This is a genomic window from Peribacillus sp. NPDC055009 (genome assembly GCF_053608705.1).
Window position 1 is genome coordinate 57672 of the sequence record NZ_JBSGVZ010000008.1, and the last position, 57671, is coordinate 115342.

Genomic DNA, 57671 nt, shown 5'->3' on the forward strand with positions numbered 1-57671 from the left:
AATATAAGCATAGGCAAGATTATGGCGAGCTTCCCATAGGCGGTTCCTGGCAGCATTATCTGTCTCAAATTCAATATCGAGACAATTATGTTCTGCTACTATTTCTTTAGTGAACTCTACATCTTGCTTCAAACCTGCTTCATTACCATGAAACTCCAAAAATAGTGTAGGCGCTTCGTTATAGCTTGTATCACTATAGAGGTTAACCTGCTTCATTGATGGTTCATCGACAAGCTCCACCCTTGCGATTGGAACACCTGACTGCAAAATGGAAACAACAGCTTCTACCGCATTGGTCAATTCCGGAAATGATGCTCTTGCCGCCATAACGTGTTCAGGAATTCCGTAAACTCTTAACGTCAATTCCGTAAAGCAGCCTAGCGTTCCCTCAGATCCAACAAAAAGACCGTTTAGATGGTAACCAGATGACGATTTAGCGGCCAAATTGCCAGTATGAATAATGGAACCATCTGCAAGAACCACTTCAAGATCGCGGACTTGGTCACGCATCACACCATATTTAACTGATGTCGTTCCACTGGCATTTGTTGCAGCCATTCCGCCAAGAGTTGCATCAGCACCCGGATCCACTGAAAAAAACAAACCGTATTTTTTCAGTTCTTTGTTTAATTGCGATCGCGTTACGCCAGGCTGAACCTTAACGAGAAAATCGTTTTCACGCACTTCAAGGATTTTATTCATTAGTGAAAAATCAATGGTTATGCCTTGATGGTAAGGTATGACATGCCCCTCGAGGCTTGATCCCAAACCAAAAGGAACCATCGGGATTTTGAACATATTTGCTAATTTCACAATTTCACTTACTTGCTGTGTTGTTTCTGGAAATACAACAATATCAGGAAGACTTACAGCATGATATGACTCATCTCTTCCGTGTAATTCTCTCACAGTCTGGTTTTCTGTCACTTGATTTTCCGAAAGAACTTCCTTTAAAGCATTGATCAAATTTACACTAGCCGCTTCCATTCAATTCTCCTTCTTTCTGCTATAACCTCTATTTTTGTCCTATCAAAAGTTTTGGTCGCTCCATACCAAGAATTAGTATTGTATTAATAAATGGTTTCCCCCTCCTTACTAACTTAAATTGATATCGCTTCCATTTATGAATGGTTCGACATGGACCATTCTTTATCATTACATAATTGGTCTAACCAATTTTCATTATACTAAATTTTTTGACTTTTTCAACAATTATCCTTTTATTAGAATTCTCCATTCACAAATGCTTATAATGTTAGTGATTATAGATGGTTCCCCACCCGTATTAGCAAAATGAAATCACCTGGAATTTCCAAATGAACGAGAATGACTGAAACTATATCTATTATTGGTCTAACCAATTTTAATGTTTGATTTTTTAAAATAATTATTTGTTTTGTTATAAAATTGCGCTTCCCCTTGATTCATAAAAGAATGCTTGTTAAAATTATTCGACTATTAGTCGTACCAACATGATTTTAGGGTTGATGTTGAAGGATGTGAAGGAAGTAATGGATTCTATACCAGTTAAATCCCCAAAAGTGTACGAAATCATCTTCAATCAAATTAGGGAATCTTTTATTAGCGGTGAATTGAAACCAGGAGATAAATTACCCCCTGAACGGGAGTTGTCCAACCGTTTTAAAGTGAGTCGAACATCAATCAGAGAGGCCCTTCGAGTATTGGAAATTAACGGAGTCATTGAGGTCAGACCAGGTGATGGGACATTTATCAGAAAATCTGATGTTCAGTCACTGATCGAACAGCTATCCACCTCAATCATCAAAGCTGAAGACAACATGGTCTATGAAATGCTTGAAGTCCGTCGAGTAATTGAAACCGAATGTGCTTTTCTTGCTGCACAGAGAGCAAACTCTCTTGATTTACAAAATATCCTTAAAGCTCTAGAAGAAATGGCACGGTCGGAACATGATGAAGAATTAGGTTTGCGAGCAGATTTACATTTCCACTATAGTATCGCACAAGCCACAAACAATTCCATATTTGCTGGATTGGTCCATACCCTTAGTGATCAAATGAAAGATACTATCCGTGCCACCAGGCGACATCGTTTCGCAAAACCGGGTCATTTTCAAGAAACGCTTCAAGAACATAAAGAAATCTACCATTCTATCGCACTAAAAGAAGCGGACAAAGCCAAGCAATTAATGGATGCCCATATCCTTCGCATTAGAGAACAGATGGCCACGGCTACACTTGAAAGCATTGGAGATGACGCCAAAATTGCTGCTTATCAAAATGAAAAAGACCATCAACGTAATGCTGAAGGTGATAAATAAGCGTCCGCTCGCGATATAACTAACCAGAACATGGAGGTATACCTGATCTTTTTAGGTGACCAATTAAATTTGACATTAAAAAAGCGCCTTTCTCAGAGGGCGCTAAGCTGGTTTTATTATAGTTAAAAAATTGATCCCCTATATAAGTAAATGTTGTTTTTATCCTTTTGACATAGTGTAGTAATCAACGTTACATTCTTTTAGTGCATCATCAATCAATATAAGCTGATCATTAATCATTGATAAGTAGGAAATATGATAGTCATTAATTTGTTCCTTTAACTCCAACAGCAGCGTTTTGTCCCTAAGTACAAGGTAAATCTCGTCTGGATGTAACATATCACTTCTCCTTTTAGTCAAGATATTACCTTTTACCCAAATTATTACAACCATTAACTTTTAGATGTTTTGTACCATATTTAACAAAGGATATTTAGATGGAGTTGGACAATAAGTTTTTTATTGGAAACCTGTCGTATATTAGTCTTTAACGTCGAATATGCCCCCTTCTTACTTTGTTGTGTTAGACTTAATAGATAAAACCATATTTTCTTGGGTTTAATTGACTTTTCTTAGTCACACATGTATTAGGAAAGGAGTGCATTAAATGGAGAAAATCAGCGTTTTTCTGGATGACTATCGGAAAGCACCCGATGGCTATGTGTTAGTCGAGACTATTGACGAATGTATAGAGCTATTGCAAAACTTTGATATTGAACATCTCTCTTTGGACCATGACTTATTAAATAAAACCAGGAATGGTTTTATGCTTGTTCAAAAGATGGTCAAAGAAAAACTATTTGCCAATCGCATTACTATTCACTCTGCCAATTCAGTTGGCGGTAAAGCAATGTACAACTGTTTAAAGCAAGCACAACAGAATTTAACTATGCCCCCTGCCATTATTGTATCCTTACGACCATTGCCCCTCAAATTCTTCCCGTCAAAGGTACTGCAGCATTATATAGATATACGATAAACCCTTCTAAAACTCAATCTCAATGTTTCGTAATGATTTTATTAAATTTGTTAGTAGGGGTAGGAAAGCTTTCCAAATAACAATATCTTAGAAGGAATTCCAAGTCCTCCCTAATAAAATAAGACCTTTAATGGCAGCAACTTTATTTTATAAGTCGTTGCCATTTATCATGATGGAGTTCACTCTAGTAGATAGATTACTAGTACATGAATACAACAAGTTTCCTGCAGTTTACGCCTATCGCCGCAAACATTTTTATGTATTTGGGAAAGGGAAAAACATTCACCCTCTCCCCTCGCTTGAAATAATCACAACAAGGGATTCGTTATAATCCGTTCCAACACTAATATTACTTTTGAGCTGGTGAGGTTTTTCACGGTTTGTGACTAGTTTTTTTCATTTCGGATTATGCGGACAGACTGCTCTGCCATATACTCCGCTCCTCTGGAAACATTATATACGACTGCGTATTCAGCACCTAAATATTGTAGAATATTTTGTATCTCATGAAATGGATTCTTTTTTCCGCAAGTATAAATATCAATGGCAGCATAATTCTTCTCTGGCCATGTATGAATGGACATATGTGAGGTGGATAGTATTAGCGTTCCTGTAACACCATATGGTTCAAATTTATGAAAGCTGCGATTCAAGACAATCATTTCCAACCGCTCTGCTGTATGATTCAATTGTTTTTCTAGTTCCTTTGCGTCATCAAGAATACTAGATTTACAGTTAAACGCATCAATAATGACATGGAATCCTTTAGTTTCCAATGTTTGTTCCCCCTTCTCTATCAATCAATGGGCCCAAATCACTTATATCCATAAGTGTGGCACACTCCATTACTATTTAATTATTACAGTTTATGCATGTATGAGTGATTGCGGTTGGACAACCTTTTTAAAAATCCGCAAAATCACAAATAATTAAGTCATTTATTTACTTACGGGAGTATGTATAACATTTGGAGATATCTTTAAAATTATTCAAAAAATATCGCCAACATAATAAATAAAAGTTGGCGAATCCCTAAAATAGATTTCAATTATCCATTTCCTGCTGATAAAAGCTATGAAGTGTGAGTTGATCAAGTGTATTTACTTTGGCATAGATACGCCCATAAAAGTGATAATTCTTAAATTGAAACAAAGAAGATAAATCTTTTGGAAGAGTTCCATAGGGGACATTAATTGAAAGTTTATCCATGCGTTTCGTCCTGAATTTCTTTGCAGCTATATGAAAGCCCCAGTCACCAAAAGATGGAACGATTGTGTGGTAACTCATGACATCGAACCCAACACTCCCGATTGTCTGTCCTATACTCCAATAAACGAGCGGGGCATCATCCGGTGAATTGGATTGACAGACGAGTACGCCTTCATCTGCAAGGAAACTGTATAGATGGCTAAAAAGCTCTTTTGTGTATAATTTGGCTAAGATTTCATTTGCTGGGTCCGGGAAATCCACAATGATCACATTATATTTGCGAGTATTTGACGAAACGTATTTCTGGGCGTCCTGGATATGAACTTTTACACGTTTATCAAGGAATGATCCCTCGTTAAGCTCTACAATCTTGCGAACTTTCTTTGCTACTTTAATGATTTCCGAATCGATATCAACAAGATCAACACGTTTGACATCACTGTACTTGAGGACTTCTCGAAGGGCTAGTCCATCTCCTCCCCCTAAAATTAAGACGCGTGTCCGTTTTTTAGACAGAGCCATCGCAGGATGAACGAGTGCCTCATGATAGATGCGTTCATCCAATGATGAGAACTGCAGTTGTTCATTGAGATACATTCTTATATCTTTAGCTTCCACTACATTGATATCCTGATATTTGCTAATCCCTTCATGAAGGACTTTATGCTTGAGTGCCTTAATTTCCCTGAGACCAATTTGGTCCCAGATATCTCCGCCGTTAAACGTTCGGCTTTCGTCTTGCATCCCATTCTTATTATTCATTTTAATCTCCTCTTTATCTTTGATGTAATGTCTCCGTTAAGGCTAGTATATGAAGGCCCTTGCTAGAACGTTTGCACAATTGTCCCATTAATTTTATTGGGAGATAGTTACTGTCCATGAATCTTAATATAATGACTCACTTGGGATATCAGTAGTGCAGATAGAATGAATCCTTAATAAAATAGATCACTACCGGATCAGAATCTAACAGGGAGTGATCTATTTTGGTCCAAAAGCTAAAAGCGTTGATTTAAGTCATGATTTCACTTCATTAAAATTTCAGCAGGTCTCCTTTATGCGCTTCGAGCATTTCATCCAGTATTTTTTGGCAATGGTGTCTGATGGTACTATAGGATTTATGGTCATCGCCACTAAAGCTTTATGATAATCTCCTGTGACAGCTTCAGCAGCGATCCTTTCAAAAGAATTAATTTGCTGGACCAATCCCGGACTGCTACTGGCAGATCGCCAATGCTGATTGGTCTTGGCCCTTCTTTGGTGACCAGATTCATTGGCTGATTCATCTGGAATACTCGCTATCGCCCCGTAATTGCGTATATTGACTGGCTGAATATCCCGCTTATCATTGTAAATCGAATTGATGAGACTGCAGGCCGCTTCGCTGTAATACGCTCCACCGCGCTTTTCTAGTTGAGCCGGTTTAACATTAAGTTCAGGATCTCTATACAATTCAAATAGGTCCATTTTCAGTTGTTGAATGACCTCAGCCTGCGTCCCATTTATTGCTGAAGATTCCTTTTCTTCGATAACGGCCTTTGAATAGCCAAATGTTGCGTAATACTCGTAAAATACAAAAAAAGCAATTCACATGAAGTGTAATTGCTTTTTTAAGAAATATATGTTCGTGCTTCATCCACTCACACGGTGGATTATTAATTTTTTTCGCCTAGTTTAATTAGATCTGACATTACTTGTCTTTTACGATCGATAAAATCGTAATGGTGCTAATAATGCAAAGCGTGCCAAGCCACTCGGCAAAGCCAAATGTTACATTCAGCCAGAAAACGGATATTAAGGTTGCGGATAATGGTTCAACCGAAGCAAATAAACTTACCTCAGCAGCCGAGATGAATTTGGTACTTTCCAAATAAAAATAAAAAGCAATGATCGTACCAAAAATGATGATGAATAAAACCGCTGAAAATGAAGGTAACGTCCAATTGCCTTCAAATGCCCATGGGGGATGGATGATGCTAAAGCATATGCCTCCAATCAACATGCCCCATCCCACAACAATCATCGCTCCCCATCTAGAAAGGAGTTTATACGGCTGCAATGTATAGAATGCCAATGCAAAGGCTGATGTTACTCCCCAAAATACTGCCCACCCGGAAATGGATAATGTACGTATGCTTCCTCCCGTCACAAGCAAAAAGGTGCCTAAAATCGCTATGATCACAGCTACACTCACTGTAATGCTTGGAAAACGTTTGGAGCGAATGGCTAAATAACAAGTGATCAGGGCCGGTGCCAAATATTGAAGGACAGTGGCAGTGGCTGCGTTGCCATGTTCAATCGCTGCAAAATATGTGTATTGAACAGCGAGCATTCCCAGAATGGCAAAAAGGATAATATGAAGCGCCTCTTTTTTGGTTCTCCAAATCTCAAAAACTTTCAGCCTTTCATTCTTATAAGCGACACCCAATAAGATGATTCCAGATAGCAACAAGCGTACAACAGTGAGCCACTCAGGACTGAAACCTTGCTGCTGAAACAGATATTGAGCTGCCGTCCCTGACACTCCCCATAACGCAGCGCCAGTCAGTACTAGTGCAATCCCTTTGTTTCTTGAAGGTGATATAGCAACTAAAGTATCATTACTCATTTTTTTCTACCCCGCTTTTTACACGTTCCGTATGGGCTTGAATTCTTAAATAACTTTCTTTCCAATTCTTTTCTATCACCTTAAGCACCATAGTGAGATTTTCATTCCTTAATGCCTGTATAATCTGTGCATGCTCATCAACGGAAAAGTGAACATCACTTACCTGATTGAAATAAAACAGTTCCATTCGTATAAGTTTTTGTTTAAGTCCCGATAGAATCCGCTTCAATTCATCATTTGTAGAAAGATTGATGTAAATGGAATGAAAGTCATTATCTTTCTGAACGGCGACTATTTGATTTCCTTCGTCGATTGCTTTTTTCACTTCATGATTGATGGCTTCCATTTCTATTAAGTGTTTTTCTTCAATGAAATCAAAAGCCTGTTCCATAGCCAGCTTTTCCAGTGTCCAAACAATGGAGTATATGTCTAATACCCCATCGAATCTAATAGGGGAAACAATAGTTGAACGGCTCGGCTTGGTCTCGACAAATCCCTCATCCTCAAGCCTTAATAGTGCTTCTCTTATTGGGGTTCTGCTTACTCCCAACTGCTCGGCTAATTCTTTATCGCGTAATTGCTGGCCTGGCGTTAGGATTCCCTGCACAATCCAATCCCGCAAGATCATGTATGCTTCTTCACGTACAGAAGTACGTTTTATTTTTTGAGATGAATTTGTATGCTTCAACGGCTATCCCTCCTTAAAATACAGATATATAATATGCAATATATCACATATTGCGTGCCGTAGAAAGAAATTATAGAAAATTTAAATCTTTGATCCTTTCTTAAAACATCAAGCACATTTTCACATGATAAAAGGGAATCCTTCCATAGTAAAAACATTTCTTTTGGAATGATGAAAGTAATCCTTCTACCATGAGTCCTCGAGCTTTAAGATTTACAACGATTCACTGAAAAAAAGTTCTATTTTTCTGAATATCCATAGTATGTATTTTTAAATTCTTAGAACACTAGACTGAGACTTACGGCATTTTAGTTTAATGCTCCTGGAACTCACAAAGATTAGATAGTTTTCGCAAATGAAATGGATACTTCTTCAATTTACTGACCATATCATGTGAAATTCGGTGTTTCTAAAAAAATGTCTTGAAAATGTCTTGGTGCTGACCGCACTCATTACATGAATATTCTATTTCCAATGCATCTTCAGTTACTGTATGAACTGTCTCTTTTTTACAAGTTTCACAAAATCTCTTTTCGGATATTTCTTTCATTTATCATTCACACTCCGTTTTATCATCAATTTTTGTAGCCTTGTTAATATTATTTTGCGAATATCCAACAGAAAAAATACCTTTTTCCTGAAGTACCTCAAAAAGAAGGTAAAGAACTCAGTGAAAAAGGTAATCAAATTGTTAATTTAACCTTGGATTCCAATACATCAAAGCTGCATGAAACGGATATTCGTATTCGAAAACTCCCTCTTTTTCCACCACATATTTATTTAGGACCGTTTTTACTTCATCATAAGAAAAATGATCATCAAGAATTTTTGTGGTATTATCTCGGATCACTTCTTCATAGGTGGAATAGATTTTTTTACTTTTCAATTTAACGATCTTACAGTCCGCCAGTATTCCAAGTTGATACAAAACATTCAAGATGTGTATGTAATCCCGTTTTCTTAAATTGATCGTATATCCTCGTTGCTTCAATTCCATATAATGAGGTTTTTCTGGTCCGGTTGTCATACCTACTATCACTAATCGAGCTGCAGAATCATTCATTTTTAATAAGGTTTGACCGATTTCTGTCATACGGTAATAACAGTTAAAACCAAATACTACATCATATTTGACCTTTTTGGTCTCACTTTCCCACTTATCATGAATCAACTCCATGTTTTCGAAACCTTTTTCGTTCGCCTGGGATTCCAAAAAATTAATAATGCTTTTGGAACTATCTATACAAGTTAGTCTCCTGACTTCTTTTGCAATTTCAAATGTATAATTACCCCATCCAGGGCCGATTTCCAATACATGATCATCCTGTTTTAATAATGCCAATAACTCTTGCTGCACAAGTTTTGCATAAGGGTCCGCTTTATGTTGTTTTTTCGCTGCAACCTTGGAAGCCCAAAAAGCTTCTTCTGCAGCATCATCCTTTAGCCTGTTAGGTATGTTTCCTGTATGATCTGCCATCGCCTGTTTCCAAAGTTCAATATAATCTGTCATCTTTTCTCCCCTGAATTCGTATGTATTTATCGGTTTTCAAGTTAAAGCAAGCAGCCAAATACTTCCTCTTTTAAATATATTAGCATACTATAGCTAAAACTTTGTTTTACACATAAGAAAAAGGAGCAAAAACTTTGCTCCTTTATCAACTATTGCTTATTTGTTTATACTTTTATCTTTTCGATAAAGCTGACCACGTATTTTCAAGCCATTTATCAAAGTCAGCTCCTTTTTCACCCTCATATGTATCATATATATCCATTCTCATCTTCTGGAGTTTCTCTTTGAATTCAGTATATGTGTGATTTTCTGGTAAACTCTTCTTGATCCTGACTAAGATTTTGGTCAAACCTTTAACCAACTCTCCTTTTTTCCTTGCTGGCAATTGAACATTTTCACCTAAACTTTTCAATTGACGGTAGGCGGCCTCTTGAACTTTATATACAGAATCATTACTCATGATATTTGTGATAATGTCGATTACTTGTTTATTTTTTGACTGACCTAATTCTTCGATCGCATCTAAACGTTCTCTCCAATTAGATTTGCGATTGGCAGATTTTTTTAATTCCTCATAGTTGGCAGGTAACTCGATACCCTTTGTTTCTTTGTTGTTCAAATGAATCATTTCTCCTTCTGTCTTAGTAATCCGGATATCAAAAATGTTAATCCGATACTACAATAATCCCATTACCAGGAATGGTTTATTACATTCCTTATTATACCCTTTTCTATATTTTAATATAGTTAAATTTGTTATTCATCTGTTGTATCCTCAATCAGTCAGGTGCCAGGGGTGTGATGCTTTGCTTCTACAAACTTACCTGCACCTATAGCTCAATAAGTAGCTTCAACAGTAAAAGGCATAAATCCTGCCTGGATTCATGCCCCTATAGTTGACTATGAAGTATGCAGATATTAAAAGCACAAATCTAGTCCACGTAATGTTTTTTATAATCTGGATGGATAGAAAACTTTTTACGTAAATCGGCGAGGTTTTCACCAAAACTTTCTTCTAATAGTTCTCTATGCTTCTCCATGATTTCCATCAGATACAAATCATGGATCATAACTTCTGTAATGGGCATCACTAATCCTACATGCATGGTCCATGCTGCACGGCTATCTTTGCCAAGCGAAACAATGCCTGCTACTACTTCTGAATCATCTCCACTGATAACAAGCCATCGTCCGCCATACTCTTCTGTAATTGCATAGCCCATATAATGGAGGTAAACATTAGCAAAATCACAGACGATTTCCCCATAGGCAATAATTGTTACATTGACTCCTTTATTTGCTGCCTGTCTCAGTTCATACTCTAATTCTTCGAATTCGTCTTCCCATATCTCTAAAAGTATTCTTTTTTTAGCAGATAATATACAAGCTTTTACCTTATCGAGTATTTCATTGCGTCCCATGATATTCCATATATTTTCACGGTCATTTGCAGAACGTTCAAACTCCGCTAATGATTTTTCTGCCCGTTCAAAATTCTCTTCTGCTTTTATCCGACGGTTTTTTATTAGCTCCTTTGCAGGTACAGGCGTATATTGAGGTGTGTTTCCAGGACTAACCAGAATATCTCCTCTTATTGCGAGACTGTCCAGAATTTCATATATTCTTGAACGTGGTACACCGGAGTTTTTTGCGACTGCATAGCCTGTTAATGGCGATTCTTCCAATAAGGTAAGATATGCTTTCGCTTCATATTCGGTAAAATTTAGATTTTTTAATGTTTCTAAAATGTTTTCTTTCATAATCCCTCCAAAACAACCTTAGTCGCTACCTTTGTAACTAATATTTTAACAAAATCTGTTGACGCTTTCCATTTTCATCTAATATACTTACATAAGTAGTTACTTAAGTAGCAACTAATAAGAAGTAAGGGAGAAATAGTATGGATAGCTTACTTACATACATATCAATTGTTGCAATGATGGTTATTATACCAGGAGCAGATACTATGCTCTTAGTGAAAAACACGCTTAGCCATGGTACAAAAGCGGGACGGTATACGGTTCTCGGAATGGCAACGGGACTTTCTTTTTGGACGCTTATTGCAATCCTTGGACTATCTGTTGTGATTGCAAAGTCTGTGATTCTTTTCAGTGCAATCAAATATTTGGGAGCCGCCTATTTAATTTATTTAGGAATAAAAAGTTTTTTTTCTAAAAGCGTCTTTTCTTTAAAGGAAATTCAAGCACAAGCAAATACACCTGCAAAGCATTCAAATCGGCATAATAAAGATTCCTTTATGCAAGCATTACTTAATAATATTCTTAATCCAAAGACCGTTTTAGTTTATATTACAATCATGCCGCAATTTATCAATTTGAACGGAAATGTAAACCAGCAATTGATTATATTAGCTTTCATATTAACCTTACTCGCTGTATTGTGGTTTCTATTTCTTGTTTATCTAATTGATTATGCAAAAAAATGGATGAACAACTCCAAATTCCAAAAAGCATTCCAAAAATCAACAGGCTTAATATTAATTGGTTTTGGCATAAAAACAGGAATTTAATTTCATTTACCAAAACATCTTATTTGATTCCATCCGTTCAGAAAATTGAACGGATTTTTTATAAGTATGTAACGTACAGCTAACATACTGTAAACTAACCTGCACCGATAGTTTTAAAGAAAAAGCTTCCTTACAATCTTCCATCCGTATATATGGCGCTGCAATATTGATCTGCAAAGACATTTTTCGCCTTACATCATCAATGGAGAATGATCAAGTTCCTAACATAAAAACGTCAGTATTTTCTCATAAGAGAAGAAAATACTGACAAGTAATCCCTACTATGAAGTTTAAGCATCCTTTCAATCCAAGCCACAAGCCTTGGCAAGTATTTCAACAAGGTGCATACTTTTCATTTGGTTCGCCGCTCCCTCCCTCTGGATGCCAATGTTCATTTGCATTTGGCAGCCAGGGTTAACCGTCACTACGGTTGTTGCTTTGGTTTCTTTTAAGTTCTTCATTTTCTCATCAAGAATTTTCATGGATTCATCAAAGTGGAGAAGATTGTAAATTCCTCCTGATGCACAGCAGCGGTCAAACCCTTCCATTTCCACATAGGAAACCCCTGGTATGGATTGCAATAATAAACGAGGTTCCTTTTGGACCTTTTGAACATTGCGTAAATGACATGAATCTTGATAAGATACGATGCCTTGCCATTCTTCAGTAAAGGGAAGCGGCCCCAATTGATGAAGAACTTGACTGATATCTTTTGATTTTTCCGAAAAAACCCTTGCCGCCCCAGCCCATTCGCGATCATCTGACAATAGATGTCCATATTCAAGAAGCGTGGCGCCGCAGCCTCCTGCGTTATTTACAATGACATCCGCATCTGTTTTCATGAAGGCCTGGATATTCCTCTTTGCCAACGCTTTCGCTTGTTTTATTTCACCTTGATGGGAATGCAGGGCACCGCAGCAATTCTGATTTTCAGGGAGAATGACCTCACAACCCGCTAAGGTGAGCAACTCAATGGTAAGGCGGTTTATTCGTGACATCATGGAATCCATGATACACCCAGTAAAAAAAGCCACCTTTAATTTCGTTTCCCCTTTTGCTGGCATTATCATACCTGTCCGGATTCGTTTGGAGGACGGCTCGATGGCTGGTAGTGCTTGTTCTAAATGTGCAAGGGCAGGGGAAACCTTTTGCAGTACATTTGTTGAACGGATAAGCTTGGATAAGCCTGTTTTTTGATAGAGATGTACTGCACTTCCAATCCTATTCATTCGTTTTGGATATGGAAAAAGATGAACCAATGCCATTTTTTTGATCTTGGTCATATTATTTTTTTGGTTTGCTGATGGGGAGTTTTCAATGGCTTCTTTTGCCGCTTCCAGTATATGTCCGTATGGCACACCGACAGGACATGCTGTTTCACAAGCACGACAGCCCAAGCATAGGTCGATCGGTTCAGCTAAATCTTTTTGGAAATCTATTTTTCCTTCGGCTGCCATTTTCACTAGATTGATTCGACCGCGTGGAGAGGCGGATTCTACACCCATTGATTCATATGTAGGACATGCTGGTAAACAGTAACCGCATTTTACGCATTGGTTTGTCCAATCATAGGCATTAGAATATAAATTTTGGAGCGCTGCATTTGTCTCGTTCGCTTTGACAGGTAGATTCATGTAACCAACACGACCCTTGTCTGGCCTTTATCAGGAAAAATCTTACCTGGATTCAGGATATTATTGGGATCCCATGCTTCTTTTATTTTTTTCATCATATTCACCCCTGTTATTCCTAATTCCATTTCCATATATGGTGACTTTAAAGTACCGATGCCATGTTCTCCGGAAAGGGTTCCGCCTAGTTCGATTGCTGCTTCAAAAATTTCACTGACTGCAAGCTCCACTTTTTTCATTTCCGTAATATTTCGTTTATCAGTAATGATGTTAGGATGTAAATTGCCATCTCCTGCATGGCCGAATACAACCAAGTTCAACCCGTATTTCTCCCGGATATTGTTTAATCTCTCCATCATCGCCGGTATTTGACTGCGTGGAACGGTCGCGTCTTCAGAAATTTTTGTAGGACCCATTTGTGTAATGGCCGGGGAGACCAATTTACGCGCACTCCAAATCGTTTGTCGTTCCTCCTCTGTCTCCGCTATCTTGACATAGGAAGCACCTTCCGCCCTGCATATATTGGCGCATTTATTGATTTCTTCCTCAATCGCCAATGGGTGACCATCTATTTCTATGATCAAAATGGCTTCTGCCTGAAGAGGCAAACCGGAAGGCCGATAGCTTTCAACTGCACGGATGCAAGCATTATCCATCAATTCCAGTGCAGATGGTAGAATTCCTGACGATAAAATGCTGGTAATGGCATGGCCAGAGTCTATCAAATGATTGAAATGGGCGACAAATGTTTGTTTAGATTGAGGTTTTGGTATTAAGCGGATGATTGCCTCAGTAACGATGCCCAAAGTACCTTCCGATCCCACGATCAATCGGGTCAAATCATACCCTGTTACATTTTTTACGGTCTTTCCGCCAGTACGAATGATTTCTCCCGTCGGGGTTACCACCTCCAGGCCTATCACATATTCTTTTGTCGTTCCGTATTTCAATCCCTTTGGCCCGCTGGAGTTTTCTAATAGATTCCCGCCTATAGTGGCTACATTGGAGCTGCTTGGATCCGGCGGATAGAACAAGCCGGCTTCTTCAGCCTTTTTATGAATATTTGCCGTAATCACACCTGGAGAGACAATGGCAAGCATATTTTCCCGATCAATGATCAATTTATCCCGTAAAAGGGTCATATCAAGAACCATCCCCCCTTTAACAGGTAAAGGGCCGCCACTTAGCGAAGTTCCAGATCCTCTAGGGTAAACAGGTATTTTGTGAGTATTAGCCAATTTAACCACTTTACTGATTTCCTCCGCATTTTTTGGCTGTATAACGATTTCGGGTAAATATTCCCCAAAAGAAGCGTCATAGCTATAACAATACCTTTCTGCCAAATCAAGGAACATTCTGTCACCTGGTATTACCTGACTAAGATCGTCCAAGGCTTCTTTCTCCATGCTTTTCACTTCCTTTCTTAATAGTAAGTTGGAAAAGAACTATTTGTATGTAATATAATGGAATTTTATAATCCTGCTAGATATAATGATGAAAAAAAGGAGGTTATTTTTTTGAAAATTGCATTGATTCACGCAACCACTACTGCACTAAAACCAATTGAAGTGGCCTTTCGGACAGTTGCTCCGAACATTGAACTCCTTCATTTCATGGACACGGGTCTTCTCCCCTTGATGGAAAAGAGCGGCAAGTTAACTCCGGAAATCACCCGCCGCTTTTCTTCATTAGTAAATATAGCCTATGGGTCTGACGTTTCATGCATCCAACTTACTTGCTCCGCCTTTAATGACATCACTGCAATTTTACAACCTCTATATCCTGTAAAGTTATTTCGTTCAGATGAAGCCATGCTTGATGAAGCACTTCGCTACACTAGCATCGGCCTGGTTTCAACCGTAAAAGAAACACCGATCGCCCTTCAAAATTACTTATTAAATAAGAATCCGGAATGTATGATCGAGTCATTGGTCGATCCAGGGATCATCCATTTATTATCACAAGGAAAAAGAAAGGAACATGATGATCGGGTTAAAAAGATGGTGGAACAATTGGATGGAAAGACAGAAGTGATTTTGCTTTCACAATATAGTATGGAGCATATTGCAAAGCAGGTTAATCCTTCTGTCCCTGTCCTAACGGCACCTCTATTGGCTGCCAAAAGGTGTTTCGATCATTTGAATGGAACGTACAGTTGAGTTTTCTTCGAAAAAAATCAGAGCTTAGCAAGCATGATCGTTTGTCACATCTTATATATCGTTTTTAACCGTTTGTATGATGGGAACCGCCAAAAACTTTCCCGACACCTTGAATTTTTTCAAGTATTACGATTAGAAGGACTGATATGAAAATAACCACGCTTGACACGGATGCAACGATTGGATTGTAGGCATCCTGCATTTGCGAGAAAATCTCGATCGGCAGCGTTCTCATTTCCGGTGATACCATAAAGAGAGAGACCGTTACATTATCAAATGATGTCAAAAATGCGAATAATCCCCCTGAGATGGCCGCGGATCCAATTAGCGGCAGAGTCACTTTCATGAATACTGTTAATGGATTCGCTCCTAGAATGGCAGCAGCCCGTTCGAGATTGTAATCAAATCCACTTAAACCGGTTAAGACGAGCCGCATAACATAAGGTATGCAAATGACGATATGGGCAATTAAAAATCCTGTAGACGTACCGGCAAGCATCATTGGTGTAAAGTACATTAAAAGTGCAATCCCTAAGACTAATTGCGGCACACTTAATGGTGAAGTTAATAGGGCCGTAATATACGATTTTCCAGGTATATCATACTTTGCGATGCCAAGGGCACCCAAAGTTCCGAATATGACGGAGAAAAGGGCAGCTAATGCTGCGAACTTCGCACTGTTCAAAAATGCTTCCAAAAATTCAGGACGCTCCAAAATTTTGACATACCATTGAAGTGAGAAGCCTTCAGCCGGAAAACTTGGATAATTGGCACTTGTAAAAGAAGCGGGAATAACGACAATGAGCGGTATCAAGATATAGATAATGGCCAACACGGCAACAGCAATCCGCAGGCCGCCAAACGTTTTCATCATCGGAATACCTCCTTGAATTTCCCTTTTTCAAACGCTCTGGTAAATACGGCTACTGATATGACAGTGGTTGCTAATAGAATATAAGAAAGTGCAGATCCGAAAGTCCAATGCAGCAGGTTATTTATTTGATCATAGATGACAACAGGCATCACTGGCACATTGGCTCCCCCCATCAGTGCAGGGGTTACATAAGCACTCATTGACAAACTGAATACGAGAATGCAGCCAGATACGATACCAGGGATACTTAGCGGCAATGTAATCGAAAAGAACCTTCTGAATGGGCTTGCCCCAAGTATGGCTCCTGCCTTATCGAGAGAAGGATCGATATTATAAAGACTCGCAACGATGGATAAGATCATGAAAGGAAGATATGCATTGGAAAGCCCGATCACAACTCCGATTTCCGAAAACAATAGTTTCAATGGTGCATCTATTATGCCAAGGGCCATCAAGGTTTGATTAATCGTTCCGTTAGGCAATAGCAGGAGGTACCAGCCAAAATTACGGACAACAATACTTACCAAGAGCGGTGACACGATCAAGAGAGTGATATACCCTCTGACCCGCGCTGAACTTTTGGCCATCGTCAAGGCTACCGGATATCCAAGAAATAAAGCAACCAAGACCGAATATAAACTGATCTTCACTGTCAGCCATAAAGAAGATAAGTAATAGCTATCGGAAAATAATTGTGTATAGTTTTTCAAGCTATAAACTGCCTCCGCTCCTCCCAGATTATCTGTGGATATGAAGCTTAAATATAAAATGTATAACATCGGGATGACAAAGAAACCGAATATGAAAAGTAGAATAGGCGTTAAAAGGAGTAATCCTGGCACCCATACTTTCCTTTTCTTGATTTTAGGTTTCTTTTGCGGCTCAATAGGATTCGTATCCTTTTCTATTTCTTGACTAGCATAACTTCTGATGGGCTCCATCCAATCAACACCTCACTTCCATTTTGCCATGATGAATCGAAAGCGGAAGTCAATACTTGAATACTTTTCCCCTGTAATAGAACATTGATTTCCCATGAGGTACCAAGATAATTAATTTGGCTGATCTTAGCACGGTGGAAATCCAAAGGAGATGTAGTTTTTTCATCAAGAGAAACAATTTGCAGTTTTTCTGGTCTAATATAAAGCTTCACCTCATCCCCGGTTTTCAAATCACTATCATTTCCCATGATGTTATTTGCATCAACATGAGTGATATCAGGCCCTATCTTGACTGAAACTTTCCGCTTATCCAAAGCAGACACATTCCCTTCAAAACAATTCGATTTCCCGATGAATTGAAAGACGAATTCTGTCTTAGGATGATTGTAAATCTCAGTCGGTGTACTGATTTGTTCAATTTTCCCTGCATTCATGACCACGACCCGATCAGACATGGAAAGAGCTTCTTCTTGATCATGAGTCACAAAAATGGTGGTTACGCCAATTTCCTTTTGTAAACGCTTTATCTCGGCCCTGAGTTCATGGCGCAGCTTTGCATCAAGGTTTGAAAGCGGCTCGTCAAGCAAAAGGAGCTCCGGTTCAACTACAAGTGCCCTGGAAATCGCAACACGCTGACGCTGCCCTCCAGATAATTCCCGTGGATAACGATTTTCCAATCCTGACATTTTCACTAATTCAAGCGCTTTACTTATTTTCTTTTTTTGCTCAGCTTTACCGACCTTGCGCAGCTTCAAGCCAAAACTAAGATTTTCATAGACAGTCATATGAGGAAAAAGCGAATAAGTTTGAAAAACCATTCCTAAATCTCGCTTATAAGGCGGAACCTTCGTAACATTATTGCCCTTAATATGAACCTCGCCCCGATCTGCATCGAGGAACCCTGCAATGAGGTTCAAGGTTGTTGACTTTCCGCACCCGGAAGGCCCAAGAAGAGTGAGTAACTCTCCTTGTTTCACCTCCAGGTCAATGCCATTGAGGACAACATTCGCTCCAAATTGTTTAAACGCGCCTTTTATCTCTACATCATTTTTATTTGAACCGAACCCCTGAACTGCCTCCAGGTGCTGCCTATTAATTTCCACATCTTTTTTTAATACTTCCATGTGATCAACACGCTCCTTTTATTTGAGTTTTTTCCCTAATTCAGGAGTAACCTCTTTCGCCCATCTGTCTGACACCTCGGCACGGATTTCGGCAAACTTGGCGAAATCAGGTTTGAATGTTTTATCACTTGCTTCAAGACCGATTGACTCTTCATATTTCTCTGGGATTTTCATGCCTTCTACCGTAGGATAAAATCCTTTTTCGGAAATTAATGCTTGAGCTTCTTCACTGATTACATAGTTGATGAATTCAAGGGCTTCTTTGCTATTAGGCGTATTTTTCACTAGACCTGCGCTGAAGGCTTGAAGCGGCACGCCTTCTTTAGGCACGGCCATCTTAATCGGAATGCCTGAAACGGCTAGTTCACCTATGGAATAACTTCCCATGACCGTTACGTCAGCAGCTCCTTGTTGGATTGCTGGCATCATTTGCGTTGAGTTTTTATAAAATGTATTGGAATACGCTGCAAGATCTTTAGCCTTTTCTAGACCCGGCTCCATATCTTCCGTACTGCCGCCGTTTGATATCGCCAGACCATTAAGGGTATTGAAGCCCCAATCATTCGTAATATCTGAAAATGCCGTTTTACCCTCGTACTCAGGAGAAACAAGATCATTCCAGGATTCAATTGATTTTAACCCTTTCTTTTTGAAGGTTTCCGTATTATAAGCTGGTGCAATGACTAAACCGAATGCTGGTGCGGCCGCCTTTTCAACCGGAATGAAACGCGGGTCCACCGATTTCATATTGGGAACATTGGACTCATCAATTGGTACGATCAGTTCCTTCTCCTGAGCGCGAATTACATCAACCGGTACAAAAAGGGCAACATCTATTTGCGGAGCGTTTTTCTGTAATTCCACTTTGGATAGGATTTCACCTGATAAACCGGAAATATAATTAACAGTGATTCCCGTTTCTTCTTTGAACTTTGGTGCAATCACATCTCGGATGGCACTTTCAATGACACCGCCATTACCGGCTATCGTAATTTTCTTCTCTCCTTTTTCCCCTGCACTTGTTTGTACGGATTCCCCCGGTTTTTGAGGAGTGGGGTTACCACAACCCGCAAGAGCGATCAATACTATTATCGATAATAGACTCATCAGTTTTTTCATTGTCATTGCCTCCCGTTTTTCATTGATTTTCAATAATTCCTTGTTCGGTAAAATAATTCATGGCTCCTGGATGAAAATCGAGTGGAACTTGTTTGGTTGCTTCCTCTATTGAAATATCAGAAGCAGCCGGATGTGTATGCTGCAGTTCAGGCAGATGTTCATATAATGTTTTCACAAGATTGTATGCATGAGGGTCAGACATTTCCTTGTAGGTTACCAAGACGTTTTTAATTGAAATAGTTTGGACATTTTTCTTCATTCCCCTGTATGTATCTCTAGGAATTTCATCATGAGTATAAACTCCATATTGTTTCTGAAGACGTTCAATGATGTCTCCTGGTATTGGAATGAAAGATAGCTCCATTTGTTTGGATATGAAAGCGATTTCATTATTCGGAATTCCCGAAGAAAAGAAAGCCGCATCAATGGTACCATTTCGTAATGCTTCTGCGGATTGTGAAAAAGAAAGATAAGATAAATTCAATTGATCAGTCGGTAAATCAGATTCTAACAATACCCGCTCTGCAATAAGTCTTGTACCGCTTCCTGCCGTTCCCACACTAATGCGTTTACCAACTAAATCTTCTAAGGAATCCATATCATTTTGTTTAGCAGTAACAATTTGAACATAATTGGAATATAGGGCCGTTAAAGCTCTTAACTTGGATTTATCCGTCTCTGGCAAATCCAGTACATCCACTGTGGTAAAACCAATTTCTGCCCGATGGCGGCTAACCAATTCAGTATTTTCGATGGAAGCATCGGTTACCTGGGTTCCTGACACAGCTCCATTATATTTTTCATACATATTTGATAATCTTTGTCCTAATGAAAAATAAACACCTGTCATATCTCCAGTCCCAATGATTAGCATCCTATTATTTAAATCCTGTCCTTCAGAAGTTAGTTGACTCTGAATCAAGGTAGAAGCAGGTTTAGAAATTTCCTGCTGCTCATTCATAAAAGAACATCCTGTCATGAAACAAAATAACAAAGCGACTTTTATAAAGAGTGCTCCATTCTTCATCTTGGCCCTCCTTTCTTAATGAATTTAGATGCAAATATCATGCCAAGTCGATTTTCTGCTTTAATACGCAAATCCTGCCGATTTTTTGGGTATTACTCAAGTATAAACCGGCAATTTTTTCCGGTTACACAGAAAAAAATGCCGGTTAACACGATAATCCTGTTATTCTCCTTTTGAAATGAGCTTGATTTTATCACGAAGGCTTCTTTCGGAAATTTTTAAGATTTGAGCTGTTTTTTGTCGATGGTTTTTACAATATTGAAGAGTGGCCGTTATGACCTTTTCTTCTATCTCTTTCATGGAAATGCCAATGGGAATCCTAAAACTGTTAAAATCGTCGTCATTGCCATCCGGCTGGAGAATGAACTTCTGTTCTTGTACATATTGGGGCAAATCGGTTTCTTCCATTCTTTTCGAGTTTGATAGGGCCACAGCATATTCTATAATGTTACCAAGCTCACGGACATTCCCAGGGTAATGATAATCCAGTAAAATTCGACGTGCGGTTGCCGAGAATGTCTTTTCTTCACGATTCATATCCTTAGCGTGCTTTTTTAAAAAATAATCCATAAGGATCGGTAAATCTTCTTTTCTATCTCTTAAAGGCGGCATCGAGATGGGAATGACATTTAGCCTGAAATACAAATCCTCCCTAAATTCCCCTTCCATCACCATTTGCTCCAGGTTTTTATTGGCTGCACTTATAATCCGGACATCCAATGAGATTTTTGTATTGGATCCCAGTGGCGTCACTTCCCGTTCCTGCAATACCCTTAATAATTTAGCTTGAAGAGGAAGGGGCATTTCACTAATCTCATCCAGAAAAAGGATGCCTCCATTAGCAGCAACGAATTTCCCTTCCTTCCTCTGAGTTGCACCGGAAAATGCTCCCTTCTCGTAACCGAATAATTCAGATTCCAGCAGCATCTCAGGAATTGCTGCACAATTGACAATCTGCATGGGATTGTTTTTCCTTCTTCCCAGCGTATGGATGTTACGGGCTACAAGCTCCTTACCAGTACCACTCTCACCCGTGATAAGAACACTGGAATCAATATCTTTCACTCTTTCTATCATTGAGAAAATACGCTGCATCGCCTTGCTGTTACCAAGGAAGTTACCAAATCTCTTTTGAATCTCTAATTCTTCATGCAATGTCTCCAATTGATTGGAAATCTGTTTGAATTCGGCTGCCCTCATCAAGAGCAAAGAAAGCTCTTCTATATTAATTGGCTTTTCAATATAGTAGTAGGCTCCTTTTTTTATAGCCTCGATGGAAGTTTCAATGGATGAATAGGCAGTCATCATGATGACTGTCACGTTAGGTGCTATTTGTTTGGTTTTCTGTAGGACATCAAGTCCACTTTTATTCCCTATTCTCAAATCAAGTAACACAATATCAAAGTGCTGATTCTCGATCTTTCGAAGACCCTCATCGGGGTCAGTAGTTGTTACGACTTGATAGGAATCTTCCAATGCAAAGCTAAGAGCGGTGCAAATAGCAGGTTCATCGTCAATCACCAATACATGCATTTTCATATTACTCCTCCTCTTTCCAGGCTTCTATTCGATATATAAAGGTAGTAAAATGGTGAATTTCGTTCCTGAATTAGGATAACTCTTCACATGGATATCTCCGTTATTCTCTTTAATTAGCCTATACGATAACGTAAGTCCCAAACCGACTCCCTTTTCTTTATTTGTGAAAAAAGGTTCGAAAATATGGTTCAGTTCCTCCTGTTTCATCCCTTTTCCTGTATCGGATATGGTAATCCGCCCTGTCTTTTCGTTCTCTTTATCAATGGTGATATTAATGGTCTTTTCCTTTGTTTCTTCAACGGCATGAATCGAATTCAACACCAAGTTAAGAAGTACTTGTTGAATTTGTTGTAAATCTATATAAAAAATAAGGTCCTCCTCAATCGTCTGCTCGAAATTTATTTGGTTTTTTTCCATTGTCACCTTATGAAAAGCAAGTAATGATATAAGTTCATGAGCGTGACAATTGGTGATATTTGGAGGGCGCGGACGTGCATATTCAATTAAATCGGTAACAATCGCATTCAAACGATTAACTTCTGTAGGCAAGTGTTCCATTAGAACTTGTCGGAATTGAGGATTATCATATTTACTCGGAAGTAAATCAATGAATGTTTTTATCGATGTCAAAGGATTCCTTATTTCATGTGCGACGCCTGCAACGAGTTGACCAAGAGCGTGCAGCTTTTCTTGTGTGACCAATTTTTTCTCCAATGTTTTCTTTTCCGTCTCATCACTCATGGAAAGCAAATATCCGGTTTGTATATCTTCAGAATTGAACATCTTATGCATCGAATATGAAATCATCTTCTGTTCATTTTCCTCATTAAGTACCAAGATCCGAAAAGAACCCGTGCGATTATTCTCCCTTTGTTCTTGATGTAAAGCTTCGAAATTCTTCATTAATTGTGAATGATTCATAAGATTCAGAATCATTTCCTTGGAAATGTTGAGAATGTCCGATGCCTTTGCATTGCAGCTGGTAATCACGAAATCGAGATTGAATGTGATGATTCCATTATTGATATTGTTTAAGATTTGATCTTTGAATGCTTCAGCGTTAGCGATGTTTTGCCTTTGTTTCTCTAAATCCTTATTTAATAAATGTAATTTTAACGTCTGGTTATGAACGGATTTTTTTAGCTTTTGATTCCATATGTAAATGAATAGTAGGATAAGGGCTACTGCAGTTAAGCTGATAATCAACCAGAATATGAATTGCTCCAGCCTAGCAATTTTTTGATTGGATTGTGGCATGACCCATTTATCAATTATCCCATTGATATTCCGGTTTGCTTTAAGTTCTGTCAGTGTATTATCCATCATGAAAAGAAGCGATTGATTCCCTTTTTTTACTGCAATCGTATAATCCGCCGGTTCAATGACTTCATCAAGAATGATGTAATTCTTTTCTTGGCGGAATTTTTTTAAATAGAAATCAGCAGTCCATTTGTTTCCGATGAATACATCTGCACGGTTGTTCAATAATGTTAAAATACCCGAGTATTGATTCGAAACGGTCGTTAAATTTGTATTCCTCATATTGAGAAAAGTACTGATTACTGGAGTGTTATGGTCAAGGACAACATGTGAATCACGTAGATCCGTTAACGTATGAATTTCCTGTTTCCTTTTACTAGGAATGATTATTGATTGGGACATTGTAAAATAGGATTGAGTGAAATCAAGTCGGTAATCTTTTTCGGTATTATAGGTACTTCCAACAATGGCATCAATTGTTCCGTTACTCAAGGCTTTTTCGGCTTCTTCCATCCTCATCGGAATATATTTGAAATCTACGCCATTATATTTTGCTATTTCCTCCATTAAATCAATATTGATGCCTGTCAGCTCACCAGCTTCATTTTCAAATGAAAATGGAGGAAGAGCACTTTCTCCAGCAATTATAAAAGTCTTTTGTTCAGCAAAAACAGCGGGAGACCAAAGCGTTTGAACATAGACTATCATGCAAAATATACTTAGTTTAAACAGCTGCTTTTTAATTAAGAGCCCTCCTTCTGTGTCTAAATCCTTGCAGTCAGTGTTTCTCGGCTAAAACACCATGATAATATACTTCTCCAATAAGGGCTTGAACCCTTTAAAATGCAAAGAATTCTTGACACAATCTAACAATTTCCTACAAAAAGTTGTGTTATTCTGTCTTAACAAATAAATTTAACCCCAGCAACCTTTGCTGGGGTTTAGGTTAGAGATAGACTTCTTATTTTAAATTAGAAGAAGAGCCAGTTTGCTTTTTTTAAAAATCCAGTTGATTTCAGAATTTCGCTCCCTTTCCGCCGCCTGTCTGCCAAGCCTCCTCGAAGCAAGCGTCTGTTTAGACTCTGCTAGCCAGTTATTCGGGCAGGAGTGTCGCATATTTCTTCAATCTAATGGGGGTTTCATTCTAAAAAAATGAAGGATAAACATGTCTTTCTTTAAAATCATGGTTGGCATTGAGACACTTCGGAACATATAGATACATTGGCATTTTTATGTTAAAGTAATTTCAATTTCAAGGCTTATTAACATTTGCCGTAACGCTCCAAGAAGATAAGCTGAGTGGGCAGTGGTCGCATTTTCATTTGTCAGCCATTTTCCTAAATCGAAATTTCAAAAAAAGCCCAATTTCCCAGTATTAAATTGAGAAATTGGGCTTTTTTGTTACTCGATAAAAGAACCCTATAATGGAATAACACATTATTTTCATTACTTAGTTTCTTTAAGGATCATTACTTTTTTTCTTATCGAATATACTAATCCTTTAATCCCTTTCCATTGAGAATATTCTGCATACATTTTTCAACTCTTGACTCTCGAGTTTTAGATTGTTTCGGTTGAGAAAAATGAAGAATGTATGCTCTTTGCCGTCCCGGGGTCAATGCTTCAAAAGCCGTTTTCAAGGCAGGGATTTCATCGAATTTGTTTTGAAGCTCATCAGGAATTATGAATTCTTCGTTCTTTTTAAAATTCACTTCCAAACCGGCTTTTTCAACTTCAATGGCCTCATGAATATAGGCTTTCAGAATGGTTTCCGTTGCAACTATTTCTTGAAGATTGGTGAACCGAATCTGGCGCGCCCCCTGTACATTCTCCGTTTGTTGGATTAGAATCCCATGGGTATCCTTTAACAAGGCACCTTTGTGAAACAGAAGCGCACAATATTCTTTAAATCCATGTATTAAAACGATGTTTTTTTTCTCAAACGTGTAACAAGGATGCATCCACTTAAATTCTTCGGTCAGCCCACAGTCAAGAACGATATTTCTCAGCGTCTCATATTCTTCCTTCCACTTTTTAGCTTTACCTAAAAATTCATCAACCTTAGGATTCATTCTACTATTTGACATCACGGAACACTCCTCTTTCCGAGCAGTTTGCTTTTCTTATGCGTTAGCTAAAAACTAAAAAACAGGTTCAGAGATTTGATCTTACATTTCCTCTAACAATTTATTAAGATCTTCGCCCATTTTCGCCCAACCATATTTCGCACCATTGAACGCTTGATCTTCTTTTTCGAATCCTGATTGTTCAAGATGTAAATAGGTTGTTCCATCCTCGTGCTTTAATGTCCATGTGACTGTAGTGTTTATCCCGCTACCTACCCAAGTGTAAGATAATCTATAAGGCTCCTCAACTTCAAGAACTTCGGAATCGATAACTAAATTCCACTGTTCATTCCGGAACTGAAATTTATGTCCGACGACAGGTTTAATATCATTAGCCATTACCCACTTCGCAAGAGTATTTGCATCCGTTAAGGCGAGCCATACCTTCTCGATTGGGCTCTTAAAATTAAAATCTTGTGATACTGTTAAATTCATCTTTTGTTCCTCCTCTAATATTTGGTTTAAAAGCAGCATTCTTTCACTCCAGAATTTCCTGTAAAACGATACCCAATCCTCAATTTCCCTCAACGGGGCAGCATTCAGCCGATAACGCGTTTCCCTGCCGATCTTTCTGCTGATTACGAGACCAGCCTCTTTAAGGATTGTCAAATGCTTTGAAACCGCAGTACGGCCCATTTCAAAATGTATAGTCAACTCATTGAGTGGCAATTCTTCCACGTCCGCCAACAAACGTAGCAATTTACGTCTTGTTGGGTCAGCGATGGCTGCATAAATATCACGCTCTTGATTTTTCTCGTTCAAAATCACCCCCCCTTTTAATTGGACACCGATTGGTGTCTTTTATTATATGACACCAATCGGTGTCCTGTCAATTTTAGTATTGACACATGGTATTTGTTTTATTCTCCTATCATCAAGTATATAGGTTCCTTATTTTCTAGTTGTTCAAAAGATTAAGCTTCAACCTTATTAGATCCTTTTACAACTAAATTTCCCTGTTTGATACAGTACATTTGTTAAGAAACTAACACTTATACATAAATAACCAATTGTTAGCCGCTTTTTTTGCAAAAGATCAGAATCGAAAACGGGCATCCTAAAAAACTTCGTAAGCTTGGAAGTAAGCAGCGATATATCCTCATTGATAAGCAAAGTGGAAAGAATTTAACCGGCCTCAATATCAGGCAATGCTCTTAATCATTCGCGAGGGCGGAGGTTTATTATTCCTTGATTCACTAGACAAATTGGGCAGAGATTATGATCGTATCATTCGAGAAAGGAAGTATATCCCCCGATATTCGAAAGCAGATATGAGACACATTTGATAGGAGGAAATCCAGAGGGTGAGGGTGATACGGGGGAATTAATGGTGGACAAATTTTAAATTCTGCTTTCATATTGATTGGATCGGGTGTGCGAGACTCCTGCGGGAAAAGCGTGTTCAAGGAGACCCCGTAGGCGCAAGAGCGCCGAGGGGGCTCCCGGACCGCCCGCGGAAAGCGAGTGCCTGAAGAGGAAATCAATTACAAACCCTCGATATAATAAATTATTTGTCTATTTCAAGACTTTTAACATTTGACGTAATGCTCCAAGATGATAAGCTGAGTGGGCAATGGTCGCATTTACATTTGTCAGCCATTTTCCTAAATCGATTGTATCGATTTCTTTGAAAAGAGTTACATATTCCTTATGTAATCCCTCCCTTATTTCCGCCCATTTCACCTCATCAACTTGAGCAATGGTCCAGCTTGCGTCCCAGTCTTTTTCAAAGTCTGTGCCACTAATCATTGTTCGGATTACCCATAAATAATACCGTGTGTGGTCTGAGTGAGCAGCAATGGTTGATCCATTTATGGAACGTGAAGCGTCTTCTGCGGTTAAACCATCAAGTGTCCCAAAAATCCCTGTATTCGGTCTTGAATCAGTATAATAGCTCCCATCATTTCCCGGTCCTTCAAACGTTTCTTTCAAAAGCATTTTTATCGAACTTTTCAACGTCTCGCTCATCTCAAATCCCCCCAATTAATTTAATCGACTTCATTACTTTATAATACACTAAGACAAATCTATAATCGTTTATATTTTGTTAAATTAATCCAAAATTCCAGAAATTTAAAGATTTACTCTAGGTATGGATTTTCCTTTTACTTTTAGTGCAGTTATGAACCTTAAATGGAATTTAACGCTGCTCTAAACGTGAAAAAAAAATAAAAAGGAACGGCCTTCAGTTTGTAGACAAAAGGACTTCGGAATTAATAAATTCAAAGAGAAGTCACTGGCAGCCTCAATTTTACGAACTAAATGGTTAGCTGGCATCAGTTGATATAAAGTAATCACTTCCAGTTGACTAGCTGAATGGAATAATGTTTAGAAAGCATCCTCATCACCTCAAGTATTAGTAATTCCATTTTTAACAATGAAGACTTTAGGCAAAATGGTTCTATCTAAAAGTTTAAAACAAAGTTGATTGGAGCGGGTGTGCGAGACTTCTGCGGGAAAAGCTAGTCCAGGGGAGATCCCGTAGGCGCAAAGGCGCCGAGAAGGCTCACGGACCGCCCGCGGAAAGCGAGTGCCTGGAGAGGAAATCAGCGTTCAAATTGTAAAAACCGTAAAAAAAACTGTCGACAAACTCGAATTTTATCGAGTTTGTCGACAGTTTGAAGGCCATTCCTTAAATAAAAAGGAACGGCCTAAAATATTTATCTGTCTGAAAATGCTAAGTCTAAAGTTTTAGTAGCTTTTCAATCGCTCCTCCAGGGACACAATTCTAAACTTTAACTCTTGATTCGAGTCTAAGCCCCCTATTACAATTTGATTATCTTCCGTAATGGTGACATATCTGAAGGTTTCTTCGCCGTGAATCTTTATTTTTGTCTCCAATGTCGTTTCCATTTTTGCAAAAACTTGATCTGTGTATGTAAGCGGAAGAAGATCATCTAATCCTTCTTCAGGGCTGCCGAGCCACTTAAACATGAAATCTTTCAATGAATATTGTTCAATCATCGATAAATGATTTTTAAAAATTAATTTGTCAATTGTTATCTCTTTCAACTTAACCACTCCTCAATAGTATCTAAAGTTTATATGGATAAACTCATAACATCAAGGGCATTCCAATGACAAACCATTACAATTTGATTACTTGCTGACTAAATAAACCCTTTTCTTCGAAAAATGGAGTTATGTTACCTTGAAAATAAATTGGAGAATGATTTTTTTTTAGAATACGACTAGGATTAACATGTAGAGGGATTATTTTCTGAGATTTGCACGTTTTGGTATGGATGATTATCCGTGAAACAAGGATGTTCATTTCAGTCGAAAACAGCCTCCATTTGCTTATGAAATGAAGGCTGTTTTTCTTATATGAAAAATGTATAAACTACTTTCAGTTAAAGCCATTAAATTATAATTCTTGTTTTCCTTTAACACCATTTATCGAATAGCTGATTTTAATGTTGGCATTTAATGAGTGATATACTGAACAGTACGTATTTTTGGATAATTGAATTGCACGGACCACTTTATCTTCAGGCAGATCACCCTCTAATAAATAGTGAATATGAAAATCGGTAAACCGTTTAGGATGATTTTCCGATCGTGCCCCTTCTATTTCTATTTGAAAGGCCTTTGTTTCAAATCGCATTTTTTTTAATATCATTACAATATCAATACCTGTGCACCCAGCAAGAGAATGTAAAAGTAACTCCGTGGGTCTGGCTCCGCTATTTTTTCCTCCTGCTTCTTCGGCAGCATCCATCTTAATTTCATGTCCCGACGGAGTTGTGCCAGAAAATGCCAGTTCCCCTGTCCATGTAATCATTGTCTTCATATATTTCAATTCCTCCCTTTCTTGTTGTTTTGTTCTGTTCTAAAAATAGTCCGTATTTCCATTTAACGTAAATGCATATCATTTTATTATTTAAAAATATTTCCCCAATGGGGTCAGTGCGTAAATATACAGTGCACTGGGCTTCTGGATTTCTTATACTCTAACTTTTGATGACTTTCCATACCTTATATTCTTCCCACAATACCTAATTAGTTAGTCATACTGTAAAATTTGAACATTGCCTTAAGGCACTCGCTTTCCATGGGTGGTCTTGCGCCCAGTGCGCCTCTGGACGCGCCCTTCCCGCAGGAGTCTCGAACACTGGTTCCAATCGACTTTGTATTAAATTTTAGATTGAAACACTCAAAAAAACATTCCAGGTGATTTAAGAAATCCGCTACCTTTCCGCTGACTGCCTGCCAAGCCTTCTCGACGCAAGCCTCTGTGGGGTCTCGGCTAGCCAGCTTTTCGGCAGGAGTGTCGCAAATTTCTTCAATCTATTCAGGGGTTCATCCATATATTTATGTGTAAAAACAAGATGGATAACTAAGTTTACCTATAGAACATGGTTGTGAGAGCTTTTCGAACCGCCATTTTTGGAAATAATGGTTTTAAAATTTCGATAGAAACAGTTTAAGCTTGCAAAATGAAAGACATCATTTCTTCAATTACCAAGCAGTTTTATAGTTTCCTTCTCCACTCAAAGGAGTTTTATAACTATTATTTTCCCCATCTTGCCATGTGATATTGCCATTTTCATCTTTTAGGACGAACTTGAATTCATAAAATCGATTTTCGGCTAATAGAAATGTTCCACTCCAGCTGCCTTCTGTGCTTTGAGTGAGTTTATATTCGTAATCCTCAGGATTCCATCTGCCTATTTCTCCTCTATCCCCAATTAAGTAAACTCCATGTGTGGCAGGTACATTTTCAACTGTGAATGTAACTGGAATGGACATGCCTTTCAATTTATCAGCCAACATCCTGAACTCATTTGTTGGATTTCCTTCATCGTCGAATAAATAGGACATCCTTAGCAAGGTAAATCCCTCAAAATCATGGTTAAAAACCATTTCTGCTATATTGTCAAAGCCCGCTTCATTGTTGATCAGCGGGAGTGCATTTTCCCCGTTTAATGAAATTCCTTTTTCGTTAGCCAAAGAAGCAATATGGGTCACCAACGTCTTAGGAGCGCTATATGAAGGCGCAGTATGTGCATCTTGATCTCCCATTTCCAAACAGGTGAACGTGAGGGCCATCTTCGATTTTTTAAATTGATTCAATAATTGGGAGTAGTTATAATACCCTGCACTATACTCTGCTGAATGCGGCAGTACTGGATCATTCATTTTCCAATGGACTCCTGAGATTTTAGCTCCAATTGGAACGCCAAAGACTTCATCAAAATGTTTATGGGCAAATTTAGAGATTTTTGCAAGATGCTTTTCGAGTGCACCTTGATACCACTGCATAAAGTCGTATCCAAATTGAGTGTCGATTGCTCCGCCCCTGGTGAAAAATTCATCCCCATTTCCTGGCGGCTGAACCTCTTTCCAGTTTTTATACGTTTTGCCCCAGGCAGCATTTAATTTTTTTATTGTTGAATATTTTTCTCTCATGTTAAGCCTGAAATCACGTTTCGCTCCTTCTGTATAAGCTTGGAGCTGTCCCCTTTCAGGATATTCCCAGCCATCAGCATTTTGATAGGAGGGGTATCTTAGTTCCCCAGCTGGCCCTGCACTTAAATATATTTTAGCTATTAAATCCTTCTTATCAGCAAAGTTCACTGCAAAGGATTTATACAATTCGTTGTACTGATCGGCTGTACCTTCCCACCAAGGAGCAAGTACTTCCTTATTCCAGAAACCACTTTCACTCTTGAATGCCATGTTTTCTAGAGTGTCTTTATTCCAGAGCCAACTCGGGATGGGATAGTTGCAATCGTCCCCCACATTACCGCCGCATTGATGTGTAGACAAAATGGGCACCCATTTTAAACCAGAAGCTTTTACGGTTTCAGCGTATTTTTTATAATAAGACCAATCAAACTGATTATCTTTTTTACTCTCGACTAATCCCCACCAAATATCTGTCGTTATTGCATATACTCCATTTTCCTTCAACTGGGTTAACTGTGCTTCAAATGCCTCCCAATCTGTTATTTCACCCAATGGGGCCATTACATAAAGCTTGTAATCTGGTTTTACTTCTGCTATTCCAGGTGTATTTGATAAAGGAACAAAATACAGCATAAAGGTAAAAACACCAACAGATAATTTGTTCATAAAAACGCCAACCTTCCCCTATAACTTTATTCATTCGTTCATCGAAATCGCTTACATTCATTCGTTTTAAAAAAGAAATCCCTATACTAGAAAGTATATTGCCTTTGGAAATATTTATCAATTGTTCTGCCAGGGAAATTTAGTTCAAAACACCGCAAAGAAAAAATGGATAGTCTAAGAGACTATCCAGCAGACTGTAGACAAACTCAATGAAAATCGAGTCTGTCTTTAGTTTTTTTATGGTTTGTGCAATGAATGTTGCCTCCAGGCACTCGCTTTCTGCGGGCGGTCCGGGAGCCTCCTCGGCGCCTTTGCGCGGGGTCTCCCCTGGACGTGCTTTTCCCGCAGGAGTCTCGAACACCCGATCCAATCAACTTGTTTTAACTTTTAGAAAGAACCCTTTTGTCTACAAGATGGATAGTCTAAGAGACTATCCATAGCAGCTGGTTATAAAACTATATAAACATTATCATCTTCTATTTCAACATTGAATGTCCTTACGCAACCATTATCAGGTTTTTGGACTTCTCCATTCTTGACACTGATTTTCCAGTCATGCATCGGGCAAAAGACGTGATCACCACTTACAATGCCTTCCACCAGAACCCCACCTTTATGTGGGCAACGATTTTCAATGGCCCGGAATTCACCATTTGCCAAATGAAAAAGAGCAATTTCATGAGAGCCTATGGTTACTGTTTTCCCCAGGTTTTTTGGCATCTCATTTACTGTTGAAACCTTTATCTTTTGAAGAGTTTTCCCCATTTAGGCTGCCCCCATATTCATTTATTTGATATAGCTGGAATTTTCACTTTTTGGAATAAACCGGTTTGGATTGCATTGCTCTCAATGATTTCTTTCCACGGTTCTTGCAATACGGATAAGGCCTCATCCAAGCGTTGATTAAGCTCCATCCTTTTTTGCTTATCACCAATAATCGCCTTAATGGTATCGAACCCTACACGCTCAACCCAGACAGATGTTCTTTCTAAATAATTGGCAGTCTCTCGATAATGTTGGATGTATGCACCCGTAATTTCAATTACCTCATCACTTGTTTTCACTTTGCATAATAATTCAGCAGCTCTTAAATGGGTTCCGCCGTTGCCGCCAATATAAATTTCCCATGCACCGTCCACTCCGACAACACCAAGATCTTTGATACCGGATTCAGCACAATTACGAGGACATGCCGACACAGCCATCTTAACCTTATGCGGTGTGCCTACACGTTCAAATTTCTTCTCCAGGGCAACGCCCAGCCCAATTGAATCTTGGGTGCCAAAGCGGCAAAAGTTTTCACCGACGCATGTTTTCACAGTTCGAAGGGTTTTTCCATAAGCATATCCAGAAGGCATATCCAGGTCAGCCCATACTTTTGGAAGGTCTTCTTTTTCAACGCCGAACAAATCTATTCTTTGCCCGCCTGTAACCTTAAGTAACTTAACATTATACTTATCGGCGACATTTGCTATTTTCCGTAATTGATCAGGATTAGTGACACCTCCATACATTCTTGGCACAACGGAAAATGTACCATCCTTTTGAATATTTGCATGTAGCCTTTCATTGACATAGCGGGATTCTTTTTCATCTTCATATTCAACAGGATGGATCATGCCTAAGTAATAGTTCAGTGCCGGTTTACACTTCGAGCAACCATCACTTGTATTCCAGCCGAGAACATTCATGACTTCCCGAGTATGGGTCAGATTTTTTTCGCGTATTTCAGCAACAACCTCATCTCTGGATAATGTGGTGCACGTGCATATGGATTCCTTCTGGTTTGACTTACTGAATTCAGCGCCTAATGTCAGCTCGAGAATATCACCGACTAACGGCTTACACCCTCCGCATGATCTCGAAGCACTGGTGCAGCCTTTTACTTCCTCAATACTTGTTAACCCATTAGATTCGATAGCCGTCATAATATCGCCCTTGGTTACTCCATTACAACCACAGATGATTTCCTCATTTGACATCGCAGTGACAAGACTAACACTAGTTTCACTCGTTCCAGCGTTTAAATATTCGGAAACCTCGGCATTTTTATTGATCATGCTCAATAGGTTATTGCTTTCCTTTGTATCCCCGAATAATACCGCACCAGAAATTTTTCCATTTCGAATCATTACTTTTTTGTAAGTGCCATTCCATTCATTAAATTCCTTGATTGATTTAGTTTGTTCATCCTCGAAAATTTCTCCAGCCGAAAATACATCAACACCAGATATTTTTAACTTAGTAGACAGCACTGAACCCTCGTAAGCTTTGTCTTCGAGGCCGCAAATCCTTTTGGCCAATACTTTGCCCTGTTCATATAGGGGAGCGACCAAACCATATACCATTTCACGGTGTTCCGCACATTCACCGACTGCAAAAATATTCGGGATTCTTGTCTCCATATAATCGTTTACGATAATTCCTCGATTGACAGGGATGCCGCAATCTTGGGCCATAGCAACATTTGGCTTAATCCCAACGGCCATGACCACTAAATCGGCGCTGATTTCCTCGCCATCACTAAAGCGCAATCCTTTGACATCAATTTCACCTAAAACCTCCTGAGTCTGTTTCCCAAGATAAAAATTCATCCCCTGGCTTTCAAGTTCCCTTTGCAGCATTTTTCCTGCTGCAGGATCTAACTGCCTATCCATCAAATATTCCGAAAGGTGAATAACATCTACCTGCATACCTAGATTCAAAAGACCCCTGGCTGCTTCAAGACCCAGTAATCCTCCACCAATGACAGCAGCCTTTTTGTTATTTTTTGAATATTCGATCATTTTTTCACAGTCTTCAATATTTCGAAAGGCTGTCACTCCTTTTTTATCAGCTCCGTTTATCGGTAAAATGAATGGGATTGATCCGGTAGCTAAAATTAATCGATCATATGCGACTTCACGATTTGCATCTGAATATATGATTTGCTTAGTGGTGTCGATGTTCGTGACAGTTTCACCAGAAAAAAGTGTAATATTGTTTTCTTTGTACCAGTTCCAATCATTTATTGTTATATCATCTATCGTCGTAGCCCCTTGCAATACATTCGATAGTTGGATTCGATCATAATTCGGATGCGGCTCACTTCCGAAGACAGTCACCTCAAACCTTTCCGGTTGAATTTTCAAAATTTCTTCTATACATCTTACTCCAGCCATACCATTCCCAATGAGTGCCAATTTCTGCTTAGCCATGTTTTGTCCTCCAATAAGATTTTTTTGAAAGGATGATATGATTGATTATAGGTGACGTCACTTTTTATCGCCACAAGTGTGTAATAAAATCTTACATAGTTTTTGAAAATTAATAATTAATGTTAGTTTTTATTACAAATATTCAGAAAATTAGGATATAATATCCTTATTGATCTAGCATAAATCCAAAATGAGGTGATTTTCATCGTCCAGCAAAAAGAAACTTATTTAGACAGAAAAGTAATTTCCATAGGGGTGGTCAGAGAATTAACTGGACTATCCGATAGACAAATCCGTTACTATGAAGAAAGAAAACTCGTTTTCCCCGAAAGATCTAAGGGGGGTAACCGTAAATACTCTTTTTCCGACGTTAAGGCATTAGTGGAAATTGCCGATAAAATAGAGGATGGAGTGCAAACCAATGAAATTAGGCAGGAAAAATTAAAAGAGAACAGAAAAATTGAACAGGAAAAAATGCGAAAAAAAATGCTGCAGGGCCAATTAAATGCACACTTTGGCCTACGCAATTGATTTTCGCTAAGCAACCGCAATTATAAGCCGATTCACTACATACCGTAACTATGCATATTTCAAACTTCGATTAGCCAGGTAACAAATTCACTTTACATCTATAAAAACTGGACATGATGACTTTCATGTCCAGTTTTCATTTTCATTACAGTAAAAGTTTTTTGGCTAATCATTCCTCTTCTAAGCGAACTCCTTATCTTTTGTCTTCTCTGAAAACCATGATAGCTTCTCGGATAATTTCACCACTTCTCCTATTACAATCATTGCGGGATTGGCAACCTGCTCTCTTGTAATAATCCCCACTATTGAGTCGATTGTTCCTGTAAAAGTTCGTTGAAAACCTGTCGTTCCTTGTTCGATGACAGCGATGGCGGTTTCAGGCTTCTTTCCGCAGGATTGTAATTGTTTACAGATATATGGCAGGTTTTTAATACCCATATAAATTGCAATGGTGTCAACACCATGTGCCAAATGATGCCAATTGATGTTATCAGGTTTGCCGGTCACGCAGTGTCCCGTGACAATTGCGAAGGAACTCCCCCATTCCCTGTGAGTCACTGGAATTCCAGCATAAGCTGGCGCAGCGATTCCAGACGTGATTCCAGGAACTATTTCAAATTGAATTCCGTGCTTTACTAGTACTTCTGCTTCCTCACCGCCTCGTCCAAAGATGAAAGGATCTCCCCCTTTTAGACGAACAATCGTTTTTCCCTCCATTGATTTACTAATTAACAATTGGTGAATGTCCTCTTGAGGGACATAATGTTTACCAGGCGCTTTACCGCAATAAATATATTCAGCTTCAGGTTTACCGTATAAAAGCAATTCACGATTTACCAATCGATCATACAAGATGACATCCGCTTCCGCGATGCATTTGATTGCCTTGACAGTAATTAAGTCCGGATCACCAGGTCCGGCACCAACAATATAGACCTTACCTTTTTGCATCCTTTTTCCCCTTTTGTTGTTTAGTCATGAAAGCCCTGTGTAATCAGGCTCTGCTGTTCAATTATGATAAAACCAAAAATACATTATGATGAACGGGAAGAAAACCTCCCTTAATGAGACGTTAACTCAACTATTGGATGAACTTTTACAGCACTGACTTTGAAGCCAGGCATTTTGCATGTCGGGTCTAAATCCTGTGAAACGAGGCGATTGACATTTTGTGAGTCTGCCCAATGAAAAGGAACGAAAATTGTATCATGGCGAATGGTTGCTGACCATTTGCTTCTTACAACAATACTTCCCCGCCTTGATTCGATTTTCACCAATGTATTGTCTGGAATATGATATTTCTTTGCTGTTTCCGGATGGATTTCCATATATGATTCGAAATTTCTGGCGGCTAATGATGAGCTTTTTCTCGTTTGTACTCCCGTTAAATAATGTGACATGATTCTCCCTGTTGTTAAATAAAGGGGAAAATCCGTACATGGCTGTTCTTTTGGAACAAAAGGCACATTATTAACCACAACCATGGCCGCCTTTCCATCCGGATGGGCAAAGGACTTTTCGAATAACCTTTTTGTCCCTTTATGGTCAATGGTTGGGCATGGCCACAATATGCCTCCTTCTTTTCTTAATCGATCATATGTTATACCATAATAATCAGCGGTCCCCCCGCGGCTTGCCATTCTCAATTCTTCGAAAATCTCTTTCGCAGATTGAAAGGGGAAATACTCCTCTTTTCCAAGAGCTTTTGCTATATCACAAATGATTTGCCAATCATGCTTCACTTCCCCAGGGGAGGAAAAACTGGCTTCCCGCAAGGTCACCCGTCCTTCTAAATTTGTCATCGTTCCTTCATCCTCTAAATAAGACGAAGTAGGTAAAATTAAATCTGCCAATCTAGCAGTTTCAGAAACGAACATGTCTACTGCGACAAGAAACTTTAATTTTTTCAAAGCCTTTTTGACAAAGTTAGCATTGGGATTTGAAACAATTGGATTGGAACACATTAAAAACATGCCTGTAATTTCACCTTCATTTATCTTCTCTATCAATTCGTATGCCGATACGCCTTTACGCGGCAAATCGGCTTCATCAATTCCCCATATTCTTGCAATATGTAATCTATGTTCCTCATTTTCAATCATACGATACCCCGGCAGCTGGTCAGCCTTTTGGCCATGTTCTCTTGCTCCCTGCCCATTTCCCTGTCCAGTGATAGCTCCATAACCCGAATTCACTTTTCCAATTTTCCCTGTAGCAATAAGAATATTAAGAAAATTACGAACGGCGGCCGAACCATCTGTTTGCTGTTCAACTCCCCTTGCTGTAAAAATCATTCCTGATTCTTCTTTACCGAACATTGCAGCCGCTTTTTGAATTTGGTCGATAGGCACCCCTGTCATTTCTGCAATTTCCTCCAACTTTAAAGATGTAACATACTCTTTAACTTCGTTGTAGCCATTTGCACGGTCCCGGATAAATGCTTCATCAGTAAAACCTTCTTCAATGATCACTTTCAAAAATCCGTTTGCCAAGGCGGCATCCATCCCTGGTTTTACTTTTAGATGTAAGTCGGCCATTTTCGTTGTTGCTGTTTCTCTTGGATCTACAGCAATGATATATGCCCCATTTTGTTTCGCTTTTTCGAAGTATGGCATGATTGTCGGCTGGCATTCCGCAATATTCGTGCCCGCCAAGATAATGCACTTTGTGAACGGAACCTCTGATAAGCTGTTGGTTAGGCCCCTGTCCATACCAAACGTTTGGCTTGCTGCCGAAGCAGCTGCGGACATGCACAATCGGCCATTATAATCTATATACTTTGTTTTTAAAGCTACTCTTGCAAATTTTCCAAGCAAATATGCTTCTTCATTTGAAATGGATGCACTCCCATATACAGATAAGGCATTTACACCATCTTCCGCTTGAATTCTTGTGAAATTCTCCTTAATGTGATTTAATGCCTCCTCCCAAGATATTCGAATAAATTCACCATTTTTTTTAAGTAATGGGTATTTGATTCGGTCGTTATGCAATGCATGTTGGTGTGCATTCATTCCTTTAATGCATAAGCGCCCCTCTGAGGTTGGATTATCTTTTCCAATCGTCATATACTTTTTTCTTGTCACTATTGTTTGTTCCAACAGCTGCATCTTACATTGCATACTGCAAAATGGACATTGTGTTTCATATCGTTTTTCTGATTGGACCTCTTGTTGCTTCGTGCGGAAATATTTTAATAATAATTCAGTCAAGGCTGCTCACCCTCTACTCTTTGATTTCTTCTGATACAAACATTATCCGTTTATCTGAAGGTAATTCCACTTAGTTCATTCACTCATCTACGCCATTTCCAATCGTTGGGATAGTTGCTGGCTAAGTTCATTATCAAACAAAACTTCTCTAACATGAATTAAACCCACTCGTTCAATCCATTGCCAAGTCCGTTCTAAGTAATTGGCTGTTTCACGATAATATTGAATAAAGCCGATGATGATTTCAATTGCTTCATCATTTGTCCCGGCTATACATAACAGTTCACCGGCACGAATATTACGTCCGCTGCTTCCGCCCACATATATTTCCCAGCCCCTGTCAACGCCCATGACACCTATATCTTTCGTTGTTGATCCTGCACCGTTATGCATACAAGCAGATATGCCCATCTTAATACGATAAGGTGTTGATACATGCTCCAATCTTTTTTCCAAATCTACAGCAAGTAAAAGGGATTGCTGTTTTTCACAAGAGCAAACATTCTCACCGATACATGTTTTGACGTTTTGAACGGTGTTACCATATTTTGAACTTAACGGCATGTCTAAATCAGCCCACACACCTGGAAGGTCTTCTTTTTTCACACCCATTAAATGAATCCTTTGTTCACTTGTTACCGCCACATGAGATATATCATATTTATCTGCAACATTTGCAATTTTTCGCAGGTCTTTCGCATTCGTCATCCCGCCGTACATTTGCGGGATAATAGAGTATCGATTATCACTTTGAACTGTTGCATTCTTTTTTTCATTTATGAATAGGGTTTGCTGCCTGATCTCGTATTCTGGTTGAATCATCCCTAAATAATAGCTAAGGGCCGGCCGGCAAGTTGAACAGCCTCCGTCATTTCCCCATTGAAGAACATCCATCGCTTCTTCGACAGTTTTTAAGTCTTGGAGCTGCATTTTATACACGACTTCATCTTCCGTTAATGTCGTACATGAGCAAAACGCAGTTTGTTTCTCATCCTTAGTAGAGAGATTACTTTGAATATAGGTCAAAAGCTCGGTAACTGCCGGCTTACATCCACCGCAAGAACCGGTAGCCTTTGTGCATTGTTTAACTTGTTCCACTGTTGTTAATCCCTTTTTTTGAACCGCTTCAATGATTGCACCTTTTGAAACAGCATTACAATTGCACATGATTTCATGGTTTGCCATCGAAGCGATTATTCCCTCACCCGTACTTGGTGATTGGAACAGTGCACGCTTTTCCTCTGATGATACTACTTGGCGCTTTAAAATCATATCGAGTAATCGCGAGCTGATGTTTGTATCTCCATACAGCACAGCACCTATTATTTTTTTCCCTTGAAAAACCACCTTTTTATAAACACCATCTAATTCATCAATAGTTGTGATTGATTTCGTTGTTACATCACCAATGAAATCTCCAACAGAGAATAACTCAACTCCTGATATTTTCAACTGGGTGGACAGGACCGAGCCTTGGTATCCGTTGCATTTCATCTCACAAATATGCTTTGCCAGCACTTCACCTTGTTCATATAGAGGTTTCACCAGTCCATAAACAATGCCTTGATGTTCAGCACATTCACCAACCGCATAAATATTTGGGATGCTGGTTTCTAAATAATCGTTTACAATAATGGCACGATTTGTATCAATTCCGCTTTCTTTGGCCAACTGAATATTCGGTCTGACTCCCACAGCCATAACGACCAAATCTGCTTCCAGCTCCGTTCCGTCTTTAAAACGGACGCGCTCTACACGTTCGTTGCCGATTAACTCCTGTGTTTCCTTTTTCAAAAGAAAGTTCATTCCCTGGTTCTCCAACTCTTTTTGCAGCAAAAGTGATGCCTTTGAATCAAGCTGCCTTTCCATTAAATGGTCAGCAATATGAACGACATGCACTTCCATACCAAGGTTTAACAGCCCTCTCGCTGCTTCTAAACCTAATAAACCACCTCCAATAACGACAGCTTTTTTATATTTGCGTGAAGTTTCAATCATCTTTTGGCAATCTTCAATCGTCCGAAATGCAATGACGCCTTCTTTATCAACACCGGTAACAGGAAGAATAAACGGGACAGAACCTGTGGCAATTATCAGCTTATCGTAGTAAACTTCCCGTTTCTTGTCCGTTTTTAACTTCCGAGTCTCTTTATCAATTTTTACAACCGTTTCCCCTGTGAACAATTGGATATTGTTCTTCGTATACCAGTTTCGATCATTTATCGTAATATCTTCAAAAGAAGTGTTGCCTTGGAGCACAGTCGACAATAAGATTCGGTTATAGTTGACGTGTGGTTCACTGCCAAAAACAGTAATCTCAAAAGCAGCCGGATCATTCCTGATAATTGATTCAACACAGCGTAATCCCGCCATTCCGTTCCCTATAAGGACCAGTTTTTGTTTAAACATTTTATCCCCCCAAATAGTACTGAAACAAGCCGATATAATTAGTAAACAAAGTTCTAAATCTTAACTGAATTCTTTCCGAGTACCCACGTTTTTTTCCATGAAAGCTGAGCTAGACCCAGGATAAGCAACGCCGCGATTCCAACTGCGGAAAATACTAAAAATCCTGTAGCATATGTGCCAGTAATCTGTTTTAACGTTCCTAGTATGTTTGGAACCAAGAATCCGCCAACACCTCCGGCAGCTCCTACAATTCCTGTGATAAAACCAATTTCTTTTGAAAATCGCTGTGGAACTAACTGAAAGACAGCCCCGTTGCCCATACCGAGAAATAGCATTCCGATGAACAACAGAATCGTAACGACAGTAAGGGAATAAAGAAAACTAATCCCAAACATACATAATGTGAGTCCAATAAATAAAAACATAAGCAGCTTAACTCCACCTATTTTATCGGCAATATATCCTCCGACGGGACGAAAGAAGCTTCCAGCGATGACACATAATGTAACAAATTCCCCAGCCCTAATTCGTGTTAGCCCATACTCATCAACAAAAAAGATGCTTAAAAAGCTGGTAAACCCGACAAAGCCCCCAAAAGTCACACTGTAAAGAATACAGAAATACCACGTATCCCTTATTTTAAATACATTGAAATATTCCTTGAGCGGTTTTGCAGGCGGTTGAGATGGTGCGTCTTTTGCGATTAAAATATAAATGACAAACACGATGGTTAAAGGAATCAAAGCTAATCCCATAACATTATGCCAGCCAAGAGACTCTGCAATACGCGGTCCAAACAATGTCGCAAAAAGAGTTCCGCTGTTACCGGCTCCCGCAATGCCCATAGCTAGACCCTGCAAATGCGGGGGGTACCAGCGGCTGGCCATTGGAAGTGCTGCAGCAAAACTTGCACCTGCCACTCCGAGCAAAATCCCAATTATATAAAGCTCGGCTAAACTTTCTCCGAATAACCAACCCCAAAAAAGCGGAATCATCGTAACAAGCATCCCGCCGATCGCTGTTTTCCGCGGGCCGATGCGATCAGTCAAAAAACCTAGGACGATTCGAAAAAACGAGCCTCCCAAAATCGGAATAGCCACAATCAAGCCTTTTTCAGCTGGGGAAAGCCCGAAATCCCTTGTAATATAGACACCAAGTGCACCTAATAATACCCAAATCATAAAACTGATATCAAAATAAAGGAATGAAGCTAATAATGACGGAGCATGACCGCTTTTTTTCAATTCAGATATTTTCACTTTTCATCTCTCCAATACTTTATTAATTGAATATTCGTTTATTTTACTCTTATAAAAGCAAGATTTCTTTGTTTATGTCAGAAAACATTACACACTTTTTTTGTAAGTTATAAAATGTGAATACTTTGAAGTCGTTATTGGTTAAAATTTAATAATTTCATTTCGTTTTTCCTATATAAATCGAATGATAATGTGGTTTACTTAGGTGACGTGTAGTCCCAAGCTTGTTTAACTTTTCAGTTATTGCAGGAGATATACCAAAGATACCTCCAATAACTTTTCAATTTTCTCCATACAAAAAAAGAGAAGCCTAATGCTTAAGCTTCTCTTCCAGACTGTAGATAAACACGACTATTTAATTGAGTTTGTTTACAGTTTTAATATTTGTCCGTTAATTTCCACTCCAGGCACACCACATTTTCCCCGCAGGGGTCTCGAACACACGCTCCAATCAACTTTGTTATAACTATTATGATAGAACTCCTTTTGCCTACAGTCTTTTTTGTTTAAAATAGAAGAAATAAAACTAGGGGTGATATCTATTCAGCGAGATTAGCTTTAAATGATGATTGAATCTTCATTAGAAGGCGGGTTCTTCACACAGCACGAAATAAGGAACTTTTTCATATGATGTGTTATGAGCGGCATGAGATTTAATAATCTGATTATATCCGGGGAAAGGTTGGGTGCAATAATATGAAGCAATATCCATTTCATAACATCCCATTTCAAAATCTTCAGAAAAAAGACATGTCATTTGAAGAGGTATTCGTTCATATTGTTGAGTTCATGAAATTGAACCCTTCCGGTAACTATCGATTAATGGTCGGTACAGATTCGCAAGTACATAAAAAACATACTGTTTTCATTACGGGCATCGTGATACGGCAGGTCGGAAAAGGTGTATGGGGTTGTATAAGAAAAGTGATGATTCCTAGAAGGATGCTGCATTTACATGAACGTATTTCCCAAGAATTGTCTTTAACGGAGGAGATCGTGTCACTGTTCACAGAAGAAAGAAAAAACCAATTAATCGATATTGTCCTGCCTGCTGTATACCAAGGGGCAACGTTCACGATGGAGGGGCATATTGATATCGGGATTGGAAAGCGGAACAAAACCAGTGAGTTTGTAAAAGAAATGGTAGCCAGGATGGAATCCATGGGCGTGGAACCGAAAATCAAACCCAATGCTTTCGTCGCTTCAAGTTATGCCAACCGATATACAAAACAAGAGTAATGTCTTTAGAAAATGTAATATTCCAAATCACCCTACACTGAATTTGTAAAGGGCTGTGAAAATAAATCAAGACAATTCTTATTGTACGGTATTTGAAAACAGCAAAAAACCGGCCTCAGACCGAGACCGGCTTCAACATTTAAAGATATAAGCCGCCATTGCCGTATTCAGTAAGAAAGTTTTAAACCACCACTCCTCAAAGTGGGTGTTTGCAGAAATAATCCTGTTGTCCAAGTCAGTGACGAGGCATAACATTCCTGTTTCAATATAAAACTCCCTATTACAGCTTAAAGGTTAAAACTTTATTATCATTACGAACAGTGCAGCTTGTATTGTTATAATACTTGAATTCCTCATATGTTACAATGTTAATTATCACCATATTAATAACCTATGGCTGACTAAGGGAATGGACGTCGTATTAGCCCTTTATAATAGCATTCGTTACAATCAAACTATTGATCAAAATAACCGATAAAATCCCCTTCGTCTTTATTTTGCAGATATAATACCGTTTCTTTGTCAGAAATAGTAGGCAGTCCAAAATTTTGTTCATACCTCTCAATTCCTTTACCTGTAATTATAATCCAATCCCCTTCCTTTCCAGCTTGTATCGCCTCCTGTATAGCAAGTGTTCTATCAGGAATAACCTTCCCATTTCCAGCAGAGTAATCGCTTTTCAGTTTATTTAGTGACGATTCCATCCCCTCCATTCCCTCCGAATTCAGATCATCCATCGTCAAAATGGAAACATCACTATGTTCCGATGATACTTTAACCATTTCAGCCCTTTTGGTTGTATCTCGTCCACCTCGGAAACCAAAGATATGATAAATTTTTTTGGCCCCGCATTCTTTGGCAGTTTGAAGCATGTGATGTATGGCATCTGCAGTATGTGCATAATCGATGACGATTGTCGGTCCATATTCTTTCTTATACATTTCAAACCTTCCAGGCACACCGGAAAATTGTTTCAATGATGTGAGAATTTCCTTTTTTGAAATTGGAAACATCTTCGCTACGGAATAGGCGGCAGTTGCGTTATATAAATTATGAAGTCCAGGTAAAGGTAACTCAATTTTCACAAAGTCATGATTCTCATTCAATAAAATAAAGGGATTTGTTGCAGTATTATAATTGGTGATTGTTAAATCGAAGCGATTGGATTTTCCAAAGACAAAGGCACTGACGTTCTTTTCCCGTAAGTATTCTTGTAGTCTTTCTCCCCAGAAATCATCCCCATTGATGATCGCAAGACCATTAGGTTTCAATTTTGCAAATAGAAGTAATTTTGCCAGGAAATAATCCTCCATCGTACCGTGGAAGTCGAGATGGTCATGATACAAATTCGTGAAGACACAGAAATCAAATTCAATTCCTTCTAAACGGTATTGAGCTAATCCATGTGAAGACACTTCCATTATGACAACCATGTCCCCACTTGCAGCCAGTAAGGAATTCAACTCCATGCTACCAGGAGTCGTATTATGGGAATCGACTTTGTTTCCATTGATAATATGCTGTATCGTACCAATGACGGAACAGGTTACCCCATTTTCTTTCAATATTTGCTGAAGCATATAACTCGTTGTGGTTTTTCCATTGGTACCTGTAATTCCTATCATTATTTTTTGCTTGCTTGGATCTCCATAAAACCTTTTGGCGATTAGCCCTAATGCTTTACGGCTGTTCTCCACTCGTAAATAAGGAATTTCCAAACCCTTAATATCGCGATCACCAATCACAGCTGATGCCCCTAAACGAATTGCATCTTTAATGTAATTATGGCCATCTGACTTATATCCGGTTACGGCAACAAAAAGGTATCCCTTTTTTATTTCTTTAGAGTTATCGGTTACACCTGCGATGGATATATGTTCAACGTCCTTCGGCAAATCCCAGTTGATCGCATCTTTCAATATGTCTTTAAGGATCATTAACTTTTCTCCTTTTTCATTTAAGCTATTCACCTAACTTTTTTTGAAAATGAAATGCATAAGTTCCAACATGCCATTTTTAGTATTTACCAGTACTCTAAAAATAATTGTTAAACCAGAATTTGTTAGTTGAACAGTAAAAAGAAAAGCAGCCGATAAGGCTGCTTTTCTTGGCTATTGCTGTATAGAGGTGTGGGCACACCGCAGGATACTTACGATTGGATTTCCAGTGGTTTGGATTCGGCCTTTTGATTGTACAATGGCAAAATGAAAAACATTCCTATAATAAAAAAGAAAGCGGCGGTTTCAAATATGGCGACGAGTGAAAATTGCTCTTTCAGCACGCCTGCCGCACTCATGGTCAAAACCATCGATCCAGTGAATAATGGGCTTAAAATTCCATTGACCCTTCCGATGAACTCGCCTTCGGTCCTCTGCAATATCAATGTATTGATGCCGATTTGGATACAAGGCAGCATTAGTCCATTAAAGAACTCGGCAGTAAGTGTAATCCAAAGATTTGTCGAAAGTCCCATTACCGCTAATCCAATGGCATTCACAAGCATTCCGAATGCTAATAATCTCTGAGGTGCCACTTTTTTGGCAAAAATCATCACCCCAGCTCCGCCTAAAATCATACCAAACCCATTCACCATAAATAACCATTGCAAATTTTCCTTAGGAAGTTCCAGTTGTTCGGTAACGAGAAATATAGAAAGTGGCTGAATGAAGCCCAGTCCAAGCCCGGCTGCCAGAAAACATAATCCAAGCAAACTTAGTTCTTTTTTTCGCAACACATAGCTCACTCCGCTTTTCATTTCCTGCCATAACGTTGTTTTTGCTGTCTCTTCATTCAGTTTTCGATCTTTTGGAAGAAAGGCGAGTGCTCCAGCTGAAAGTAAAAACGCCAGGCCAGTAATCGCAATCGAGATGTTTATCCCGAATGATTGGAAGGCAAATGTACCGAGAATCGGACCTAAAACCATAAATACTGCGAAGACGGTCTGATAAACGGACATCCCTGTCTGAATTTGACTTTCAGGCAAATGCATCTTAAATAGCTTCATGCCTGATGGCTGAGAAAATTGAGAAAGTATCGCCGAAATCAAAGTTGCGAAGAATACCATTTTCCAACTGCCAAAGATAAGCGAGATTAGCACAGCAAATACAGATATTGCACTTAATATATCACACCAAACCATCGTTTTTTTCGGACTCCAGCGGTCCGCAAACGTCCCTCCAATGAATGAAAAAATAAAGATGGGAGCAAATTCCGCTACTGATATCATGGAAATGGCAAAAGCATCCCCGTTTGTCTTTTCCATGACGAATAACAAAACTGCAAAATTCCGTACCCATATCCCTATTTGTAAAAACAGGCCAGAAAAGATAATGGCCCGGAATACACGATTTTTAAAAATGTTAGGTTCCTTATTACTTAATGTTACGGATGTGTTTTTTTCCATATAAAAACCTCCTGTGAGATTTCTGGACAGGAGGCAGTACAATACAAAATTACAAACTAAAAGATCCCTATTGGACGGAACACAATGATCTTTGTTTGTATTTTAGTACAGACTAATCCTATCCAGAAAAAAAGTTCGTATTTAGCACGCATTTTTTCTCTTAAAGAATAGGATTAAATGATCATTGTTTAAAGGTCACCCTTCCATTTTATGCTAATTTGATAATAATCTATTTAATCTGATAAATCAAGGTGAAATTTATAAACAAAAACATTTTTCAGAAAAGTTTGTGCAATTCCCCTCATAAAAAAAGGCTCCCTTTAAAAGAAAGCCACAGATTGGAGACAACTCGAAAAAAGCAAGATTGCCTTCAGATTTTTCATTTAAAAAAGTTCCAGTTTATTGATCGGGAGTTCGAGACTACTGTGGGAAAAGCGGTCCAAAGGAGACCTCACAGGCGCAAAGGGCGGACCGCCCGCGGAAAGCGAATGCTATACGGTCCAATCAACGTTCGAATACTTTCTTTATAAGAAGGCGTTTAATATCCTTAAGTTCCCGGGTACTATCACTAATTTCGGTCCTTTCTTACACTCACCATCATTAGTTCATGATAAGTCCCGGAATACCTCAGGCAATTGTGTTTCTTCTTTTAATTCTCCAATATATGTTCTTGTTTAGGACTTCCCTGTACAAGTAAATGGGAAGATGGCATTAGAATTTTATGCTCATGAAGAGCAGTCATCATTTCAAACCTCACACTCCTTGATGTTTCAAAGTAATCATCAGGTTTCACAAGTCCCACAATGCATAGTTCATATCCAACATATTTAAGATTCGGATTTAAATCCGTAATGCCGATGTATCTAAAATCCTCTTCAGGTGTACCATCCTCTAGCCTTAGAAGGGTCTTACCATACTTCTCATTACAGATAAGGCATATATCCTCCAACAGCCGTTTTACCTTTTCTGGACTTTCTTGGTAGCTTACAGTGATACGCTCAATGATTCGCATTCTCCCTTTATTAAAATTTTGAATTGTCCTGATTTCACTGTGAGGGATTGTCAGCAATTTTCCTGACCATTCCCTGATCTGCATGAACCGGATACCTATTTCTTCAATTGTCCCTGAACTTGTCCCATTGAATGTAACGAAATTCCCCACCCGGAATTCATTATCTGAAAGCCTTACAAATCCCAATAAGATATCCTTAAGCATTTGCTGAGCCGCAAATCCGATAACGACCCCTACAATTCCAGCTCCAGCCATGATTCCCTTTATGTCTATAAACTGTCCAATCAGATAAATGAGGAAAAGTCCTGCTATGCCGTATCTAAGAGCAGACCGGGTAACTCCCTGTATCGTTCTTTCAACTTCTTCCACAAAAAAATTAGATCTTTTAAAGAACCATTCAACCATTTTATTCAAAATATAATAAACGGCCAATAAAAGTAAAGCCAATATAAAAAGCCTCAATAACAAAAATTCTTGCAAATAATCCATAGCCCGCTCTGTAAATTTCAAGACATTCATGTTCCCAACTCCAATTTCACTTTTATTCAGAATCAATTAAAATCCAGTCATCATCCTTGCCTATTATCCCTTTATCAAGGATAAGTCTTGTTTTAAGACGGTAGGAAACCCCTCGTTTATAAGGCTCCTTCAATATAGGAAGACAAAAGTTAAAAGGAATTTCATTGCTTTCCCCTGAATTTATCTCCCTTGAAGACAAAATGGTGCTCGTTTTAAGGATCTCTTCCAATCCGGTAGAATGAGTATCCATGATCAAATCACATTCAATCCTCCTTATTCTTTGCGCAAGGGTACCACCCTTAATCAAGAAATACCCATTTATGCATTCACCAGATTTATACGTATTTTTCGGAAGGATTAAATCTATTTGTGCAGAACCTATTCCTAAAAGTAACAAAGATTTTCTCAGTATCAACTAATACACTCCATTTATATTTATTTGTTTTTCTACTAAACCCTCATGTTTATACATTTCCGTAAGGGCAGCCTGATCTGGACTACAAAAAAACCTTTACCATTTTGGTAAAGGTTTACTAAAAGAAAATAGACCTTTACCAATAGGTAAGGTCTGGCTAACAACAATATGCTGCCAACAACACCGAGAGCAAAGAGCCCCGTAATGACGACGTTGTTGTAAAAGCTACTCCCCTTTGGAGAATGTATTCAAGTATATAATTTATAATACGGTAGGATTAGAAAGTTTGTCAAACCTTTATATTTTATTTTTTTTAGGCGCTTCCCGGGAAATTCGAATTCTTTGTACATAACTTGATATTAATGAAAATATAATGAATCAACTTGTCCCGTTATTGAAAAAGAATGAACTTCTGGGTTTTAAATAGGCCAGTTCGTGGAATATGAAGTATGTAACAGCAGTGACCTTCTATTTAAAACGCCGTTTTCAAAAAGAATAAAATGAACAAACTATGTATATTTAATGGAAAACTAAAATTATATTTAAAAATTAACAAGATTTCTCTTTTACTTGCGCCAATCATGTTGTAATATAAATGTAACAATTGTAATATTTATTAAACTTTCGTTACATAAGTATCCTATTAGGGATTGGGGAGATTAATTATGAAAAAATTTTTAGGTATGCTATTATCCATTATTTTATTTTTCACTCTAAGTGGTCAGGTTACCGCAAAAACGACATCACAGAATTTGTCTGATGCAAATGCATTAAAGATAGCCGATAATGCCAGCAAACATTTTTGGAATGCTTTACATGGATATAAAACCCGTTCATGTTCACAAAAAACTTTCAATTATAAAGGGACAGAGTATTCATACCTTTGCCAAGAGTTTAATACAAAAGATAAATTGACTACCTACTTAGCAGAGACATTTACTAATAATGCAGTTGAAAAGGGTCTGACCAAATATAATTACATTACCCATAAAGGGAAATTAGCCCGTCCAATCGGAGACGGCTTCAGCATGTTGGAGTGGAGAAAAGCAAAAATTAAATTGGTTTATCAAAAACTGAACGTTAGGTCCTACAACTTAACTGTACCTACAGTCGACGGTGAGTCAGTAAAAAGAACGGTTACCTTTTATAAATCCGGATCCACTTGGAAAGTCAATCAGTTCGATGCAGTTCAATAAATAGTTGATTTAAATGTAACGCCTCATATGCCTATTCCATATGAGGTGTTTTTCTGTTTTCCCTTTTATCTTGAGAAATCTTTTCACATCATGGAACTTTAAAAACAAAAAAACACAGCTAGGTTGCTGTGCCTTAACGGATTTTTGCCTTTCGAAAGCCTTGATAGGAATCATAGGCGGCAAAAAAGATTGTGATGAGTATGAGACCCCAGTAAATCGAGGTTTTCCAATCATCGATTGAAAATAGTGTTTTTTGGTATGCAATGAATTCGGGGTTCAATAAATTAGGATTACTGATGATGATGATGAAAATCAGAGTGGACAACAGCTGGTATATAGCATGGAATAAAGCTAATTTCAGGGTCCATTGTCTTAAAAATAATTTATAAATTGTCAAGAGAACCCCAATGATAACGACGCAAGATACCGGCAGCCAATAGGTATTCAATACCTCTTGATTAAAAGAAGGTGTCACGAAAATGAGACTGTCATTTCTTTTTTCATAGACGCCTAACAGGTTTGCTGCATTGAAATAAAGGGCCGCGAATACAGAAAGACCTAACAAACTTGCAAATATCTCGATCATGGAAATCGCTTTTTGCTTTGAAATGTTCGGTATATCTTTTAGGTTTTCCGGTGTCCATGGTTTCAAGTCTTTGGTTAAAGGGGACTGATCTTTTGAAGTATCCATGCGTTCTAAAATGACAAATGAGAGCGTCAGCCAGAAAAACACTTGGATACCTGTACTGATGATACCTGATATCGCTTTCCCGATTATGGTGAAAACCGCATCCATAACCGTATTATCACCCATTTCCCGAAACGGGTTATCCCCTACTAATCCAATCAGTGAAATGACTGCAGCAATTGGTAAAATCATTTTCAACAGACTGATATAAAAATCATAATAACGCGGTCCAATCAGATGCATCGGCCGATCGCGATAACCACTTGCCAGTGTAACCGGATCTCCTAATTTTAATAGAACAGCTTTCACGTCTTGCTCCGTGGGATCCTCCGGAAGCATATCTGCGATTGTAGATTGAAGTTCAAGCCCAATATCCTCCCGGTTTTTTTCAGGCAGCCTGCGGGTCACTTCCTGAATATAAAGTTCAATCAGCTCCATCTTCTCCCTCTCCTTTTAATAATATATAAAGCTCTTGAGAAGTTTTTTCCCATTCTTCCTTTAACTGAGTGAAGATTTCTCCCCCATAATCACTTAAAGAATAGTACTTGCGCGGTCTACTTTCAGAAGTATCCCAGCTGCTGGTCACCAATTCTTGTTTTTCCAGGCGTCGAAGTAAAGGATATAAAGTACTTTGATCAATGGTAATTCCCGACTTCTCTAAACGCTGGACAAGCGAGTACCCATACTGAGGGGTTTTGAGCTGACTCAGAACAGCTAACGTCAAAGTGCCTCTGCGCAGCTCAGTAGTTAATGAATTCAGTAAAGTGCTCATCCAATCACCTCTTCCCTATACTATGTGACGTACACCATACCTTATACTATGCATCATACACTATTTTAGTTCTTACAACACCATAAAAATTAAAATATATTTAATTTAAAGCATAAAAAAGAGAAGCGTTTCACGCCTCTCCTTTTTGCAAATATTAATATTACACAAGAATGACCCACAATATCATCGTCGTGATAATCGTGACCACTCCTTGTATTAAGGTTGCCATTGTTTGAGCTTTATAGGCATCCGTCACTTTCATCCCGCTAAATTGGGTGACCACCCAGAAGAAGCTATCATTTACATGGCTTACTGTCATCGCACCTGCTCCAACAGCCATGACTACCAATGCAAGAGGAACAGCCCCTTCAATACCCAACGTTGGAAGCATGGGTGCAATCAAAGATGAAGTGATGACCAGTGATGCTGTCGAAGAACCCTGGGCCGTTTTCAGCCCAGCAGCAATTAGGAACGGGACCAACAGGAACAAGGAACCACTAAAGATGCTGCCCATATCCCAACTTTGGATGATGTCTGCAATCCCCGTATTTTTAATGACGGTACCAAATGCTCCGCCCGCCCCGGTAATCAATAAAATTGGCGCAGCATCCAATAAGGCGGCTCCTATCCAGTTTGTTAATGTTTCTTCATCATACTTAGGCAGCAATGTCAAAGCGGAAATTACTCCGACGAGCAATGCGATGACCGGCTGGCCCAAGAATACGAAAAATGCGGCAATCCCCCCTTCCGTCCCAAATAGCGTTAATACAGAACTGGCTCCAATCAGGACAATCGGTAAAACGATCGGTAAAAATGATTGTAAGGCAGAAGGCATCTTGCCGAATGAACGGACAATTTCATCATAATCGTAATCCAGGTCACTTCGGTCATCTTCAACTTCTATCTTGGTCGCTACTTTCATTGACCATATATAACCAGCAAGTGCAGCTGGAATGGCGGTAATAAGACCTATCAAAATGACGGTCCCCAAGTATCCGTCCGCTCCGATATTCCCGGCTGCCGCAATTGGCCCCGGAGTTGGGGGTACAAGTGTATGTGTCGCATACAAACCAGTTGCAAGCGCAACTGACATGGAAGCAACCGCCACTTTTGCGCGTCTTGCCAATGCTTTTCTTAAGCTCGATAAAATAACGAAACCTGAATCACAAAAAACGGGTATGGATACGATAAAGCCAATCATACTCATGGCAAGCTGCGGTCTTTTAGGACCGACAATCCTCAATACGACTTCGGCCATTCGCAATGCGGCCCCGGCCTTTTCCAAAATGGTTCCGATTATTGTACCGAAAACGATTACAAGTCCAATGCTCGTCATCAATCCGCCAAAACCGCCGTTGATATTCTCAACGATCTGATCCAGAGGCATTCCGGAAGCAAAACCAACAAATAAAGTACCCAATAGAAGCGATAAGAACGGATGCAGCTTGAATTTAGTTGTAGCAAAAACAATTAAGAACACGCCGATGGCCAAAACAATAAATAACATAAAAAATTACCCCCTATTTTTGATCGCTGCCAAAAAAGCCCGCATTACTTGTTCGGCTGAAAATTCCAACAATTCAGCTCCTCTTTCCATAGCTTCCTTTAATGGCATGGGAGCGTTCACCAAACTATGAACACTCGTTATTCCGTGGTCATATAAAACTTCAATACCTGTTCCGATCGATCCAGCCAAAACAAATACGGGAATACCATGCTTTTTGGCTTCTTGTGCTACTCCCATGGGTGTTTTGCCTGAAGCAGTCTGGTAATCGATTTGGCCCTCACCGGTAAAGACACAATCGGCACCGAACAATTTTTCACCCAGTTTCGTATACTCCATGACAATATCTATGCCCCTTTTTGTTTCTGCACGGAAAAAGGCTTGAAATGCACCTCCAATTCCTCCTGCAGCACCAGCACCTGCTTTATCATGCAAGTGTATGCCTGTTTTGATTTCCACCAAATCAGCCCATGATGATAAAGCTTTATCAAGCATTTCAACCATGTCAGGAGTCGCCCCTTTTTGAGGTCCGAATACCCTTGATGCCCCATCTGGACCGACTAACGGATTTTGGACATCCGAGGCAATCAAAAATTCGGAATCCGCTACTCTGGAATCAAAATCCTCTGTATTAATGTCTGATATCCGTGATAATTCGGCACCTCCGTATCCCAGAGTTTTACCTTCTTCATCAAACACCTTCATTCCCAAAGCCTGGAGCATACCGACACCGCCATCGTTGGTAGCGCTTCCACCAATCGCTAAAATGAACTTTCGACAGCCATCATTCAATGCTTTTTGAATAAGCTCCCCTGTCCCGTATGAAGTAGTGATCAATGGGTTCAACTCAGCTGGATTGACAAGGCAAAGACCAGATGCATTAGCCATTTCAATCACACAAGTTTTTTGATCGCCCAGGATTGCATATGCTGCCTGAACATCTTCAAGTAAAGGTCCTTTAACGGTCACTTCAACTTTTCGTCCTTTTGTAGCTGCAACAAGACTATCCAGCGTACCTTCCCCGCCATCCGCCGCAGGAACCAATTCTGTCTCCGCATCCGGCAGTGCCTTCCTGACTCCTCGCTCAATAGCTTTTGAAGCTTCTGTTGCTGATAAACTTCCTTTATAGGAATCTGGTGCAATAACAATTTTCATGCTCAGTTCCCCTTTGAATATATTTTTATATCAATTTAATTATAATCTTCAGAAATATTTTAATCATCGTTCATTCTAAACGAAAATTAGTATGACATATTGGATTTTTTTGGCTATACTATATATAAAAAATGATCTTTCTGGAAAGTTTTCTGTTATTTTCCCATTTTCCTAAAGTATAAGATAGCTAAAGGTTTAAACTATCGACAATCCCCCTTTACATGAAAAATCATAGCTTGTTTGCATGAAATATGATCACCATTCTGTTAGCAAATAAAAAAACTCTAGAAGGATGACTTGAATGCTGACCCAAGAAATTGCAATGGAAATTGTCAAACAAACCACCAATAGACTTAACAGAAATATTAATATTATGGATGATAAAGGAATCATCATCGCTTCCGGAAATCATGAACGCATCGACCAATTGCATTTAGGAGCAATGGAAGTACTGAAAACGGGAAAGCCGTTAATCATTCCCGAAACTGATCGTCATCAATGGGTAGGTGTCCTTCCTGGAATTAATTTGCCTATTAATTTTCAAAATGTAATTATAGGAGTCATCGGGATCACCGGAGATCCGACTGAACTTTTGGAATTCGGCGAATTGGTGAAAATGATAACGGAAATGATGCTTCATCAAGCTTTTATGGCGGAACAACTCGAATGGAAACAACACTTGAAAGAATTGGTATTTGAAGACTTATTAAAGGAAGATATCAATCAGCATTCGATTGATCAGAGACTTGAACTGATTGGAATGAAATTAGAACCTCCCTATCAAGTGGGGGTAATGGAAATGAAATTAAATCCGTTAAATAAGAATGAGCTGATTCAAATGACTGAAACTGTTTTTGGTTCCCATCAAGCCCTTGTTGGGTTCCTGAATGTGAATCGGGTTTTCATTCTCACTACGGCGCTTAGCGGAAATAACATTGACAAATGCCTGGATTCAGCCATCAAAAAATTTAAAGCAAAAGGCTTCGTTATACGAATCGGTTTGGGCTCTATTGTGGATAAGGAATCATACATCGTCCACTCTTTCCGCGAAGCTGAAGCGGCACTTTTACTAGGTGAAGCCGATCAAGCTTTAACTAGATATACTGATGTGGAAACAAAAGCACTGTTGGAAAGGATAGATGAGCGGACCAAACAGCAATTTCAGAAAAGAATTTTAGGCAGCTTATCCGAAAAGTTGATTGAGACTCTGCAACAATTTTTTCTTAGTAACTTAAATATTGGGGAATGTGCAAAAAGAATGTATATCCATCGTAATTCCCTTATATACCGATTAAAAAAAATCAAGGACATTACCGGATATAATCCACAGGTGCTGCATGATGCCATAACTTTACAGTTAGCCATTTGGGTAAGCCAATCGAAAAGGAGAAGTTGAAAGAAATTGTGAGAACAATATTGCCTATTTAAATTATTTTCGTTCCATCCCTATAAAAACCTTGCGTTGGAATTCTGTATAATTGATCGAATTACCGAGTAGATTAAAAATACATGATTTTTTTTGCATATCAGGAGGGATTGAATGAGTGGCATCGCAAATCTTTTAATTATCCTTGGATTTACCGTAGTTTTCATCATTATCATCGTTTTGGTCTTACTATTACTTTATATGATTTTCTTTGATCGCATGCAGAAGCATCATGCAATTTTAAGGAATTACCCGGTCCTTGGGAGAATACGATACTTTCTGGAAAAAATCGGACCTGAGATGCGGCAATATTGGTTTAACAGTGATAACGAAGGAAAACCATTTTCCCGCGATGACTATGAACATATGGTAAAAAGTTCAAAATATTTACGGGATGTCATAGGTTTTGGCTCAAAACGGGATTTTGATGAAGAAGGCTTCTTTGTTAAAAATAGCATGTTTCCAAAATTGGCCGAAGAAGAAAAATATGATCGTGAAACTAAAGTGACGACGAAAAGATACATTCTATTGAAAGACCCGCTTTTCTCACAACGAGAAGAAAAATGGGAAGATGAAATATCCTCTGCATTCTTATTGGATGATGAGGACGCCGTGATCATCGGCCCAAACACTAAGAATCCCTTTCGACTAAAAGGTCTTATCGGCATGTCCGCCATGAGTTATGGCTCTTTGGGTAAGAACGCAATCACTGCACTTTCTGAGGGTTTGGCTGCAGCAAAAGGCACCTGGATGAATACAGGTGAAGGCGGACTGTCTCCTTATCATCTAATCGGCGGTGTCGATATAATCATGCAAATCGGTCCAGCCATGTTTGGAGTTCGTGATAGTAACGGCGAAATGGATTGGGATGAGTTAAAAAGAAAAAGTGAAATACCCCAAATCAAAGCTTTTGAAATCAAATTGGCTCAAGGTGCCAAAACTCGCGGAGGGCATATCGATGCTGAAAAAGTGAATCCGGAAATCGCTGAAATCCGTAAGGTCATTCCGTATAAAGCAATTGATAGTCCGAATCGGTTTCATCAATACCATGACGTAAAATCCATGTGCGATTTTATCGAAAAAATCAGGGAACATACAGGAATCCCGGTCGGCATCAAAATGGTCATCGGCGGCACTGACAGTGTTGAAGAGCTTGCTAGCTACATGAAAGAAACCGGAAAAGGTCCGGATTTCATTTCATTGGATGGCGGTGAAGGCGGCACGGGTGCATCTTATCAGGAATTGATCGATAGCGTAGGCTTGCCGATAAAATCCGCTTTGCCGATTTTAGTATCGACATTGGAAAAATACGGTGTACGCAATCGCGTTAAAATCATCGCCTCCGGTAAATTGTTCACGCCTGATAGAATTGCGATAGCCCTAGCCATGGGAGCAGACCTTGTAAACATAGCTCGAGGTTTCATGATTGCGATAGGATGTATACAGACGATGAAATGCCATTCCAATGCTTGTCCTGTCGGAGTAGCCACCACTGATCCGGAATTGCAAAAAGCGCTTGTCATCGATGAAAAGAAATACCGCGTTGTTAACTTTCTTGTAACCCTTAGAAAAGGACTATTTCGAATCTCAGCCGCTGCTGGTTTAGATTCGCCTATCCATTTTCAACCTAAGCACATTAGCTATAAGGACGATAAAGGAATTGTCACATCCCTTGAAGATATTATGAATGAAGTTAAGGGACAAATAGGTGTCAGGCAATGAAAAATCCACCGCTCATGTTGATGGGCGGTGGATTTTTCTTGAAAACAATTGAATGAAGCCATTATAGGCTGCAAAAATGTATCAGGCATGTAATGGGAATATCTCCACTTTTCCCTTCCCCATTAGCTCCCCATGGCGATAATAAACATTAGCTGCAGCAATTTAAGCAGTTTTAGATGACATGAGCTAAAATCAGTTTCGATACTTTGTCATCTAAAATATCAAATGGATTGATAATACCATTTGCCATCACTTTTAAACTTTCTGCATTGGTCATTTAAAAGAAGGTATTCTAGGTGTGCCAATGTTT

The 57671-nt window shown here is 38.9% G+C and carries 49 protein-coding genes, 1 other RNA gene and 1 pseudogene (2 of these 51 cut by a window edge); 9 read left to right on the plus strand and 42 right to left on the minus strand.

The window, feature by feature from the left end:
- A protein-coding gene (locus ACWF5P_RS13935) for an FAD-linked oxidase C-terminal domain-containing protein (RefSeq protein ID WP_434169583.1) crosses the window boundary here: on the minus strand, nucleotides 1–987 show its 5' portion. Its footprint begins 402 nt before the window's first position; 987 of the gene's 1389 nt are visible here — the first part of the coding sequence; it begins with the start codon at nucleotides 985–987; its stop codon lies off the left edge, out of view.
- 524 nt (nucleotides 988–1511) lie between these two features.
- Between ACWF5P_RS13935 and ACWF5P_RS13940 the strand changes: the two genes are divergently transcribed.
- Nucleotides 1512–2300, plus strand: coding sequence for a FadR/GntR family transcriptional regulator (locus ACWF5P_RS13940; RefSeq protein WP_230175957.1), 789 nt, complete (start codon nucleotides 1512–1514; stop codon nucleotides 2298–2300).
- 159 nt (nucleotides 2301–2459) lie between these two features.
- Here the strand turns inward: ACWF5P_RS13940 and ACWF5P_RS13945 are convergent, their stop codons facing one another.
- The gene (locus ACWF5P_RS13945) at nucleotides 2460–2639 is read right to left on the minus strand and encodes a hypothetical protein (RefSeq protein WP_101222167.1); all 180 of its coding nucleotides are present in this window, start codon (nucleotides 2637–2639) and stop codon (nucleotides 2460–2462) included.
- A 268-nt stretch (nucleotides 2640–2907) separates the two neighbouring features.
- Here ACWF5P_RS13945 and ACWF5P_RS13950 point away from each other — a divergent pair, with 268 nt between their 5' ends.
- The gene (locus ACWF5P_RS13950) at nucleotides 2908–3279 is read left to right on the plus strand and encodes a cyclic-phosphate processing receiver domain-containing protein (protein ID WP_096339513.1); all 372 of its coding nucleotides are present in this window, start codon (nucleotides 2908–2910) and stop codon (nucleotides 3277–3279) included.
- A gap of 386 nt (nucleotides 3280–3665) precedes the next feature.
- Here ACWF5P_RS13950 and speD read toward each other — a convergent pair whose 3' ends face one another.
- The 8 genes from speD to ACWF5P_RS13990 all read right to left on the minus strand — a co-directional run bounded on the left by speD (nucleotide 3666) and on the right by ACWF5P_RS13990 (nucleotide 11054).
- Nucleotides 3666–4055 (minus strand): adenosylmethionine decarboxylase, encoded by a 390-nt coding sequence (gene speD / locus ACWF5P_RS13955; protein WP_157830986.1) that lies wholly within the window; start codon nucleotides 4053–4055, stop codon nucleotides 3666–3668.
- A 268-nt stretch (nucleotides 4056–4323) separates the two neighbouring features.
- The gene (locus ACWF5P_RS13960; RefSeq protein ID WP_434169584.1) at nucleotides 4324–5250 is read right to left on the minus strand and encodes a spermine/spermidine synthase domain-containing protein; all 927 of its coding nucleotides are present in this window, start codon (nucleotides 5248–5250) and stop codon (nucleotides 4324–4326) included.
- A 279-nt stretch (nucleotides 5251–5529) separates the two neighbouring features.
- Nucleotides 5530–6075 (minus strand): family 4 glycosyl hydrolase, encoded by a 546-nt coding sequence (locus tag ACWF5P_RS13965; RefSeq protein ID WP_434169667.1) that lies wholly within the window; start codon nucleotides 6073–6075, stop codon nucleotides 5530–5532.
- Nucleotides 6076–6178: 103 nt separating this feature from the next.
- Nucleotides 6179–7096, minus strand: coding sequence for a DMT family transporter (locus ACWF5P_RS13970; protein WP_452444981.1), 918 nt, complete (start codon nucleotides 7094–7096; stop codon nucleotides 6179–6181).
- A complete protein-coding gene (locus tag ACWF5P_RS13975) occupies nucleotides 7089–7784 on the minus strand; it encodes a GntR family transcriptional regulator (protein WP_434169586.1) in 696 nt (231 codons plus the stop codon). Before ACWF5P_RS13975 ends, ACWF5P_RS13970 begins: the two co-directional genes overlap by 8 nt.
- A gap of 691 nt (nucleotides 7785–8475) precedes the next feature.
- Nucleotides 8476–9294 (minus strand): methyltransferase domain-containing protein, encoded by an 819-nt coding sequence (locus tag ACWF5P_RS13980; protein WP_434166943.1) that lies wholly within the window; start codon nucleotides 9292–9294, stop codon nucleotides 8476–8478.
- 172 nt (nucleotides 9295–9466) lie between these two features.
- On the minus strand, nucleotides 9467–9922 hold the full coding sequence (locus ACWF5P_RS13985) for a HEAT repeat domain-containing protein (RefSeq protein WP_434166944.1): 456 nt from the start codon (nucleotides 9920–9922) through the stop codon (nucleotides 9467–9469).
- A gap of 304 nt (nucleotides 9923–10226) precedes the next feature.
- Nucleotides 10227–11054 carry a TrmB family transcriptional regulator gene (locus ACWF5P_RS13990; protein ID WP_101222176.1) on the minus strand — a complete coding sequence of 276 codons (828 nt, stop codon included), beginning with the start codon at nucleotides 11052–11054 and terminating at the stop codon, nucleotides 10227–10229.
- 140 nt (nucleotides 11055–11194) lie between these two features.
- On the opposite strand from ACWF5P_RS13990, the gene ACWF5P_RS13995 reads away from it, so the two are divergent.
- On the plus strand, nucleotides 11195–11824 hold the full coding sequence (locus ACWF5P_RS13995; RefSeq protein ID WP_434166946.1) for a homoserine/threonine efflux transporter: 630 nt from the start codon (nucleotides 11195–11197) through the stop codon (nucleotides 11822–11824).
- A gap of 302 nt (nucleotides 11825–12126) precedes the next feature.
- On the opposite strand, the gene ACWF5P_RS14000 is transcribed toward ACWF5P_RS13995, so the two are convergent.
- Together ACWF5P_RS14000 and ACWF5P_RS14005 are read right to left on the minus strand one after the other, a co-directional pair.
- A complete protein-coding gene (locus tag ACWF5P_RS14000) occupies nucleotides 12127–13458 on the minus strand; it encodes a heterodisulfide reductase-related iron-sulfur binding cluster (RefSeq protein ID WP_434166947.1) in 1332 nt (443 codons plus the stop codon).
- A complete protein-coding gene (locus ACWF5P_RS14005; RefSeq protein WP_434166948.1) occupies nucleotides 13455–14861 on the minus strand; it encodes an FAD-linked oxidase C-terminal domain-containing protein in 1407 nt (468 codons plus the stop codon). The genes ACWF5P_RS14000 and ACWF5P_RS14005 overlap by 4 nt, the downstream gene beginning before the upstream one ends.
- 111 nt (nucleotides 14862–14972) lie before the next feature.
- On the opposite strand from ACWF5P_RS14005, the gene ACWF5P_RS14010 reads away from it, so the two are divergent.
- A complete protein-coding gene (locus ACWF5P_RS14010; protein WP_452444982.1) occupies nucleotides 14973–15614 on the plus strand; it encodes a hypothetical protein in 642 nt (213 codons plus the stop codon).
- Nucleotides 15615–15678: 64 nt separating this feature from the next.
- On the opposite strand, the gene ACWF5P_RS14015 is transcribed toward ACWF5P_RS14010, so the two are convergent.
- The 16 genes and pseudogenes from ACWF5P_RS14015 to nirB (ACWF5P_RS14090) form a co-directional block, all read right to left on the minus strand.
- Nucleotides 15679–16485, minus strand: coding sequence for an ABC transporter permease subunit (locus tag ACWF5P_RS14015; RefSeq protein ID WP_434169668.1), 807 nt, complete (start codon nucleotides 16483–16485; stop codon nucleotides 15679–15681).
- Complete coding sequence (locus tag ACWF5P_RS14020; RefSeq protein WP_260357687.1) at nucleotides 16485–17429, minus strand: ABC transporter permease; 945 nt, start codon at nucleotides 17427–17429, stop codon at nucleotides 16485–16487. The genes ACWF5P_RS14015 and ACWF5P_RS14020 overlap by 1 nt, the downstream gene beginning before the upstream one ends.
- Nucleotides 17393–18553, minus strand: a complete 1161-nt coding sequence (locus ACWF5P_RS14025) for a polyamine ABC transporter ATP-binding protein (RefSeq protein ID WP_434166950.1) — start codon at nucleotides 18551–18553, stop codon at nucleotides 17393–17395. The genes ACWF5P_RS14020 and ACWF5P_RS14025 overlap by 37 nt, the downstream gene beginning before the upstream one ends.
- Nucleotides 18554–18571: 18 nt before the next feature.
- The gene (locus ACWF5P_RS14030) at nucleotides 18572–19672 is read right to left on the minus strand and encodes an ABC transporter substrate-binding protein (RefSeq protein WP_101222183.1); all 1101 of its coding nucleotides are present in this window, start codon (nucleotides 19670–19672) and stop codon (nucleotides 18572–18574) included.
- 19 nt (nucleotides 19673–19691) lie between these two features.
- The gene (locus ACWF5P_RS14035; protein WP_260357689.1) at nucleotides 19692–20699 is read right to left on the minus strand and encodes a TAXI family TRAP transporter solute-binding subunit; all 1008 of its coding nucleotides are present in this window, start codon (nucleotides 20697–20699) and stop codon (nucleotides 19692–19694) included.
- Nucleotides 20700–20861: 162 nt separating this feature from the next.
- Nucleotides 20862–22238, minus strand: coding sequence for a sigma 54-interacting transcriptional regulator (locus ACWF5P_RS14040; protein ID WP_434166951.1), 1377 nt, complete (start codon nucleotides 22236–22238; stop codon nucleotides 20862–20864).
- A 24-nt stretch (nucleotides 22239–22262) separates the two neighbouring features.
- Nucleotides 22263–24206 carry a transporter substrate-binding domain-containing protein gene (locus ACWF5P_RS14045; RefSeq protein WP_434166952.1) on the minus strand — a complete coding sequence of 648 codons (1944 nt, stop codon included), beginning with the start codon at nucleotides 24204–24206 and terminating at the stop codon, nucleotides 22263–22265.
- A gap of 785 nt (nucleotides 24207–24991) precedes the next feature.
- On the minus strand, nucleotides 24992–25585 hold the full coding sequence (locus ACWF5P_RS14050; protein ID WP_427574229.1) for a YdeI/OmpD-associated family protein: 594 nt from the start codon (nucleotides 25583–25585) through the stop codon (nucleotides 24992–24994).
- A gap of 81 nt (nucleotides 25586–25666) precedes the next feature.
- On the minus strand, nucleotides 25667–26059 hold the full coding sequence (locus tag ACWF5P_RS14055) for an SRPBCC family protein (protein WP_230176014.1): 393 nt from the start codon (nucleotides 26057–26059) through the stop codon (nucleotides 25667–25669).
- Nucleotides 26060–26386, minus strand: a pseudogene (locus ACWF5P_RS14060) (ArsR/SmtB family transcription factor); the annotation flags it as partial.
- Between the two features lie 753 nt (nucleotides 26387–27139).
- Entirely contained in the window at nucleotides 27140–27592 is a 453-nt protein-coding gene (locus tag ACWF5P_RS14065) for a hypothetical protein (RefSeq protein WP_434166953.1), read from the minus strand.
- A gap of 723 nt (nucleotides 27593–28315) precedes the next feature.
- Nucleotides 28316–28636 carry a hypothetical protein gene (locus ACWF5P_RS14070; RefSeq protein ID WP_063593579.1) on the minus strand — a complete coding sequence of 107 codons (321 nt, stop codon included), beginning with the start codon at nucleotides 28634–28636 and terminating at the stop codon, nucleotides 28316–28318.
- A gap of 355 nt (nucleotides 28637–28991) precedes the next feature.
- Complete coding sequence (locus tag ACWF5P_RS14075; protein WP_101222189.1) at nucleotides 28992–29417, minus strand: OsmC family protein; 426 nt, start codon at nucleotides 29415–29417, stop codon at nucleotides 28992–28994.
- A gap of 668 nt (nucleotides 29418–30085) precedes the next feature.
- On the minus strand, nucleotides 30086–31702 hold the full coding sequence (locus ACWF5P_RS14080) for a family 14 glycosylhydrolase (protein WP_434166954.1): 1617 nt from the start codon (nucleotides 31700–31702) through the stop codon (nucleotides 30086–30088).
- 447 nt (nucleotides 31703–32149) lie between these two features.
- Nucleotides 32150–32467, minus strand: coding sequence for a nitrite reductase small subunit NirD (gene nirD, locus ACWF5P_RS14085; protein ID WP_101222192.1), 318 nt, complete (start codon nucleotides 32465–32467; stop codon nucleotides 32150–32152).
- Nucleotides 32468–32484: 17 nt separating this feature from the next.
- Nucleotides 32485–34899, minus strand: coding sequence for a nitrite reductase large subunit NirB (gene nirB / locus ACWF5P_RS14090; protein ID WP_434166955.1), 2415 nt, complete (start codon nucleotides 34897–34899; stop codon nucleotides 32485–32487).
- 204 nt (nucleotides 34900–35103) lie between these two features.
- On the opposite strand from nirB (ACWF5P_RS14090), the gene ACWF5P_RS14095 reads away from it, so the two are divergent.
- Entirely contained in the window at nucleotides 35104–35430 is a 327-nt protein-coding gene (locus ACWF5P_RS14095; RefSeq protein ID WP_101222264.1) for a MerR family transcriptional regulator, read from the plus strand.
- Nucleotides 35431–35610: 180 nt separating this feature from the next.
- Here the strand turns inward: ACWF5P_RS14095 and cobA are convergent, their stop codons facing one another.
- The 4 genes from cobA to ACWF5P_RS14115 all read right to left on the minus strand — a co-directional run bounded on the left by cobA (nucleotide 35611) and on the right by ACWF5P_RS14115 (nucleotide 42310).
- Nucleotides 35611–36381, minus strand: coding sequence for a uroporphyrinogen-III C-methyltransferase (gene cobA / locus ACWF5P_RS14100; protein WP_434166956.1), 771 nt, complete (start codon nucleotides 36379–36381; stop codon nucleotides 35611–35613).
- Between the two features lie 110 nt (nucleotides 36382–36491).
- Nucleotides 36492–38642 carry an assimilatory nitrate reductase catalytic subunit NasC gene (gene nasC, locus ACWF5P_RS14105; RefSeq protein WP_434166957.1) on the minus strand — a complete coding sequence of 717 codons (2151 nt, stop codon included), beginning with the start codon at nucleotides 38640–38642 and terminating at the stop codon, nucleotides 36492–36494.
- A gap of 87 nt (nucleotides 38643–38729) precedes the next feature.
- The gene (gene nirB / locus ACWF5P_RS14110) at nucleotides 38730–41051 is read right to left on the minus strand and encodes a nitrite reductase large subunit NirB (RefSeq protein WP_434166958.1); all 2322 of its coding nucleotides are present in this window, start codon (nucleotides 41049–41051) and stop codon (nucleotides 38730–38732) included.
- A gap of 53 nt (nucleotides 41052–41104) precedes the next feature.
- Nucleotides 41105–42310, minus strand: coding sequence for a nitrate/nitrite transporter (locus ACWF5P_RS14115; RefSeq protein WP_101222197.1), 1206 nt, complete (start codon nucleotides 42308–42310; stop codon nucleotides 41105–41107).
- Nucleotides 42311–43006: 696 nt separating this feature from the next.
- Between ACWF5P_RS14115 and ACWF5P_RS14120 the strand changes: the two genes are divergently transcribed.
- A complete protein-coding gene (locus ACWF5P_RS14120; RefSeq protein ID WP_230175939.1) occupies nucleotides 43007–43549 on the plus strand; it encodes a ribonuclease H-like YkuK family protein in 543 nt (180 codons plus the stop codon).
- Nucleotides 43550–43694: 145 nt separating this feature from the next.
- Here the strand turns inward: ACWF5P_RS14120 and ssrS are convergent.
- The 5 genes from ssrS to ACWF5P_RS14145 all read right to left on the minus strand — a co-directional run bounded on the left by ssrS (nucleotide 43695) and on the right by ACWF5P_RS14145 (nucleotide 48898).
- Nucleotides 43695–43881: non-coding RNA, 6S RNA (gene ssrS, locus ACWF5P_RS14125), on the minus strand.
- A 123-nt stretch (nucleotides 43882–44004) separates the two neighbouring features.
- Nucleotides 44005–45486 (minus strand): UDP-N-acetylmuramoyl-L-alanyl-D-glutamate--2,6-diaminopimelate ligase, encoded by a 1482-nt coding sequence (locus ACWF5P_RS14130; RefSeq protein WP_434166959.1) that lies wholly within the window; start codon nucleotides 45484–45486, stop codon nucleotides 44005–44007.
- A gap of 212 nt (nucleotides 45487–45698) precedes the next feature.
- Nucleotides 45699–46952 (minus strand): MFS transporter, encoded by a 1254-nt coding sequence (locus ACWF5P_RS14135; RefSeq protein WP_101222199.1) that lies wholly within the window; start codon nucleotides 46950–46952, stop codon nucleotides 45699–45701.
- Between the two features lie 649 nt (nucleotides 46953–47601).
- Nucleotides 47602–48483, minus strand: coding sequence for a mechanosensitive ion channel family protein (locus ACWF5P_RS14140; RefSeq protein WP_452444983.1), 882 nt, complete (start codon nucleotides 48481–48483; stop codon nucleotides 47602–47604).
- A 22-nt stretch (nucleotides 48484–48505) separates the two neighbouring features.
- Nucleotides 48506–48898 carry a sporulation protein gene (locus tag ACWF5P_RS14145; protein ID WP_230175936.1) on the minus strand — a complete coding sequence of 131 codons (393 nt, stop codon included), beginning with the start codon at nucleotides 48896–48898 and terminating at the stop codon, nucleotides 48506–48508.
- Nucleotides 48899–49563: 665 nt separating this feature from the next.
- Between ACWF5P_RS14145 and ACWF5P_RS14150 the strand changes: the two genes are divergently transcribed.
- A complete protein-coding gene (locus ACWF5P_RS14150; RefSeq protein WP_230175935.1) occupies nucleotides 49564–50094 on the plus strand; it encodes an IseA DL-endopeptidase inhibitor family protein in 531 nt (176 codons plus the stop codon).
- Nucleotides 50095–50227: 133 nt separating this feature from the next.
- On the opposite strand, the gene ACWF5P_RS14155 is transcribed toward ACWF5P_RS14150, so the two are convergent.
- From ACWF5P_RS14155 to ACWF5P_RS14170, 4 genes are all read right to left on the minus strand, one after another.
- Nucleotides 50228–51220, minus strand: a complete 993-nt coding sequence (locus ACWF5P_RS14155; protein ID WP_434166961.1) for an HAAS signaling domain-containing protein — start codon at nucleotides 51218–51220, stop codon at nucleotides 50228–50230.
- The gene (locus tag ACWF5P_RS14160) at nucleotides 51207–51554 is read right to left on the minus strand and encodes a PadR family transcriptional regulator (protein ID WP_034306796.1); all 348 of its coding nucleotides are present in this window, start codon (nucleotides 51552–51554) and stop codon (nucleotides 51207–51209) included. The genes ACWF5P_RS14155 and ACWF5P_RS14160 overlap by 14 nt, the downstream gene beginning before the upstream one ends.
- Nucleotides 51555–51714: 160 nt before the next feature.
- Nucleotides 51715–53061: a GntP family permease gene (locus tag ACWF5P_RS14165; RefSeq protein WP_101222202.1), complete on the minus strand. Its 1347-nt coding sequence runs from the start codon at nucleotides 53059–53061 to the stop codon at nucleotides 51715–51717.
- A gap of 6 nt (nucleotides 53062–53067) precedes the next feature.
- Entirely contained in the window at nucleotides 53068–54213 is a 1146-nt protein-coding gene (locus ACWF5P_RS14170; RefSeq protein WP_434166962.1) for a glycerate kinase, read from the minus strand.
- A 301-nt stretch (nucleotides 54214–54514) separates the two neighbouring features.
- Here ACWF5P_RS14170 and ACWF5P_RS14175 point away from each other — a divergent pair, with 301 nt between their 5' ends.
- Nucleotides 54515–55609 carry a sugar diacid recognition domain-containing protein gene (locus ACWF5P_RS14175; RefSeq protein WP_434166963.1) on the plus strand — a complete coding sequence of 365 codons (1095 nt, stop codon included), beginning with the start codon at nucleotides 54515–54517 and terminating at the stop codon, nucleotides 55607–55609.
- A gap of 144 nt (nucleotides 55610–55753) precedes the next feature.
- On the plus strand, nucleotides 55754–57361 hold the full coding sequence (locus tag ACWF5P_RS14180) for an FMN-binding glutamate synthase family protein (RefSeq protein ID WP_101222205.1): 1608 nt from the start codon (nucleotides 55754–55756) through the stop codon (nucleotides 57359–57361).
- A 221-nt stretch (nucleotides 57362–57582) separates the two neighbouring features.
- Here the strand turns inward: ACWF5P_RS14180 and ACWF5P_RS14185 are convergent, their stop codons facing one another.
- On the minus strand, nucleotides 57583–57671 hold the end of the coding sequence (locus ACWF5P_RS14185) for an MBL fold metallo-hydrolase (protein WP_452444984.1). 850 nt of this gene lie beyond the right edge of the window; 89 of the gene's 939 nt are visible here — the last part of the coding sequence; its start codon lies beyond the right edge, outside the window; the stop codon is at nucleotides 57583–57585.

Excerpts from the sequence above, each read along its gene's own strand:
- ACWF5P_RS13940 (WP_230175957.1), top strand. The coding sequence starts at position 1,512 with ATGGATTCTATACCAGTTAAATCCCCAAAAGTGTACGAAATCATCTTC.
- ACWF5P_RS13945 (WP_101222167.1), bottom strand. The coding sequence starts at position 2,639 with ATGTTACATCCAGACGAGATTTACCTTGTACTTAGGGACAAAACGCTG.
- ACWF5P_RS13950 (WP_096339513.1), top strand. The coding sequence starts at position 2,908 with ATGGAGAAAATCAGCGTTTTTCTGGATGACTATCGGAAAGCACCCGAT.
- ACWF5P_RS13960 (WP_434169584.1), bottom strand. The coding sequence starts at position 5,250 with ATGAATAATAAGAATGGGATGCAAGACGAAAGCCGAACGTTTAACGGC.
- ACWF5P_RS13970 (WP_452444981.1), bottom strand. The coding sequence starts at position 7,096 with ATGAGTAATGATACTTTAGTTGCTATATCACCTTCAAGAAACAAAGGG.
- ACWF5P_RS13980 (WP_434166943.1), bottom strand. The coding sequence starts at position 9,294 with ATGACAGATTATATTGAACTTTGGAAACAGGCGATGGCAGATCATACA.
- ACWF5P_RS13985 (WP_434166944.1), bottom strand. The coding sequence starts at position 9,922 with ATGATTCATTTGAACAACAAAGAAACAAAGGGTATCGAGTTACCTGCC.
- ACWF5P_RS13990 (WP_101222176.1), bottom strand. The coding sequence starts at position 11,054 with ATGAAAGAAAACATTTTAGAAACATTAAAAAATCTAAATTTTACCGAA.
- ACWF5P_RS13995 (WP_434166946.1), top strand. The coding sequence starts at position 11,195 with ATGGATAGCTTACTTACATACATATCAATTGTTGCAATGATGGTTATT.
- ACWF5P_RS14000 (WP_434166947.1), bottom strand. The coding sequence starts at position 13,458 with ATGAATCTACCTGTCAAAGCGAACGAGACAAATGCAGCGCTCCAAAAT.
- ACWF5P_RS14005 (WP_434166948.1), bottom strand. The coding sequence starts at position 14,861 with ATGGAGAAAGAAGCCTTGGACGATCTTAGTCAGGTAATACCAGGTGAC.
- ACWF5P_RS14015 (WP_434169668.1), bottom strand. The coding sequence starts at position 16,485 with ATGAAAACGTTTGGCGGCCTGCGGATTGCTGTTGCCGTGTTGGCCATT.
- ACWF5P_RS14020 (WP_260357687.1), bottom strand. The coding sequence starts at position 17,429 with ATGGAGCCCATCAGAAGTTATGCTAGTCAAGAAATAGAAAAGGATACG.
- ACWF5P_RS14025 (WP_434166950.1), bottom strand. The coding sequence starts at position 18,553 with ATGGAAGTATTAAAAAAAGATGTGGAAATTAATAGGCAGCACCTGGAG.
- ACWF5P_RS14030 (WP_101222183.1), bottom strand. The coding sequence starts at position 19,672 with ATGAAAAAACTGATGAGTCTATTATCGATAATAGTATTGATCGCTCTT.
- ACWF5P_RS14035 (WP_260357689.1), bottom strand. The coding sequence starts at position 20,699 with ATGAAGAATGGAGCACTCTTTATAAAAGTCGCTTTGTTATTTTGTTTC.
- ACWF5P_RS14040 (WP_434166951.1), bottom strand. The coding sequence starts at position 22,238 with ATGAAAATGCATGTATTGGTGATTGACGATGAACCTGCTATTTGCACC.
- ACWF5P_RS14045 (WP_434166952.1), bottom strand. The coding sequence starts at position 24,206 with ATGATAGTCTATGTTCAAACGCTTTGGTCTCCCGCTGTTTTTGCTGAA.
- ACWF5P_RS14050 (WP_427574229.1), bottom strand. The coding sequence starts at position 25,585 with ATGTCAAATAGTAGAATGAATCCTAAGGTTGATGAATTTTTAGGTAAA.
- ACWF5P_RS14055 (WP_230176014.1), bottom strand. The coding sequence starts at position 26,059 with ATGAATTTAACAGTATCACAAGATTTTAATTTTAAGAGCCCAATCGAG.
- ACWF5P_RS14065 (WP_434166953.1), bottom strand. The coding sequence starts at position 27,592 with ATGAGCGAGACGTTGAAAAGTTCGATAAAAATGCTTTTGAAAGAAACG.
- ACWF5P_RS14075 (WP_101222189.1), bottom strand. The coding sequence starts at position 29,417 with ATGAAGACAATGATTACATGGACAGGGGAACTGGCATTTTCTGGCACA.
- ACWF5P_RS14080 (WP_434166954.1), bottom strand. The coding sequence starts at position 31,702 with ATGAACAAATTATCTGTTGGTGTTTTTACCTTTATGCTGTATTTTGTT.
- nirD (WP_101222192.1), bottom strand. The coding sequence starts at position 32,467 with ATGGGGAAAACTCTTCAAAAGATAAAGGTTTCAACAGTAAATGAGATG.
- nirB (WP_434166955.1), bottom strand. The coding sequence starts at position 34,899 with ATGGCTAAGCAGAAATTGGCACTCATTGGGAATGGTATGGCTGGAGTA.
- cobA (WP_434166956.1), bottom strand. The coding sequence starts at position 36,381 with ATGCAAAAAGGTAAGGTCTATATTGTTGGTGCCGGACCTGGTGATCCG.
- nirB (WP_434166958.1), bottom strand. The coding sequence starts at position 41,051 with ATGTTTAAACAAAAACTGGTCCTTATAGGGAACGGAATGGCGGGATTA.
- ACWF5P_RS14120 (WP_230175939.1), top strand. The coding sequence starts at position 43,007 with ATGAAGCAATATCCATTTCATAACATCCCATTTCAAAATCTTCAGAAA.
- ACWF5P_RS14130 (WP_434166959.1), bottom strand. The coding sequence starts at position 45,486 with ATGATCCTTAAAGACATATTGAAAGATGCGATCAACTGGGATTTGCCG.
- ACWF5P_RS14135 (WP_101222199.1), bottom strand. The coding sequence starts at position 46,952 with ATGGAAAAAAACACATCCGTAACATTAAGTAATAAGGAACCTAACATT.
- ACWF5P_RS14140 (WP_452444983.1), bottom strand. The coding sequence starts at position 48,483 with ATGAATGTCTTGAAATTTACAGAGCGGGCTATGGATTATTTGCAAGAA.
- ACWF5P_RS14150 (WP_230175935.1), top strand. The coding sequence starts at position 49,564 with ATGAAAAAATTTTTAGGTATGCTATTATCCATTATTTTATTTTTCACT.
- ACWF5P_RS14155 (WP_434166961.1), bottom strand. The coding sequence starts at position 51,220 with ATGGAGCTGATTGAACTTTATATTCAGGAAGTGACCCGCAGGCTGCCT.
- ACWF5P_RS14160 (WP_034306796.1), bottom strand. The coding sequence starts at position 51,554 with ATGAGCACTTTACTGAATTCATTAACTACTGAGCTGCGCAGAGGCACT.
- ACWF5P_RS14165 (WP_101222202.1), bottom strand. The coding sequence starts at position 53,061 with ATGTTATTTATTGTTTTGGCCATCGGCGTGTTCTTAATTGTTTTTGCT.
- ACWF5P_RS14170 (WP_434166962.1), bottom strand. The coding sequence starts at position 54,213 with ATGAAAATTGTTATTGCACCAGATTCCTATAAAGGAAGTTTATCAGCA.
- ACWF5P_RS14175 (WP_434166963.1), top strand. The coding sequence starts at position 54,515 with ATGCTGACCCAAGAAATTGCAATGGAAATTGTCAAACAAACCACCAAT.
- ACWF5P_RS14180 (WP_101222205.1), top strand. The coding sequence starts at position 55,754 with ATGAGTGGCATCGCAAATCTTTTAATTATCCTTGGATTTACCGTAGTT.